Origin of the sequence: Martinezella multihospitum (assembly GCF_900094585.1) — a bacterium.
Taxonomy (GTDB): Bacteria; Pseudomonadota; Alphaproteobacteria; order Rhizobiales; family Rhizobiaceae; genus Rhizobium; species Rhizobium multihospitium.
The window spans coordinates 388584-446254 of the sequence record NZ_FMAG01000005.1 but is presented as its reverse complement, the minus strand read 5'-3'; the positions used below and the strand labels follow the sequence as shown (position 1 = coordinate 446254).

Genomic DNA, 57671 nt, shown 5'->3' with positions numbered 1-57671 from the left:
GTGATGGTCGGGATGATTGCCGGCTTTCCGGCAACCTCTGTCTCCGCCTGCAGGCCGACTTCGAACTCGGAACCGATGATCGAGCGGGATTTGAAGACATCGCCGACCTTGGCCTTGCCGCGGGCGTGCAGCGTCGCCAGATTGGCGGAATTGCCGGTACCGCAGGGCGAGCGGTCAGCGCGGCCGGGCCACATGGTCGTGCAGGTGCGGATAGCACCATCGGCATCGATATCCCGGAACATCACATAGGCAACGCCCGAAATCGCCGGGATTTCCGGATGAACCACGGACATGGTGCGGTTGATCGCCTCCTTGAGGATCATGCCGGCCTGAACGAGAGCGGCCGCATTGCCCTTCTCGATCGTCAGACCGATCTGGCCGACATCGACGAGCGCATAGAAGATGCCGCCATAGCAGAGATCGAGCTTGATCTTGCCCCATTGCGACGTCTCAAGCTCGACATCGAGTTCATGCACGAAGGACGGCACCATCGTGAGCCGCACCTTCTCGCAGCGGCCGTCGCGGCAGGTCGCCGTTGCCCGCACAAGGCCGGCAGCCGTGTCGAGCGTGACGACCGTTTCCGGCTCCGTCATCTCGACAATGCCGGATTCGAGCAAAGCGGTGGTCACGCAGATGGAATTCGAACCGGAACTTGCATGGGCCTGGTCCGGCTGCAGGATGATGAAACCGGCATCGGCATCCGGGTGCTTGGCGGGGAGCAAAAGATTGACGGAACCGATCGGCGCGCCGCGCGGCTCCAGCACGAGGAAACGGCGCAGTTCCTGGCCCTTCGGATCGGTGTTCAGCCAATGCAGCTGCTCGGCAATACTGTTGCCGGGGATCTTCGGGACGCCGCCAATGGCAACCTTGCCGATTTCACCCTCGCAGTGGACATCCAGCAGCTGGATCGTGCGCTTCCATCTCATTTCACAGGCTCCCATCAGAGGTGTTGCGTCATGCCGCCGCCAATGCGGATCCTCTCGCTGGCCACTTAACCGGCAGCCTGCCCGGCTGACGCAGCTCTCTGATATATCAGATCGAGCAATATGGCTACGACGTTTTGCGGCAAGGCTGGAAGCCGCCGCCCCGGATCAAGTCATGATAGCGCTATTGCTTCAATGCGTCGCCGACATTGTTGCCGGTTGCCTCGACGCTATCGCCAAGCGAGCCGACGGTATTGTTGGCGGATGCGCCGACGCGGCGCCATTGTTCGCCGTAGTTCTGGCGTGTGCGGGGATCGAAGATCGCAATCGGGGCGCTGACCGCCGCACCCGCCACGCTGCCAACGGTCTGGGCCGCGCCCATGGCGACCGCGCCGACGGCATCGCCGATGCCGACATCGGAATCGGTGATCGTCTGGCCGGCAATCAACCGGGCGCCGATCAGCTTCACCACTTCCGGGCTCTCGGCGAACTTGCCGTGATTGAGGCCATCGCCGGTCTTGAGCTTGGTGAGATCCAGCACGGTGATCCCCTGTTTTTCCAGCTCGCTGCGATAGGGTTCGGCCGTGGGATCGATCTGGCCGAGGCGATCGATATTGCCGGAGATGCGCCGCGACAGCGAAAGCGCGCGGTCGTCACGCGAGACGAACAGCGTGAAATGCGGCTTGTCCTTGCCGAGTGCCGCGAACTGCCTTCCGAAGACATCGACGTCGAGATCGGGCGAAGCGAGGATGACGTTCTTGATCTTTGGCGCGACGCGGCCATTGCGGATCGCCATTTGCCGCAGCGATTCGACGGCCAGCCAGCTGCCCATCGAATGCGCCATGACGGTGATATCGCCGACGGCAGGATCGGCGGCAACCCGGCGCAGCAGCTCTTCCAGCGAGTCGCGGGAATAGTTGGTGCTTTCCTTGTCGTAGGCATAGTCGAAGATGCTGGCGCGCGACGGCCAGGTGAAGACGATCGGCGCGACGTCGGCATGCGAATCGTGAACGATCTGCGCGAAACGATAGACCGCATCCTCATAGCGGTTGTTGAAGCCATGCACGAAGATCAGCACACGCTTGTTCTTCGGCAGTTCCGCATGCACCCAGGCACGCCCGTCCGCCTCCGTCGCCAAAGGCTTGACGGCCGTCGTAACGAAATTCTTCAGCGGATTGCCTGGAAGGCGGCTCGGCCACTGCACCTGGCCGACTTTGCGATTGGCCTCCGGCGGAATGGAGACGCTGACGGCATCCACCTTGAGCCCCGGCCCGCGCTCGCCCGAAAACAGAATGGCCGGGTCCTTGTCGGGCAGGCGTGTCGTCGCCACGAGGAGATCGACCTTGGATGTGCCCGGCACGTTTTCACTGATGGGCTGCATAACCCCGATGGGACGACCGCATGCGGCCAGCGACAATGTCGCAACGACAGCTACAGTTCGGAAAAACAGCTTTCCCCATCGGTCCGAACCCGCCATGCGCTGCATCATGCAACCCTTCCTTACCGCCATAACGTCGCGCCACTCTACGCATGGATACCTGCGGCGCAAGCGACTCCAGCGGTTCTTGACCACATGATGCGATGCTAATTCGCGACGGCATTGCAAAGGCGCAACGCCTTTGAAGACCCGGAAAATCACTGAGGAAGACAAGATAAAAAAAGAGCCCGATGCGGGAGGAGGATGCATCGGGCTCTTGATCCGGATTGGCAACTGGGAGGAGGAGGAGTGTTGCCAATCATTGAAGGAGCGCTGGGAGGAGGAGTGCGCTGCCTTCGAGGGATTAGATATAACGCTGGAGCCGGCATGAACAGATCGGCTTTCGCAATGCAGCAATGCATATAGCGCATTGCTTTCTTCATAAATGCCGAAAACCTCGCATAGCACCGGCATTTCCGGCGTTCCAGCGCCTATTTTGCAGTCGTTATCGACCCTAATCCTGAGATTCACATGATTGTGATCGGCGTTTCTGCATGGGACGCGCCCTCGCCGACGCTTGTCCGGTCAGCAACCGCCGACCGGACAAGCAAATTTGGGTTTATGCGGCCTTGAAGGCTTTCTTGCCTTCGGCATCGAGCGCTGCAAACTCCTCGTCGGACAGAACGATATCGACCGCTGCGGTATTTTCTTCGAGATGCTTGACCTTGCCCGTTCCCGGGATCGGCAGCATCACGGGGCTGCGCTTCAGCACCCAGGCAAGCGCGATCTGGCTCGGAGCGGCATTGTGCTTCTTCGCGATGGTATCGAGGAGCGAGCCTTCCTTGGCGAGATCGCCGGCTGCCAGCGGGAACCACGGGATGAAGCCGATGCCGTGCTTTTCGCAATAGTCGAGTACGTCTTCGCTGGTGCGATCGACGAGGTTGTAGCGGTTCTGCACCGTCACGATCTTGAAATGCTTCGATGCCGCTTCGATGTCGGCAACGGACACTTCGCTGAGGCCAGCATGGCGGATAATACCGTCATTCTGCAGCGACTTCACGGCATCGAATTGCTCCGCCGCCGGCACCTTGGAATCGATGCGATGCAGCTGCCAGAGATCGATGCGATCGACGCCGAGGTTGCGCAGACTCTTGTGCGCCTGCTGGATCAGATATTCGGGGCGACCCACGGGCACCCAGACATTTGGGCCGGTTCGGGTCAAACCGCCCTTGGTCGCGACCACGAGGCCCTGGCCATAGGGATGAAGCGCCTCCTTGATCAGACGTTCGGAAACATCCGGGCCATAGGAATCGGCGGTATCGATGAAATTGATGCCGAGCTCCGGCAGGCGCTTCAGCGTGCGGATGGCTTCGTCATGGTCCTCGGGCTCACCCCAGATACCGGAACCGGTGATGCGCATGGCGCCGAAACCGAGACGATGAACGGGGAGGTCACCGCCGATCTTGAACTGACCGGACTTGGCTGCGTCGAATTCTGACATGGTTATAGTCCCTTTTGCTGATCTGAAATGTATCTGACGTTTCCGGCATCCTGGGAGGAGCCGAGATTCGAAGGGCAAATCGAGGGTTTCGCGAGGGAGAGATACAGTCGCGACCCGATACTAGATGGGTCTGCGTCGCGGCATATGCAATGCACCGATGCGCGTTGCGCCAGGACCAATCAGGCGGCTTCCCCCTGATCTAGCCTGGCGCCGTCATGTACGCCGTTGCACCTGTTTGCCGAGATCGGCAAGCGTGGCCCAAAGCTCATCGAAGAGGTTGCGAGCGAATTGCTCCACGGAAACATCCTGTGGCGATTGCATCCAGCGCTCGCTGCCGATGCGCAGCATCGTCACGACCGCGGCCGCAAGCATGCCAAGGCGAAGACGCTCCTCCTGGCTGCCGCTGCCACGGGCAAACAGTGCGTCCGCGAGCTTCTTCTCCAATTTGGCGTATTTGAGTTGGTCGCGTGCTTGAAGCGTCGGCGTATTGTGAATCAGGGCAGCCAGAGCAAGGCTTTGCGGATCGGCGATGGCAGTGCGAAGAGCAGAATTGACGGCCATCTCGATGACGTCGACGATCGAAGCATCTTCGGGCTGCGCAGCGACTGCGCCAATCAGCTCGCGGGCGAAACCATCCTGCCAGGCCGCAACGACCTCTTCCTTGCTCGGAAAGTAATCGAAGAAGCTGCGCTTGGAAACATCGGCAGCTTCCGTGATGTCCTCAATGGTGGTGGCCTCGAAGCCGCGTTCAAGGAAGAGCTTCAAGGCGGCGGATTCGATTCGTTCGCGGGTTTGACGACGCTTGCGTTCGCGCCGGCCTTCCTTCACCGCGCTGTCGACATCCGGTCTCTTCGCCATCCAGCTACCCCTGCCAGCCATTCGCTTCGGGCCGCCCCAAATCGGCCTTGCCGGCTTCCGGCACCTAGGCGCTGATTCCGGCATTCTCTCCGCTGCTACGATATTTGGAGCCAGCAATCGAGAGCTCCAGAGGATTTTGCCGCGATATCCTGTAGACACCGGCGGGCGGAATGTTGCGCACGGTACCGCCGATGCGCTTTGCTTGCAGGCCGAGGCTTTCTAGGATCGGCTTCTGCACCGGACAACGCGGGCCATAGGTGAACTGATAGAAAGCCCCTCCCGGCTTCATCGTTTCGAAGGCGCCGCCGACAATGGCCGCGACCTTGGAGGGCGGCATGGAGAGCAGCGGCAGGCCGCTGACGACGGCGCCGAAAGGTGCCTCATCAAAGAGGCCGCACTGGCCGAGCTTGGCCGCATCCATATGCACCACCCGCGCTTCGGGGAAGCGCCCGCGCAAGCGCACGGCAAACTCCTCGCCGAACTCGACGAGGGTCAGCGCGCTTTCGGGGATACCACGCGCAAGCAACGCCCGCGTGAATACGCCGGTGCCCGGACCGAGTTCGAGGATCGGCCCATCGAACGGCTCGATCTCCTGCGTCATCAATCTTGCCAGCCGCTCGCCCGAGGGCGCCACCGCCGCAACCCGCATGGGATTGCTCACCCAGGAGCGGAAGAACTGCACGAAATCAGCGCATGAGGTCTTTGTCGTCATTCCGCAAATCCAATCTTCGATCACATAATTTGATGAGGGCCGAACAGCGTGGCAATTCGAAGGCATACCACGCCATTAGACCGTCGAAAGTCATTGATATGCAAGCATCATCGCATATTTTACGCTTACATATTTTCACCTATTGCAAACTTGCATCTAGTATAAAAATCACCAGATACAATGGGCAATGCAAAAATCTCTTCACAGGAGCTCCGCAATGCCAGACTGGACAGTAAAAGATATTCCGCCGCAGACGGGCCGTATCGCAGTCATCACCGGCGCCAACAGCGGTATCGGTTACGAGGCGGCAAAGGCTCTGGCAGGTGCCGGTGCAAAAGTCGTCATCGCCTCGCGGAACGAGGCCAGGGCCAACGAGGCGCTCGCCAGGATCCGTGCGGCAACACCAGGCGCAGACGTGACATTCGAGGCGCTCGATCTTGCCAGCCTCGATTCCGTCGCACGCACGGCAACCCGCATCGCCGATAGGCTGCCGCATATCGACCTGCTCATCAACAATGCCGGCGTCATGGCCATCCCAGACCGGCACGAGACCGAAGATGGTTTCGAGATGCAGATGGGCGCCAATTATATCGGCCATTTTGCCTGGACGATGCGGCTGCTGCCGAAGGTTTCTGCGGCCGAAAATCCGCGAGTGGTCACGGTGAGCAGCCTGGCACATCGCAGCGGCAGGATCAATTTCGACGATCTGCAGTGGCGCAAGCGCTATCGTCCCTGGCCCGCCTATTGCCAATCGAAGCTGGCGACGCTGCTCTTCAGCCTGGAGCTCGATCGGATCGCACGCGCTGAAGGCTGGAAGCTTAAAAGCGTTGCCGCCCATCCCGGCTACGCCGTCACCGGACTTCAGACGGCAGGACCCCGCATGGGCCGCAACAGGCCGGGCAGTCTTGAACTCCTGACGAAACTGCTGGAGCCGTTTGCATCGCAATCGGCAGCGGCGGGCGCCCTGCCGACGCTCTTTGCCGCCACGGCACCGACCGCGGAAGGCGGCGCCATGTATGGCCCGAACGGTTTCTATGAACTCAAAGGCCCGCCGGTGCGTGCCAAGATTGCCGCCCATGCCCGTGATCAGGCGGTCTGGCGGCGGCTGTGGGACGTCTCCGAGCAGTTGACCGGTTGAAGACAACCCTTCCCGCAACGGTCTGAAAAGAAATCCCCCTCCGCGGAACGGAGGGGGATTTCGACCTGTTTCACATTACGGGCTGACGCACTGGCGTCGCGGACCATTGGTCGGCTGATAGGTGTTGTCCGACGCACGATAGGTCTTGTAGCGGCTTGCGCACCAGCGAACATGCGCGCTACCGCGCGGCGGCTGCGAAACGGCTCCGCCGATGATCGCGCCGGCGGTGAAGGCGGCCATCGGATACCACCAGCCATCATGGCGCCGATAGCCGGGACGGTGATAGCGATAGCCGCGATGGCCATGCCAATAGCCCGGGCGATTATGCGGACGATAGTGCGGGCGATAATGGGGGCGGTGACGCCCGCGATAGTGCCTGTTGTGGTGGCGATATTGAACTTCGGTCAGGCCAGCGGGCTGATTTTCGGTCTGCTGGATTGCCGGCTGGATCAGCGGCTGGATCGGTGCAGCGGCCGCCGGGTCGAAAGACGTGACGGCAAGCAGGGCACTCAGGGCAGTCACTGTTACGGTTGTCAGAAATCGTTTCACAGCTCTTCTCCTCCTATCGAGTCGTAATACTGATGAACAACGCGCAATGATTGAAAATCTTTCACAATATTATCGCTTGCGCAAGTACATGCCGCACGATAGGTATATAGATAGGAAGCCTATCTATCCATACACGAACGAGACCATCGATGAGCAAAGCCGATCGCCATCACGGAATCGAAGAAGCCTACGCGCTGGCCGAGGCGTTGCGTCCTGCCCTCCATCGCCTGCATCGACAATTGCGGCGCGAGAGCGACGAGGCCGGACTGTCGCCGCTGCATGCCCTGCTGCTCGTCGCCATCATGCGCCAGCCGGGCATCGGCGTTGCCGAACTGGCGCGGATGGAGAAACTGCGCGGACCGACGATTTCAGGCCATGTGAAAGCCATGGAGCGGGATGGCCTCATCGCCCGTTCGGAACCGGACCCGAGCGACCGGCGCCGCAATGGTCTGGTGGCGACCGAGAAAGGTGAGGAAATCATCCGCAGCCTGAAACGGCGGAGAACCGACTGGCTTGCCTCCGAACTCGCCAAACTGTCGCCGCAGCAGCGTGACGCCATTCGTGCCGCAATCGAACCGCTCATGGAGATCGGACAATGAATACCGCTCGCCCGAATGTTGTCCCACCATCCGCTCCGGCGGCAGGCGACCCGCCCGATCGTCGCGAGATCCGCGCCGTCATCCTGGGCCTGATGATCGTTCTCGGCCTCGGCGCCATCGATCAGAGTATCGTCGCGACCGCGCTGCCGCGCATCGTCAGCGATCTCGGCGGGCTGACGCACCTCTCCTGGGTGGTCAGCGCCTATGTGCTCGCCTCAACCAGCACCATGCCGCTCTACGGCAAGCTCAGCGACCAATACGGCCGCAAGCCGATGATCTATGCGGCTATCCTGATCTTCCTGCTCGGCTCGGTGCTGAGCGGCATGGCGCAGACGCTGATGCAGCTCATCATCTTCCGGGCGATCCAGGGCATCGGCGCCGGCGGATTGCTGCCGCTGGCGCAGATCATCATCGGCGACATCGTGCCGCCGGCCAGACGCGGGCGCAATCAGGGTTCGATCGCGGCCGTCTTCGCCGTCTGCAGCGTCATCGGCCCGATCGCCGGCGGCGTCATCACCGATCTCCTGTCATGGCACTGGATCTTCTACGTCAACCTGCCGATCGGCGCCGTCGCGCTCGTCATGATCGGCCGGGCGCTGAAGCGCCCGCATCATGCACGCAGCCGCCGTATCGACTATCTCGGCGCAGCATTGCTGACCAGCTGTACCACCAGCTTCCTGCTGGTGCTTGCGCTCGGCGGCAACGAATGGGCCTGGAATTCGCCCGAGATTTTCGGCCTCTCCGCCCTCGCGTTCGTTCTCTTCGTTTTTTTCATCCTGCATATCCGACGCGAGCCAGAGCCGGTGCTGCCGCCCGATCTCTTCCGCAATCGGCTGTTCGTCGTCGCCTGCATCGTGCTGGCCCTGACCTTCATGGGCATGCTGGGAGCGAGCCTCTTCTTTCCGCTGTTCTTCCAGATGGTCATGGGGGTCAGCGCCTCGCATTCCGGTCTGCTCACCGGCCCGCTGATGATCGGCGTCGTCATCTCCTCCATGGTCAACGGGCGCGTGCTGCTGCATCGCTTCGGGCGCTACAAGCCGGCGCAGCTCTGCGGCCTCAGCCTTGCAACCGCCGCCTTCGCCGTACTCGCCTGGGCGGCGGCCACCAGCCAGGGTTTTGGGATCATCGAGCCGGCAGTCTTCGCGCTTGGCCTCGGACTTGGCCTCGTCATGCCCACAATGACGATCGCAGTGCAGAATGCCCTGCCGCTTGCCCATCGTGGCGTGGGAACGGCAACGCTTGCCTTCTTCCGCTCACTCGGCGGCCTCATCGGCGTCACTGGTTCCGGCGCCATTCTTGCCTATCGCGTTCAGAATGCCGGCGGCGTCCTCGACGGGATGCATGTATCGTCCTTGACCGAAGCCGGCATGAAGCAGCTCGCCACCGCCTCCCCCGCAGCGCATGACGCGGCGATAGCGCTCTATCGGCATGCGATTGCCATGACCTTTGCGACGGGCACGGCGATTGTAGCCCTGGCGCTGATCGTGCTGCTATTCTTGCCGGAATTGCCGTTGGCGACGGATCATGGGCAGGAAACGAAGCATCAGGGGTGAGTGGCGCACGAGCAATTGCAGTCACCTAGCAATAAGCCCGGCTTAAGCCAGCGCGGCCAGCGGAAAGGCGCAGATTCGCAACGCGGGAGGGCCGTGCTCTCTATCTAAATGAGTATGCAAACAGCGCGCCGGGCAGGATGAAACTGGGAACGCGTATGTTATAATCACGGCCTTGTGATCAAAGAATGTACCCGGAGGGAGAAGTATCAAGCCTCCGGTTTCTCTTATTGAGACGCAGGGGTGCCGAAAGTGCAGCGGCGACATCTGAGACGGCAGTCTTGAGCGGCCGATACGATGCGTTACGGCGCTCCCTCGCGGGAACATTTGCGGGGTTATCCAATGCCGCTTGTTTACAGACCTGCCCGTGCGGACGATTTGGCCGCAACCGATGCTCTGGTGGTTGCCAGCATCAACGATCTTACCGTTCGGCATGGTTTCGGCCCGATGGCGACGGCGAGCCCTCCCAACTTTCAGCTGTTTTCGCTCAAGGACGACCCTGATGGACTATGGGTCGCCGACGACGGCGGGAAAATTCTCGGCTTCGCCTGGAGCTGGGTTTGCGGCAATGTCTGGTTCCTCGCCCAGCTGTTCGTCGATCCCGCCCGGCAGGGCCAGGGCATCGGGAATGAACTCTTGGAGCGAACCGTGGAGCACGCTCGCAAATCAGGAGCGGTTCACAAGGCACTGATTACTTTCACCTTCAATCGTGTCTCGCAGGGCCTTTACATGCGGCATGGCCTCTTTCCCAAGATGCCGATTTACTTTTTCAGCATCGAGCGCGAACGGGTGAGGCAAACATTGCCGGAACCGTCATTGCGCGCCATCGCACTCGATACCGGCGCGGCGGCGATGGAAAATCTTGCCGAGATCGATTCCCATGCCATAGGCGTCTCGCGGGAGAAGCATCATCGCTATCTGCTCGACGACCCATCGACCGCAGGCTTTTTGCTCTGCGCTGGCAATGATATTGTTGGCTATGGCTATATCAGCTCCAACGGGCACATCGGCCCCCTCGCAGTCACACGGCCCGATTTTCTTCAGGATGCCTTTGCGGCCGCATTGAAGCTGGCGGCAGATGGCTCTGCCGAGAAGATATCGGCATTCCTGCCAGGCACATGCGACCGCGCCTTGAGCCTTGCGATCAACCAAGGCATGCGGATCACCTTTCCGATGCTATTGATGGCATCGCCTGGCTATGGCGACTGGACTCAATATCTGCCGCGAAATCCAGGCTTTATGTGACCGGGCTCAGGCATTAGTGCCTAACTCATTTTCTATTGGCATGAAGATGGAGAAAATGGCGCGCCGCGCCGGGTGATGATGAGAACTATGTCTACGCCATAGCCCTCTAAACCCCTCCTTTGTGTTCCTCTGACAAAGAAGCGTGATCTGGCACCTTTAAATCGGGCGCAAGCTTGGAGCCGCGCTACCATTGAGATCCCGCTCTCTCACGATGGCGCGCGAGTCGGCGTCGATGCTCGTCCGTTAGCAAAATGGGGGCGCTCCAGCGTAGTTCGGCGCGCGCCTGGTCGCTGAGTGCCGGCGAAAACTCAGGGTTTCCGGCATCGTCGAAGGTCAGGAGCGCGCGATCGAAGGCGGCATCCCAGAGTGCCGACAGCAGCAAGCCGTTATGCACGTCGAGTCGCTCGACATCGCTTTCGCAATCAGCCCACGGGATGATGTGCGAGGCGCGGAGTAGCGCGGGATCGGAGATCCCCGTCAGAGGGCAGCGGCCCTGCCAATAATCCATCAGGCGATCGCGAAAGATGTCCTGCCCGATCCGTTGCACCACAAGACGCTCAACCTCGGTGGTTCTCGGCAGGTCCGCCACGCGCCGCTCGAACTCGCGCAGAGGTGCGTCGGGAAGGCTGATCGCCAAGGCATAGACGCGATTCAGCGCCGCGTAGAGTTCTCCCAGCGCGTTAAAGGTGTAGCGTCGCGTGCCGGGGCCGGGTATGGCGGCGGCTGGCCAATCCAGTTCCGTGACGACGCCGGCATGGTCGGTGGCGAGAAACCACCGCCCATGACTGCTTTCAGCCGCCAGATAGATGGTGCCATGCGCTGTCGTGGACGCGAAGGCACGCCATCCTGCTTCTTCGTCCAGAACACGGCGAAAGCCATTTTGTGAGGCGGCTTTCTCACATTCTTCCCGGACCATGAAGGATTGGGGGGCTTCAAGCATTGGCCGCCTACAGATCGCGCGCCATGAGGCGCTCCGAACCTGGCGCGCCTTTCAAGGTCAGCCTCAGCCAGGGATCGCAACGGAGATCATCGGGAGGACGTGTTGTGGTCGTCACGATATATTGGAAGGCCGTGGCCTCGGTCATTGTCTCCACTTCACGCATCAGGCGGAACAACTCGTCGTAGATGCTGAGGCCAAGATCAGCCTCGCGGGGACTATCATGAACGAGAAACGCCGGGAGGCGTGTTGCCCCCTCAATGCTCAGGCAGAGACAGGCAAGATCGAACGCCAAAACTTTCAGGGACTCGATGGCGGCTGTGCGGCGATCTCCATCAACATCGACGACGATTTCGAGTCCGTTCCCGCTCAGAGTAACCATTCCCTTCGCGTTGTCGTTGACCAGCCGACGAACGATGGCCGAAAATTTCTGCGTTATCCTGCCGAAAGTCTGCCCCTGCTTACCGCGGAAGGCGGCAAGCCTTTCACGCTCTTTGACCAGATTGTCCTCAAATCCCCGCAACCGTTTTCGCAGATCATCTCGTTCGGCCGATAGTTCGGCAAATCGCTCGACGCCCTCCTTGAGACGGGTCGCTGCCTGCCATGCGGACGTGCGCGCATCACGGACGTCCTCGATGGTTTGGGCGTGTTTCTCAGCCTGCTCAACTTTCTGCTTAGCCAAGGCGATGACGGGTTGGAGAGCTTTCGATCGCGTCTCCAGATCGCCGATTTTCTTCTGCTGCTCGCCGATTTCCTGGCGCTTCGTCTCAAGCCGTGCTCGGCATTCCGCTTCGTTGTGCAGCCTGTGAGACAGGCCACACCCCTCCGCCAAGGCTTTATCGATCGGCACTTCACAGATTGGGCATACCTGACTTGCCGCGTTTTCCGCTGCCGCTGAAAGGCCGGGTATCTCGCTGGAAAGCAGAGTGAGGACCTGCTTCTCGGCGGGCAACTGCGCATCCAGGCTAACACGTTCTTCGCTTGCGCGGTTCAACTCGCCGTTAGCCTCCTGCAATACCTTCCGGGCGGCCGCCAACTCAGCGGTGTTGCCGCTGGGAAGCTGAGCTGCGGCGGCAAGCCGGTCGTCGGTCACCTTCCGAAACATCTCCAGGAGTAAAGGCATTTCCGGTAGGGTCTGCCCACCGAGGCCGAGTTGGTCGACTAATCGTGTGTGACGGCGGCCAAGATCCCAAGCAATGTGGGATATTTCGCGCTCCGCATTGGCGACATCACCGCGCAGCGTTTCCTCGTTGCGCCGAGCCTGCTGCTCATCTTCCGTGATTGCCATGAGGAACGCGCGAAGCGCCTCGCGCCGAGGCCCGGTTTCGCGCCCACTCGCTGGTATCGGCGCATCGGAACCGGAGGCGGGAGAGCGCCAATCCAGAACATCGTCGAAGCGGCATTCCTGATCGCGCGTCAGCCAGGCGAGCGCGATCGGCCATGCTTTCTGGCCGGGCTGAAGACGAGCCAAACTCGCGATAGAGGGCGTGACAATGGCCTGCTCGATGGCTTCGATCAGCGGGTCGATACTTGTTGTCGCGCCGTCGCCTGCGGCGATCTCATCGAGGTTGCCATCCGCGATGGCGACATGGCGACGACGGATGCCCAATGGCCGGACAACAGCCCAGCATACGCCGTCGAGCATCACCTCGGCGCCGACGATGCCGTTGGGAAATGCAATCGCAATCAGCTCCCGCTGGGTCTCGTCGGCGAAGCGCTGTTCTCCGAGACAGTAGCGCAGCAGACGACAGAATAGTGATTTTCCGGCACCGTGACCGATGGCGCGCGCGCCGCTGACATGGCCGTCATCGAAGCCGTCGGGCGACCAGACGATGTTAAGGCCCGGCCGAAGCGAGACGTCACGAATCTTCTGACCACCCGGCGCATCCCAGATCGCCATGCGACGCACCCAAAGGCGCGGCTCCTTCACACCTGCCGGCGCGGTCAGGCTGAGCTTGGGAGGGGTAAACATCTCATGCTGCTGCGGCATGGGCGATCCAGTCCCGGACCTCATCCGGCATAGAGGAAACGGTCGAATCGAGATCGAGCGAGCGCAGCGCCTCCAGCGCGAAGCTGGCCCGCCCGTCCGGCCAGCCGGCGGTGTCGAACACGTCGAGGCCCGGTCCTGGCGTCCATGTTCCGGCTGACAGGTCTTCGATCAGGCGGCCGTTGCCACGGTGATTGGACACTGACGTGCCCCAGCCCTGATTGGTACGCGCCGCAAAGCCGACAACATTGCCGGTACGTGGCTCCGCTTCCTGCCCGACCAGCCGCCGCCATTCTTGTGCTTGGGCCGCCGAGAGCAGCGCCGTCAGGAGGTGCGGCTCCAGAATCAGCGCCGCAGCGAAACGAACGGTTTGCCTCGGTGTTGGCCCGTTGATGGTTTTCAGGATCGCGGTCAGCGCAGCGCCTGCGTCGTGTGGTTGCTGTGTGGCCCGTGCCCAGGCCCCATCTGGAAGATCGACAGGAGACGGCGGTATGATGGAAGCGGGAAGCGCGACAGGCGCTGCGCCGGCTGCCGTCTGTTTCCAAGCGTCGAGCACCAATCGCTCGGTGCGGTACTCGCCGTAGAGGCGGGTTTCCTTTTCTTTCAGGACGCGGAAGGTTTCCGAGGGATAGTCCGCGCCTTTGACCTTGGCGGGGTCGAGCACATAACGCAGTTCCTCATCGGTCAGGCCGTATTTTCTGGCGAAGAAGACATCCAGCTCGGCACGCAACTGGGCACGACGGTCGTCGTTCCACGCAAAGGGCTGGCCAGAATATCCCAAATCCTCCGCCCAGAGCTTCATCGCATGACTCGTGTAGGTCAATTCCAACACGCGCGGTCGAATGAAATTGAGGTCATTCTTAGAGAAGGCACTAGGAGGCAACGCTACAAACTGCTTCAGATAGCTATAAGTCAGATGTGTCCCGCCGACGGAAAGCCGGGCAATGAAATCGAACGTCAAGGACAACCACATTGCCAAGTGTGCTGCTGCGAAATCAGCCCCTTCATTCAAATTGAAGATGGGCATAGTGTGCCCAACGCCTATCTTTGGGAACACGCTAGCGATCACCGTCCGCTCGTCGGTTGATCGGCAGATGTCACGCCATCCCATGAGCCAACGGGGCTGTTTGGCTGCGATCAACACTTCGGCAACGGCGAGCGCGTCCTTTTCTCCTTCCGTGATTAGGGATAAATCGTCCGCCGTCAGCGGCGTTTCACGCTGCATATCGGCGCCAGCGGCAAGCGTCTTTGGGTCGAGCAGGAAGCGTTCGGGCGATGCCTTCAACGCCGAACGGTAATCCTGCGCACGGCCAAGAAGGCGGAAGATGTCAGCTTCTCTGGCCGATCGTCCTTCGAGAATAGGAAAAGCGCCGGCGAGCCAAGTGACGAGCACTTTAAGCGCAACTGCGCGACCGCCTTCCTGTGCATCGGCGTCGGCTTTGCGCCGTCCCTTGCCGCCTTCGCCACGCCCCTGCCTTACGGCACTTTTCAGCGATGAGGGCACGCGCGCAGCGCGTAGCGCGACTTCTTCCTCTGGTACCCAATAACGCGGTGATGGCTCGAAGTGCGGATTCTGCTTTTCGGCAAGAGTGCAGTCGCGAGCGCTTTCCTCATCGTCACTCGCGCCAGCACCGTAGGTCGCCCAGCGATGATCGAAATGGTGGATCATCTTGGCTTCGTAGAGCGGCACACGACGCTCCACGCCTATCGCTGATTCGCGCATCCAGTTCGCGCCATCGCGTTGCCAGCCATCAACCTCCATCTGCATAGGCGTTCGGAAAAAGCTGGATTCGCTTGTCATATTGAACAAGCCCTGTCGGAATGAGATGCCCCAGGGATTGATGTCGACACCGCTCCCTTGCGACCGCTCCTGGATCAGCACGGGCGTGCGGGCATAGAGCTTTGCCGTCAGGTCCGCATCGGCCAGAGAGCGAAACACCGGGGCGGTCTTCGTATTCGGATTGATGCGCGCGATCTCATCCGGCGTCAGGGTGAAACGTCGCTCATCCTCCGCAAATTGCGCCGTATTGGTAAGAAAGAAGGCGAAAGACGCCCGATCCGCCGACCCCATACTAAGAATACTAAATTTGTAGCTGCGATGAACGCTGGGGAAGATGGCCTCACGGTTCTCGAAATCAATGAGTTGGACAAGGCGCTGGTGCGTAACGAGATTGCCGAAGAAGAGCGAGGTGGAAGAGTCCGTTGCGATGCCAGTGGGTACGATCACACCCGCCCGCCCGCCCGGCTTCGTGAGGCGCAAAAATAGTTCCGCAAAAAGAGAGTATGTGTTCAGCTTACCGATCGCTGTGCTGGAAAATCGACCGCTGGATCGGAAAAACTCATTTGCGGCCTCAGGTGCTCGCTTTGCTAAGATATAATCCCGCCAGAGCCGAGGATTTTCTATCTCCAAACGCTCGATCGTATTCTTTCTCTCGTCGCCGGAAAGGCTAGCGATTGCTGGCGCTCGGGTAGCGAAGAATTCCTTTTCGCTAAGCTGTGAAACCTCCCATGGTGGATTGCCGATGACGGCATCGAAACCGCCATCGCGCTCCATGATTTCGGGAAACTCGATGAACCAGTGAAAGGCGCTTACCTTCTCGGAGGTCAGCGTGGCGCCGTTGTTCAGATGTTCGGCTGGCGTCTGGCCACCTGCCGCCTGCCATACATGCTCGGTGAGCGGCATGGCATCGGTGCCCCCCGCGGCGCCTGCTTTCGCGGTGAAGAACGCCGCCATGTAGAAATTGGCCGAGACGTAAAGATCGCTGGCCGTTTTCAGATTCTGCCAGGCGACCGACGCACGTATCGCTTGGAAATCGCTCGCCTTGGCCTCGACGCTTGCTAGATCGTCCTGGGCCATCGCCTTTAGCTTGTGATCCCGATCGGCCAAGATTTCAGGCGGCGACCAGTTCTTGAACAGTTGCGGGAGCCCCTTGGCCCGCTCGCGCTGTTCTCGGTTGAGGCGGGCGTAGCGGCGGGAGAGTTCCTTGTCGTCGCCGGTGAGCGGCTTATAGGCTTCGTCGGGCAGTCCCTCGCGCAGCATAGCGCGGTCGAACACACCGATCAGGCTGTCGCCGCATCGGATTTGTGCGTCGAAGAAGGCGAGTGGCCGGCCTGGCTCCAGCGCCTCGATCCACAGCGCGACCTTGGTCAGTTCGACCGCCATCGGATTGCGGTCCACGCCATAGAGGCAGCGGCAGGCGACGTCGCGCAACGCATGACGAAAATCCGCCGCCGAAGGGACGCCACCCGTGCGATGCCGGGCAACGCGGGTGGCGATGCGCCGCGCAGCCGCGAGAAGGAAATGGCCCGATCCGCAGGCGGGATCGATGACGGTGAGGTCCAGCAGCGCTTCAGCGGGATCGGCTGCCTGAGCCTCCCGTTCGTCAAGCACCGGGTCGAGCGTGGTGTCGAGCAGAAGCTGTACCAGACTGTCGGGCGTATAATAGGAACCGGTGATCTTGCGCTGGTTGCCCTTCTGCTCCACCGCTTCCGAAGCGAAGTGCAGGGTTCTGCCGTCCTCGCCAAGCTGCGGCTGGAGTTCGAGCAGGGATTCATAGACGGAGCCAAGCTCCTCGGTCTCCATCGCGCGCCAGTTCACTGGCGTCATGCCCGCTTTGTCGGAAAGCCACGATAGGCGGTAGAGCGCCTCCATGAACGCGCGATTGCGCAGACGCGCCGTTTCGAGATGTGGCAGCTTGTCGTCGCTGAAAAGGCCGCCGAGCGCCGGCAGGCCGAGGGCATCCTGTCCGTGCGCCAGCGCGCGGAAGACGATTTTCACGCCCTCGTAGCGATCGTGATGCTTGTCCCAGACGGCCGCGCGAACGCATGAGGCGCGCAGCGCCGCGAGGCTGTAGCCTTCGCGGTAGAGCTTGCGGGCATCCTGTGTCGCCGTCTCGGGATGAAGCAGGTTCCGGTCTTCCGCCACCATCAGGAAGATCAGGCGATAAACGAGGCGCAAAAGCTCGTTGAACCACTCAGTCAGATCGATCTCGCCCGACTTCAGGCGTGTGGCGAGATCGGGATTGGCTTCGAGGAAGCCTGAGCCGAGCACCCGAAGAGCGATTTCCACCTGCGCCGCCAGCCGGTCGCGCGCGGCCTCGCCTTCACGGGAGCCGGCATCGCGCCAGCGTTCCAGCGCGCAATCCGTGGCCGGGGCGCCAGCAGCGCCGAACCGTGTGCGGTGGATCAGTGACCAGAGAACCGCGAAAGAGGCGGCATCCTCGTTGGTGAAGATCTGCGCGAGATCGGCTTCGATGTAGGCCGGTCGCGTCAGCGAGGCATTGTCGCGCATGAGACGCAGGAAGGTGCCGTTCGTGACCAGCCCCCAAAGCGCGTCGTCATGGTCGTTGAGATAATCCTGAAGCGCGAAAGCCGGAGAACGCGAACGGTCGATCGAAAGTGTCGGGCTGCGGCGATCGAGCTTCTCCTCGGATGGCGGCACGACAACAACCGGGACACGACCGCCGGCGAGGAAAAGGAGCGTGCCATCGGCCGGAGCGAGATCGTCGAATCCGAAGGTTTCCGCGAGGAAGGCCCGGACAAAGCGCCTGGTCGCCTCGACCGAGGGATTCTGAAGCTTCATGAAGGCGTCGAAATGGGACTGGCCGACGCGGAAGGACGTTGAAATTTCCTCACGGATCGTCAGCCCCTTGCGGATGCGATAATCCTCTTCCGACTGATCTGAGGCTTGCCGGCGGTCGATGCTGGCAACCATGGCCGGCGCGATGAGGTTGCCTTCCAGCGTGAGGGAAGGCCATGCCGACATGTCGGTGACTGGTTTGCGCGCCATGGCTCAAGCCTCCCCCGGCATCAGCGTAAACAGACCGATGACATCCGGCGGCAATACAGCTTCCACCGTGACGCGGGAAGCGGACCCGGATGCGGCGCGAAGGCGGGCATGATCCTGTATAAGCTCCTGCGTTCGCGATCTGATGAACTCGGCGATTGGCCCTTCGAGCAGGCTCGGCAGTTCCTCCTTGGCCTTGGCGATGAATCTGTCCCGCGCGACGGGCGCAAGATCGGCCGTCGCGGGCGCGTTCAGCAGTTCGCGCGCTTCTTCGCCGATAGCGACGATCCGCGCGCCCTGCACCGCAACGAGCGCCGCTTCCTCTGCCAGCAGCAACCGTTCCTTGCGAGCATGGACAGTCAGCTTGAAGCGGATGCGCACGAGCGCGAGGCGGGTGACTTGCTGGACGGCGGTGGTGGGCCACGCGCCGACACGCCCGATGCCCAACCCGGATAGCGATTCTGGATCGAGCGATGCTTCGACCAATGCTTCGGCGAGCGTCGCCGTCAGCGGGTGCATTCTGGTTAGCAGCGCCGTGCCCGAAGGTGCAGGCTCCATTGTCGCCAAGCGCACCGATCCTTTCAGATCGTGCTCGGCCAGACGCTCGCGCAGGCCAGCATCCAGGGCATCGACATGGGCCAGAAGCACAGCTTTGCGAGTCTCCAACTGCGCGCCGAAGCGCGACATAGCGCGCTCGACGAACAGGCGCGCATCTGCTGGGGAGCCAAGCAACGCGCGAACATTTTCCCATTCGGGTGCGACTTCCTGCGGCTTCATCGCGTTCTGCGCGAAACGCGCCCGCGACTTCCGTTCATTCTCGGAAGCGTCCCGCCAGCGCGCTTCCACGGCTTTCACGCTGTCCTCGAAGCGAAGGTCGAGCGTGAGTTGGGGGCTTCCACGGCGGCGCAGCATCATCGACGCCATCAATGCGTCCGTTACCGGCCCGCGTTCTTCTGGGAGCGGCACGGTCACGCCCGTCGCCTTGCGGATTTCCTCGGCCTTCCGAAGGATGACCTCAAGCACGGCGCCGTCGATAGCGCTGTCTGGCGAGAACATCATGATCGACCGGACAAGGTCCACCGGCTGGCCGAAACGATCGACACGCCCTTCGCGCTGCTGGTGCCGGGTCGGATTCCATGACAGATCGTAATGGACGACGGTGTCAAACAGTTGCTGAAGATTGATACCTTCGGAGAGGCAATCGGTTGCGACAAGGATACGCTGGACTGGCCTTTCTTCATCCACAGACGCCATGTCGGCAACACGGTCCCGACGTTCGTCCGGCGTGAGAACACCCGTCACGGATTCGATGGACAGCTTCGGAAAGGCTTTGCGCAGACCGTCGCGCACATGCTCGGCCGTCGCCAGATAACGGCAGAAGACGACGGGATTTGCGCCCTTCTTGATGAGTGGCGTCAGCGTCTCGATCAAAGCCGCCAGTTTCGGATCGGGTTTTCCGGCCAAGTCCTCGGCGTGCCTCACCAGCGCGAGAAGCGCCGGATCGACATCGAATGCCGTGCCCGGCTCGAGATCGACTGCATCCTCATCATCGCCGTCGTCATCATAGATTTGAGGTTCGAGGCGATCGCTCTCGCTCGACATGCGGTTCCGCAACGCGCTCAAAGCGGCGGCTGGGGAAGAGCCGACACAACGCATCAGCGCCAGCGTGCCCCAGAAGGCGAGGCGCTGCTCCCGCTGTCCCGATCCCACCTGGGAGACGACGCCGACGCAGTAGTCGAGAACGGCCTCCTGAAAGTCGCGATGGGCGCTGGACAGGTGATAGGCGAACTCGGTGGTTTCATGTTTCGGGAAGGCACGATCTTCGTCCCAATCGCCGGCAACGAGATCGATCCGGCGCCTTTGCACGAAATGGCGCGCCAGACGCTCGCGATACCGCGTGTCCTCGAAGTCCATCGAGGCAAATGACGGATCGATCAGGGAGAGGAGACGAGCGAACGCCTCCTCATCCCCGGAATGCGGCGTCGCGGTCAGAAGGATCATCCGGCGATCCGGATTCCGCGCCAGCCCCTGCAAAAGATCAAAGCGTTGCTGCCGGCCCTTGTGCGTTCCGACACAGGCATGGGCCTCATCGACGATGACGAAATCCGGGCAGGCGCGCGCGAAGCCTTCCCGGCGCTTCTCCGCCTTGATGTAGTCGAGGCTGACGACCGTATACGGATAAGCCTCGAACAGGGTCTGGGCGAGCGGCAGCCCACGTTCCAGCCGATTGGCGGTGCTGGACGTGACTGGAACGGCGTCAATGCCGAAGCGGGCCTTCAACTCTCCAAGCCATTGCTCGACGAGGTGCGGTGGGCAGAGCACCGAGAACGCATCCATCTCGCCTCGATCCATCAGCTCCCGCAGAATGAGGCCGGCTTCGATCGTTTTGCCGATGCCGACATCATCCGCGATCAGCAAGCGTGGCACCGCCATACGAAGCGCCATCAGCAGGGGGACAAGCTGATAAGTCCGCGGCTCAAAGGCGAGCTGCGCAGCCGACCTGAAAGGGCCTGCGCCACGGCGGAGCGTCAGGCGCATCGCATCCGCCAGCAAAGCAGCTTTGGCCTGGACGGTCGTGGCTGCATCGACGGGCAGATCGAAACGTGCGGGTTCGACCGGCAGCAGTTCGAGAGCCGGATCAAGGACAACCGTGTCGATGCCGCTACCCGAAAGGGGCCGGAGCGTGAGAATGCCGCTCTGCGGTGACGGAAGTGCCACCCACTCACGGCCGCGCGCTCGGACCAAATCTCCCGGACCAAAATTGACTGTCATCACTTCTATTCCCCGAACATCGAACGCATCGCGTCGGGCATGCCCGCAGTGACGGCTTCTGGTAACTCAAACAGCGTCCAGCCCTTGGCCTCCGCTTCATGGCGTGTTGATTCTCTCAAGGGAACGGTGCAAGCGGCGATGAAATGGCTGCGCCATGCGAAACCCATTTCCTGATCGGAAAATTTTATAGCCGAACTATCCGGGACAGGAAGTCCCGCCTTCTTGAAGGCCTCCACCCATTCCCCACGTCCTACCGTCTGATCCGCCGAGGCAAGAACGACCCGGCCTCGCGCGAGATCGACCAGCATCTGTTTGGCTTCCTCGTGCGTGCGGTTGATCAACTCGTGATCGGGTTGATTGAAATAGGAAAGCAGGCATCGGTAGCAGCCTCGAACGCATGACTCCTCATCGTGATTGACGAGCAGCTTGGCATTGCCTGCTACGATGGCCTCATCGACCCTATCAAAATGCATCAGGATCAGTGCTGCCCGAGCGACTTTCCCGAGCGCCTGGGAATCCTCGATCAGACGGCTCAGTACGCCTGCTCCGCCTTCCGTGGCTTCGTAGGCCAGGACAGCGCGGCGATTGTCGCGGGCGGGGAGCGGCTCACCGAGAATCTCGCCTTCCTCCAACTGGAAGACAATCTCGACGCCTCTCATGAGAGCATGTTGGACCGTCGCAATGGTCTCGGGCGCGTAGTCGGCAGGATTGTTGAAACGGAAGAGCAGCGCGTTCTTACGGTCACGCACGATGGGGACGATCCGAACCGGCCTCACCACATCCGGCGGCACATCGACATCGGGATCTTCGTCATCCGACTTCGCCCAATAGCCGTTACGCGGATCGATGTGAAAGCCGAAGACGGTTTGATTGGCGCGTCGTTTCAGACCCTTATTGATACGGCTGATCTCGGCGCTGTTCGCATATTGGAGATTGAGGATCGAGACGTCCTCACAGCGGAAGTCGGCCTCGGTGACTTGCGTGCGACCGTCCCGTTTCGGCCAGGAAAAGACGGTCTGTATGTCGAAGCCCTGCCGGACACGCTCTTCGTCGTTCGCCGTGATCCGCTCGGCCGGGGCCGCTTCCACATTGTCGATGCGGAGGGTTCTCTGTACCGGCACTTCGCCCGCCATCGGCGCATTGCAGGCGTGGCACCGTTCAACCTCTCCGTCATGGCAGGCGCCGCAGTTCGAGCATATAAAGATGTCTTTCGTGGCCAGTTCAGCCCCATCCCCCGTCCGGACTTCCGGCGGCAGTTTCGCCTTCATGACTCGGTAGGCACGCCCCTCATGATAGATCAGGCTGCGTGGCCCAAATTCCGAAATGGCCAGGAAACGGGCGCGCTGGAGGAATGAACCCGCTTTGCCCTCGCCAGGGATAAAAGCATAGAGAGGCAGGCGCGGGAAATTGTAGCCCGGTAAGAAGCCTTCGGTCGCAAGATAGCGATAGGAATAGAAGTCCGATCCGTTCGAGGCCTTGCCTTGTTCCAGAATGGTGATCTGGTCGCTCGCCTGCATCTGCGCCGCTTTGATACGACGACGATCTGCGCCGGAAAGCCCCGTGATCTCGGAGCGCGCATTGGCTTCCATCAATTGCGTTCGAGCGGAATTGTAGAGTTCGCGCCAACGGTCGAAGGCTCGATCAAAGTCCTCGGGCGCACGCTGAGCGACGGCAGACACGAAATCGTCGGGATCACTCATCCAAGCTGGTTTTCGGCCATCCACGGATGCAAGAATTTGATCAAGCACTCGCTTCATCGGCGCATGTGCCGCCATAACGAGTGCGGGCGGATCGATGATGTCGTGAACCTCCTGCTTCAACGGATAGCCGGCCCCTGTCAGATCGAGGATTTCTGGGATGTCCGGCGAGAGGGCGAGTTTCGCCTCAGCGAGCCAAATGGCGTGCAGGTGTGAACGCACAAGCTCTTCGTTTGTGATGTCGAGCGCAGGGGGGCGAACGACGCCGGCCACCATCTCATTGCGCCGTTCGAAGAAATACTGGTCATGCGGTGATTGAGCAGCGCAATAGGTCACGATGACGGCGGCCTGTCCGGAACGGCCGGCGCGACCAGCGCGCTGGGCATAGTTCGCCGGCGTCGGCGGCACATTGCGCAGATAGACGGCATTGAGCGCCGAAATATCGACGCCAAGCTCCATGGTCGGAGAGCAGAAGAGAGCCGGCAGGAACTGGTCTGACTCCCCCACCGCATTGAGTTCGGCGGCGTTCTGGGCGAGGTTTTCCCGGTCTTCCTTTTCGTATCTGAAACGCCATTCGCGCCATTCGCGCTGTCTTTGAGAAACCTGCGCTGTATGCTCACGACCCTCAAGCCCCCAAAAGCCGCTTCCACCGGCTTTCAGATCAGCGGCAATCTGATGATAGAGATCGTGGAAATAGCGATTTCCTTTGGCCGCGCCAGACCGGACGGCCTCACCAGGGACGATCCGAACGGTCGATGGTGACAGGCGCCATCCTTGCAAGTCCGCCTCTATGTCAACCCGCGACACCAGCCCCTCGCGGGCCAAAAGCTCCATCAGGCCAGTCAAGACCGTCAGATAGTCGTCTTTGCCGAGCTTTGTTCCGAAAACGTCCCTGCGATTAATCAGGCGGCCGATACGGGAATTATGCCCGGCACGAACGATCGTTTGCTCTTCCCGAAGTCCCACCCGGTCCTTACCCGGAGCCTGAAGAAACAGGGTTGTACGGCTCCTTGGGTTTTCCTTCGCGTCGATGGACCAGGGTGTGCGCAGGAGATTTCGAGACTTCTGTGCGACGGTATCGAGGACAGTTAGGTCAAGCGCCTCGGTTCCTACTGCCAGGCCATCGAGCATGGCGCCCAGAAGCGTTTTCAGTATTTCTTTCCGCTGCGAAACGCTCAGCGTGGTCAAGGCTGGCAGGATTGCCCCGAGGCGCTCGGAATCCTCCGCGACCTCATCGAGGCCGATGAACGAAACATCGATCAGCTTGAGGACGGAGAGACTGGGGTTCGTGTAGCGCCATCCGCGCCGCAAATCTGTCCAGAGTCTGTGAGCAAGGACTTTTGCGAGGGATCGCTGCGCGTCTTCGCGAACCACGGCTCCCGCTTCTGCATCCAACATCCAATGGATGCGGGCTTCCCTGTTGCTCGCGGTAAAGTCGAGCGCTTTGACCACTTTCAGACCAAATTCGTCTTCCGTTATCCCATCATTACCAGCATCCAAGACGGCGCGTAGGATCGCGCCACGTAGTAGGCTGACGAACAGGAAGTCGTTGAAATGACCTGCCTGAAGCGCGGCATCCTGCCGGTTATCGGTGAAGCCAAGGAGCTTTCGCTTCTCTTTGGGAACGCCGCTATTGTGGCCGTTCATCCATTCCAGAGCCGTCGAAACCAGCAGAGTCGTGGCAGAGCTGCGTCCTTCGCCCGACAGGCCCGCAAGCTTGCTGCGTTCTCTCATGCTGGGGTGCGGCTGGTCGAGGCAGCAGGGACAAAAGCCGAATTTGCCGGGGATGAACCAGAAGGCTTTGCCCGTTGACGCGGGGCGGCCATCGGGGGCGACCGAGAACTGTTGCGGCACTCGTCCCTTTCTGTTCGCCCGCAGGCGCTCAATCCCGTGACGCTCTTCGCGCCAATCTTCGGGATAGGTTTCTACCTCACCCGTGAAGATGTAGTCGGGGTCGCCGTCACCGTCAGAGATAAGATAGCCGGCAGTGTCAGTTTCCTGATCGTCGAGGGGGGCGTCGTCGATGTTTCTGGGAACGAATAGAACGCCTGAGGCATCATCCGTTCTGGTGACAACGTGAACCTCATGCCCACACCCCCGGCAGAAGCGCGTGGGATAAAGACGATGTCCCGGCGCGCCAGGATCTTCTAGTTGCCCCTCAAAGAGCACGTTTCTGGGCTTCTCGGTCAATGTGACGAAGATTTCGCCTGCGCCTGATATGAACTGATGGAGCTTAAATGCTAGGAATGCGCCGGCTCCCTGACCGCCTCGATCGGCTTCCGGCAGGCTGATATGGGTCAGAAATGCCTCAAAATAGCGCCGGCAGGTTTCAGTCTCCGTGCCGCTATCTTGTGATAGAAGTTCCACCGCTTCCCCGAATGGAATTGGCTTCTTGCGCTTCAGTTCCTGACCATCATCCAGACCGATCGCCAATTCGGTCCATACCGCCAAGGGGTGCTTTTTTAGCACCTCGTCAGTCAAGGCATCCGGCATTGGAGATGTAAGCACGGAAGTCAGTTTCGAACGCACGTCATCCAGCTTCAGCCGGTCATCCGTCGCGCGTTCCAGAGATTCATCGATGACAGAGTCCGGCCCGATGGTGACTCCGAAAAGGCGGGATGCAACATCCGCTACGGCTTGGGCTTTATTGGCGTCTGACCCCTCGCTTGCCATGGTAGCCGATGTGCCAATGCAGATCGGTGCCTTGTCCGGTGTGCAGCGATTGCGAAGGCGCCGGACGAGAACGGCCACGTCGGCGCCCTGACGACCACGATAAGTGTGGAGTTCGTCGAGAACGATGAAGTCTAGGCCGCTTGCGTTCTCAATGACTTTCGTGTCGAGACTGTCCTGTCGCGTCAGGAGAAGTTCAGCCATCATAAAGTTGGTGAGCAGAATATCCGGCGGATTGTCGGCGATCTGCTGTCGTTCCTCCTGGGTTTCCTGCCCGGTATAGCGCCGCACCACCGGCTTGGATTCGTTCGGCAGCCCGGATTGCGAGATGAACTTCTCGATCTCGTTCATCTGACTATTGGCCAGTGCGTTCATCGGATAAACGATGATCGCACTGGTCTTGCGAGGCTTCCCAGCTTTCCGAGCGCGAACAATCGAGTCGACGACCGGCACGAAAAAGCAGAGCGATTTACCCGAGCCTGTTCCTGTCGTGACTACGTAGCTTTTCCCCGCGCGAGCTTTGGCGATCGCTTGGGTTTGGTGGCGGTGAAACCGTAGCGGCGTTGGCCCAAATCGGAATATTTTACCAGTCGCTTCATCGAGATCACCCGAAGCAACTAGCTCATCTGCCGTAGCCCCCTTAAGAAAGCGAGGATTAATAGATAGCAAAGTATCGGGCCAGAAATGACCGTTATCATATTTCCGGTCAATTTCAGCTTTCAGATCATCGGATCGGACAGTGCTAAATGACCGCGAGAAGCGAGCGTATGAATCGATAAGCCTGTGATTGAACTGAAAAGCTTTCATTGGCCGAGATGCTCCACCAAAACGCTTAATATATATCGATGCTTCACAGACTTTCCGAACGGCGACTGTCGCAAGAGCATTGGTCGTCGGATTTTTTGTTCTTCCGGTTTTTCGCGAATTTTCATGCCGCGGCGCTCCACAAACATGACAGAGGCGCTGCCACCAGCTTGTCGCCGAATGGCACGACGTCCGCGCTGTCGTAGAGGACCACACCGAAGGCGAAGCGATCCCCGCAGGCCTCGGCCAAGGCACGCAGCCCTCCAAAATCACTAGCTTTGACCGTGGCGCTGGCCTTCACCTCGATCCCGACGATCATGCTGTCGTCCCGTTCCAGCACGATATCGACCTCGCGCATGTCGCGATCCCGGAAATGATGGGGTGTCAGCCGCAGATCCGAGGCGCTCACCAGCTTCAGCACCTCAGAGAACACGAAGCTCTCCAGAAGCGCGCCAAATGTCGCGCGATCGGCCTTCACCCTGTCGAACGTCAGACCACGCACAGTCGCTAACAGGCCGGAATCGAGGAAGTGCAGCTTGGGTGTCTTGGCGATACGCTTCAGGGCATTGGTGAACCAAGGTTGCACCGTTGTGACCAGAAAGACCTGTTCTAGTAGCCCGACATAGCGCTGTCCGGTCTTATGGGTGACGCCGATCCCGGCTGCGAACTGAGAATAATTGACCAACTGGCCTGAGTGCTCCGCCAGTAGCCGCACGAATTTCGGCAGCTCGGTCAGTTTCTCCACATCGGCAATGTCGCGCAGATCGCGCGTCAGAATCGATGTGAGATAGGAGCGCAGCCAGTCTTGGCGCCGTCGCTCGGTGTCACGGCTGATGGCTTCGGGAAAGCCCCCTAGAAGAACGAGTTGGACCAGATCGTCGCCGACGACGGCGTTCCGCTGACTCTGGAGCTTGCCCTCAAAGAGCTGTTCGAGAAATATAGGCGTCCGGCCTTCGACTTCGGCCTTGGCCAGCGGCAACATCTGGATGGTTTCCATCCGTCCGGCCAAGCTGTCCGCGATCCGTGGCAGGGTCAGGACGTTCGCTGATCCCGTCAGCAGGAATCGTCCTGGCCGATAATCCTCATCGACCGTCTTCTTTATGGCCAGCAGTAGGTCAGGGGCGCGCTGGATTTCGTCGATGATGGCTTGATCCAGCCCACGGATGAAACCGGCCGGATCGGATTGCGCGGCTGCGAGAACCGTCTGATCGTCCAGCGTGATATAGGTTCGACCAGTCTCGCCCATCTTGCGGACGAGCGTGGTCTTGCCGGCACGGCGCGGCCCCACGATCAGGACCACGGGCGTATCCGCGAGGGCCTCTTCCGCCCGCCGTTCTACAAACCGTTCGTACATGCCAGCTCCAAGATTCAGCAGATTGAGACTATCTGCCTCGGCAAATTGGGAGTCAATGGCCCGCAAATTGGTAACGTAAAGATCGCGATCAGGGAAAGAGCCTTTCCGGCGCCCGTCATGGAGATTTCCCATGAACGGGTAAGCGCTCAAAACCCGCCGCGAAGCCCGCGGAGATCAGGATTTGCCGTTTTCAGGTTTTGCAGCTTTGCCCATCCCGATCCGGTCCTCGTGCCCGGCTCCCGCTGGCGCTCACGCCGGGCAGGTTGCTTGGGGGTCTCCCCCTAGCGCGGCGCAAGGGATCGCTGACGCTCAGCCGGGACGGTATCCCCAGCCTTCCTCCACGTCGTTCCGCCGTTCCGTGCAGGCCGGGTGATCCCCTCCGTCCCGTCCGCCCTTGCTCCTTGCACCCCCCCGGTCTCGGCGACGGCCAGGGTTGCAGCGCAGCGCTGCGCTCCAACCCAAGCCTATGAGGATCAAAACCATGACCAACACCATCGAAACGACCGCCACGGTTTCCGAAGTTCCCGCCACCGAGAACGGCGCGGTCCTGTTCGTGCCGCTGAACAAGTTGAAGAAGTCGCCACGTAATGCCCGCAAGACCCCGCACAGCGAAGCTCATATCGAAGCGCTGTCAGCCAGCATCGCGGCCAAGGGGATGCTCCAAAATCTGGTGGTAGAGCCGGAGACGAACGCGGAGGGCGAACCGACCGGCAGCTATTTCGTGACCATCGGTGAAGGCCGGAGGCTCGCGCAGTTGTTGCGTGTGAAGCGCAAGCAGATCAAGAAGTCTGAACCGATCCGCTGCGTTCTGGATACCGAGAACGACGCGGCGGAAATCAGCCTTGACGAGAACGTCACCCGCGAGGCGATGCACCCCGCCGACCAGTTCGAGCGGTTCCGGGAGTTGGCGGACAATCGCGGATGGGGCGCCGAAGAGATCGCCGCCCGGTTTGGGGTTTCTGCCCATGTCGTGAAGCAACGGCTTCGCCTTGGCGCGGTCAGCCCGAAGCTGATGCAGGTCTATCGGGATGGCGGCTTGTCGCTGGATCAGTTGACGGCCTTTGCCATCACCGAGGATCATGACCGGCAGGAACAGGTTTTCGATAACCTGTCGTGGAACCGCGAACCCGCGACTATCCGGCGTGATCTGACCAAGGCGAACGTGGAGGCGACCGAACGGCGAGCGCGTTTCGTCGGGGTGGACGCCTATGCGGAGGCAGGCGGCACGATCATCCGCGACCTCTTCACCGAGGATCGGGGCGGCTATTTCGAGGACGCCGTGTTGCTCGACCGGCTTGTCGTCGGAAAGCTGGAAGACATCGCCGCCGAGGTGCAGGCGGCAGAAGGGTGGAAGTGGAGCGCTGCTCACATCGATTATCCCCATGCCCACGGCTTGCGCCGCAGCTATCCGCATCCGGTGAATTTGTCGGAAGAAGACGCCGTCGCCTACGACGCCGCACAGGAGGAATTGGAGCGCCTGTCGGCGGAATGGCAGGACGCGGACGTGGACCTTCCCGACGAGGTGGATCAGCGGCTTGCGGAGCTTGAAGCCGAGATCGAGCGGATCGACGCCAAGCGCCACGCCTATGACGCCGATGAAATCGCACGCGGCGGCGTGTTCGTCATCCTCAACCATGATGGCACGGCCCGCATCGAGCGTGGTTTCATGCGCGCCGAGGACGAAGCGCCGGAGCCGGAGGCAGCGGAAGGCGCCACCTATGGAGTGGATGGCGTGACCGTCAACGAGGATGGGGAGATCGTCGGGGACGAGGGAAACGAAGACGAGCGGGCAGATTCCGCGCTCGAGACCGAGGAAGAGGACGCCGGGGATGCGGGAAAGCCGCTGTCGGACCTTCTCATCCGCGATCTGACCGCCCATCGCACCCTTGGCCTTCACCTCGCCCTTGGCGAGCAGCCGGATATCGCACTTGTGGCCGTGGTTCATGCACTGGCGGCGCAAACCTTCTATCGTGGTGGGGAAGCATCCTGCCTCGAAATCCGGTTGACCAGCGCCTATCTCGCTTCTCATGCGGACGGTATCGAGGACACGCCCGCCGCGAAGGCGCTGGCGGATCGTCATGCCGATTGGGCATCGGATATGCCCCGCGACGTGGCGGACCTGTGGGCCTTCGTCGCCGGTCTGGACCATGCGAGCCTCATGGCCTTGCTCGCGCATTGCGCATCGCTGACCATCAATGCTGTCAAGGTTCAGTGGGAACAGAAGCCGAATGCGCGCGCGACAGCAGAGAAGCTGGCGACGGCGACAATGCTGGACATGACGGCGCACTGGACCCCGACCGGCCAGACCTATCTTGGTCGCGTCACCAAGGCGCATATCCTCGCCGCCGTGCGGGAAGCGGTCAGCGATGAAGCCGCCGAGCGGATCGCGGGCTTGAAGAAGCCGGAGATGGCGCAGGCCGCCGAACAGCTTTTGGCCGGAACCGGCTGGCTGCCGACCGTGCTGCGCACCGCACAGCCTGCCGCCGAGCCGGAAGCCGACGCCTATCTGCAAGCCGCCGAGTGAGAACCGGGCCGGGATCGTGCAAGCGGTCCCGGCCTTCCTGTTTTCGACCCTCAGAAAAAACGCGGTCGCGCGGGGGGCGACCCCGCGCGACCGAACCGATGACCGTCGCCCTCATCGGTTCAGGAGGAACTTGCGATGATTGTGTTCACGTTGATGGTCATCGCGCTGCTCGCCGGTCTATGCGTCCTGGCCTATACGCTAGCCATATATGCGCTGCCCTCATGCTCGGTGTGGAGGTGGCGCGTTGGGCCTAAGCCTCCGGTTCCGGCCTGATCGGTGCGGGATTGGTCGGACTGGTGGCAGGCGCTGTCACCTATGGTCTGCTGATCGTCCTGTTCATGGCGGTGCGCCCACCGATCCTGCGTCTCGCCGTGGCGCTTGTTTTCGCCGCGCCTGCCGCCGTTGCTGGCTATGTATTGGTTCACGGCATCACGCGCGAGGCCGTGCCGTCCGAGGTTTGGCGCACGATCTTCTGCCTGGTTGGTGGCGGTGTGAAGGGCCTGTCTGCATTGATGCGACTTGTTGGCGACGTAAATCAAGACGAATGACCCGCCTTGTGCCGGGCGTTTATTATAAGATTAGCGTTTCCAAGCTTGATTGGCGTATATGTCGGAGTACTCAGGTACAGTGACGACCTCCATGCCTAGCCCTTCGAGAAATACCCGCCGCTGTTTTTCATCCGGTGTACCTCTATCAACGAACCACGTCTTAGCAGCCCAATCAGGCCTCAGCTTGTGCAGGCGTGCCCGTTCCAGAAAAAGCCAGCGAAGGAAATTTTCGTCCTTTCCGAACCCAAAGCCGACGAGAATTAATGGGCAGAAGAAGAACACCTCCAACCATGTGTCGGAGCCCAGCCATAAGTTTTCGTTGGTTTTTGCGTTAGCACGGAGACCGTTACGATTGTACACCCAAGGACGCGCACGCTGCACGGACCCCATATAGTGAGTGAGGCCAAGACGGATACTCGTTTTGTAACGCATCATCCCGTGCGCGTGCCAGATCGCGAAGCTTGACCGGGGATTTCTAACTTCACGATCTGAGAAGTAACAATTCCACGGATAGTAATGGGTGAAATGCTCGCCAAGTCGGTAGAATTGCGCGCCTACGGACTTGGAGAGGTTTTCATCGAAATTGACGGTGATGAGGGGCTTTTGATGTCGTCGTGCCCAGCCGACGATCTCCGCATGCTGGTCGCCAGGCATCCATTTGCCCATCAGCTTGCAGAACTCTTCCTGCAAATTGCCTCGGTCCTCCTTTGGTCGAGCAAGATCAAGGATGTCGAAAAACTCAGTATTCGACATTTCCGCAGCGTCGTGTTCCGTCAGGGCGAGACCCTGTTTCCGAGCCAGTTCGGCAAGAAGTTCGTTCCAAGATGAACTTGAGTTTCCGTTGTACCGATTGATGCCGTTACCGATCAAAAGTGCCGGCCTTTCTCGATCCAATATCCTCGCTAGGCTATTCGGCATTTTCAATCCTCCAGACCACATCATCATAGATGATGAGCGTATGTACACATTTACGCCAAAATAAATCTCAGTCTGGTTTCGGGACCCCGCTCATGAAATGATTGCATTGAGGTGAAAGGAAACATGGAGAGGTATGGCGTTGCCGGTCGGGCCGCGCTCTCGGCTGCGCCGGAACCACGCCCAGGAACGCGTTTCCGCCATTCGGCTTCGATCACTAACGCAAGAAGCGGCGGCGGATCGCGTGAAGCCCCGCAACAACGGGGAACGGTGTCTTGCCGCGGTCTCCGGGGCGGCGGACTCAGGATTTGCGGGCTTTGCCCCATTCCATCACCCGCAGTAGCGGATCACGCTTGGAGCGACGATCCATCCCGCATTGCCGTGCGATAGTGAAGCCGGACGGGAGCGCCCAGTCCGGCAGCTCCAAACTCGGTGGCGTCCGCAATCCTTGAGGCATGGCCGCAACTGTCCAGCGCCGATAGAAGAAGCCAGCCTCGTTCAGGAACAGCGTAGACCATACCGGGGATGCCATCCGCAGGTTCATCGCGTGACAGAGGCCGAGATCGCATCATCGTTTCTCTGCCGTCCTGCAGGGGCGCACCTACGGCGTCCTCGAAAGGCATGGGTCTGACCGAAGACCGGCTTCGCCTCGATCATCCTCCCGCAACGTCCGCCGCCGGCTTTTTTCCGCCGCGCGCAAGCGCGCTTTGCATCGCGAAGCAAAAAAACCGTCATCGGCCGTCTTCCACTTCGTTTCAGCCCTTCAGGTGCGGGCTGATCGCCTCCGGTCTCACGACCGCCATCGAGGTCGCGATAGGCGCGGCCCGAGGAACGGAGATACGACAATGGCAACCATCGGCACCTTCACCAAGACCGCGAACGGCGACATCACCGGCACGGTCAAGACCCTGGCCCTCAACGTCAAGGCCAAGTTCGTCCCGGCCGAAGGCGAAAGCGAGCGCGGCCCCGACTATCGGATCTTCGCCGGCGCCACCGAGTTCGGCGCTGCCTGGAAGAAAACTGCCCGCGAAACCGGCCGCGAATATCTCTCGGTCAAGCTAGACGATCCGAGCTTCCCGGCACCGATCTACGCCAGCCTGGTCGAGGACGAAGGCGGCGAGGCCCACAACCTCATCTGGTCCCGCCGCAGCGCAGACTGAGCCCGGACACCTCCGAGCCCCGCTTGAATGGCGGGGCTTCGTCATGCTTGTCCGCGCCTTCAAGAGATTACGGCAATCAGGATATGCGGCTTTCAGATTCGGCGGCTTTGCACATCCTGATCCGGTTTCTTGCCCGGCGCCCGCTGGCGCTCATGCCGAGCGGGTTGCTTGGGGGTCTCCCCCTGGCGCGGCGCAAGGGATCGCTGACGCTCAGCCGGGACGGTATCCCCAGCCTTCCTCCACGTCGTTCCGCCGTTCCGTGCAGGCCGGGTGATCCCCCTCCGTCCCGTCCGCCCTTGCTCCTTGCACCCCCCCCCCGGTCTCGGCGACGGCCAGGGTTGCAGCGCAGCGCTGCGCTCCAACCCAAGCCTATGAGGATCAAAACAATGACCTATCGTCTCGCTACCCGGTTCGGCCGCAACTCTCACCAGATCAGCGGGCGTGAAGCCCTCGACAACGAGGCCCTATACCGTCACGTCCCGTCCATCTTCGCCCGCGAAGCCCATGACAGCCGCTCGGAGCGTTATGTTTACGTCCCCACCATCGAGATCGTGGAGGGGCTTCGCCGGGAAGGATGGTTCCCGTTCTTCGCCGTGCAGTCGGTTCCGCGCGACGGGAGCCGCCACGGCCACGCCAAGCACATGCTGCGCCTACGCCGCGATGGCGGAATCGGCAAGCCGGAGGCCGCCGAAGTCATCATCGTGAACAGTCATGATGGAACATCAGCCTATCAGATGTTCGCCGGGATGCTGCGTTTCGTCTGCACCAACAGCATGATCGCGGGCGAGCGCTTCGAGGAAATCCGCGTTCCCCACAAGGGCGGCATTCAGGATCAGATCATTGAGGGCGTCTACACCGTCGCGGAGGACTTCCCGCGCCTTATCGACGCCACCGAGACGATGAAGGAGACGCGGCTTTCGCGAGACGAGCAGCGGGTTTTGGCAGAGGCCAGCCTTGTCGCCCGCTATGGTGAAGAGGAGAGCCCGGTTCAGCCGGACCAGATCATCATACCCCGCCGGCACGAGGATGCGGGGCAAAGCGTCTGGAGCACGTTCAACGTCATTCAGGAAAATCTCATCCGGGGCGGATTGCGGGGACGCCGCCAGACTTCAGACGGCCGCATTCGTCGCACCCAGACCCGCGCCATCAACGGCATCGACCAGAATGTCGGCCTCAATCGCGCGCTCTGGACGCTGGCGGAAGGAATGCAGCGCTTGAAGGGGCTTTGACCCCGAGCGCGACAGGGCCGCCGCCCCGACGGCCCTGCCTCTCCCGGCGATCACGGGGGCGGAAAAAATCGCGCCGATCCGGCGTTGCGGATCGGCGGTGCGGCCATGCCCGAGAACATGGCCGCGCTCGCCGGGCTACGCCCGTCTCGCAGAAACACGTAAGCACTGTTAAGAAGAAAGTAACCAAGAGATTGATCGCGTTAGCCGATCTAGTTATCGCGAAAGCGCGGCTACAGTTGTTTCAACCGATGCCTGAAGTTCTCTGTCCGGGCGTTGCTTTGCGTGTGTCCGGTGTAGAGAGGAAGCGCCATGCTGAGCATCGACTGGCGTTCTCCGGCGGCATACAGATTTGCCAGGAGCATCCCCGCCGCCGGTTTCGCCTGGGAATATCTTCGCCGCGATGACGAGTATCGTCGCGAGTTTCAGACCATAACCGCGTCGCACGAGCCAGACCCGGAGCGGTTGGAAGCCTTCGTGCAACGCTGGGGGCTGCGATTTTCCGACCGATCCTGAAACCCCATCGGATCGGCAATCCCTGTTCTGGAGCCCAAGCCTTCAGCCGCAAGCCATATGGCTCTCTCCCGTGCAGCATCACGACAGCGAAACGGAGCCGATCATAACGCTGGCGCATCTCGACGGACTCGATCTGCGCCAGGCCGCAGATGGCTGGCATGGCATCTGGCTGGTCGAGGGCGTAGCGCATCAATTCTGGTTGCCCGACGCCGTTCCTGACGCCGCGACTTTCTATGGAACAGTCCTGCCGATGGACGACCTCTACGATCTGCGCGCTCACGCCGCCCGGAGGCTTTGGCGCTCCCTCAAAGGCCGACCGCCCGGTCCTGATTTTCGCGCGCTGCCGGAGCAGCTTCGGCAATGGCACATTCTGTCCCTGCGTGCGCTCGACGCGCGCTTGCGCGGCGAAAGCTACCGCACCGTCGCCGAGGTTTTGCTTGGGTTCAGCGGCACCAAGGAGGATTTCGAGGGCGATCCGCGCAAGAACAAGGCCCGTCGCATCGTCGCTCACGGGATCAAGATGATGCGCGGCGGCTATCGGCTGCTCCTGCATTATCCCATCAAGGCTGTGAGCAAATAAGCCTACGCCTGCCTGCCACCGCGCGCAGCCAGCGCGATCGCCTGTTCCAGAATGCGCCGATAGCCTGAGCCTGAGAGCCACTGCGCGCGGGCAAGATGGCTTTCCCAGCAACGGTGGCTGCGCGCTTCCTCAGCGATGGGGTCGCGGTGCAGGACGATGCGCGCGACCTCCTGCCAGTCCGCGCCGTCTCGGCTGGCATCCAACAGCCGCAGATAGGTGACGTAGTGCTGTTCGTCATAGGTCGTGATATCTGGCCCGCTGGGAGCCTCATCTTCAACATCTGGATCAAGCTGAGGCCGTTCACGCATGAATTCTGCCCTTTTGCATCGGGAACGCGGACATAGTGAAGCAAGTTCAGGACAACCCGACGAATAGCATGGCTTGATACGAATAGGAATGATCGTTCCTAGAATGATCGTTCCTATGCTGGTTCCCCTCTTATCATGGATCTCAAGGAGGTCATGGCGAGGAATCTGCGTCGGGCACGTCATGATAAGAAGCTGACGCAAGAAGAACTCGCCGATCGGGCGGGCCTGAGTATGCGCTATGTCGGAGCGATCGAGCGTGGCGACGTATCCGCCAGCGTCACCGTCCTTGGCCAGATTGCTGATGCCCTTGAGATCGAGCCCGGCGAATTACTGAAGAAGGTCGGCGCGCCAAAATAGCAGGCCGATCAGAGGGCCGAACGTCGCTGGCTAGGTCCGCCGAGCGACCGTAACGACAATCCCAGCCACAACAGCAGGAGGGGTGCCGCCAGCGCATGAGCGCAAATGCGGCACGCTACCTGCCGCCGATCCCTCGCCATGGTTCGCCGTAGCCCGCCGCTTTGCCTGCGGCGCGCATCAACGACGAACTCCAGAGGTGATCCCATGGCCAACCCCTTGGCGGGCCTGCCGCCACGACTCTTGCGCACACAGGAAGCCGCCCGCTTCCTCGGCATTTCCATCCGCACCCTTGAGAAGCATCGAACTTATGGCACCGGCCCGACTTACCGCAAGATCGGTGGCCGCGTCCTCTACACCGTCCAAGACCTCGAATCCTGGTCGGAGACCGGCAGCCGCAAATCCACCCGCGAGACGACGGCCGGCACGGTTTTCCCCGCGCGTCCGCTGACGCCCGAAGAGCGGGGCAAATGCTGAATGCTGCGCGACGACGATCATAGACCCGCGCAGCCGACCGATGCGAGCGAGCGCAGCCATCTCAACCCTTTCGTGGTCGCGACCGGCGATGCCGCCCCGCGCGACCAGCGTGATTTGATGGAGCGGCCCTTCTTCTCGCTGGCAAAGACGCCGCGCACCAAGCCGATTCTCTACAAGGCCGCCGATGTCGAGGTGCAGGTGCTTGCCATGCCCGAACACGGCATGGCGACCATCTGGGACGCCGACGTGCTGATATGGGCCGCCTCGCAGATCGTGGCGGCCGAGAATGACGGCCTGCGCACCTCGCGCTTCTTCCGTTTCACGCCCTATCACCTGCTGCGTGCCATCGGGCGGCCAACGGGCAACCGCCAATACGTGCTACTGAAGGCCGCGCTCGCGCGCCTGCAATCGACTGTCATCGCCACCACGATTCGCAACGGCCCGCATTGGAGGCGTCGGCAATTCTCCTGGATCAACGAATGGGAGGAGATGACGACGCACACCGGCCGCGTCGAGGGCATGGAATTCGTCCTGCCCGAATGGTTCTACAACAGCGTCGTCGATCGATCGCTCGTCCTTACCATCGACCCGGCCTATTTCCGGCTAACCGGCGGCATCGAACGGTGGCTCTATCGTGTCGCCCGCAAGCACGCCGGCCACCAGCGCCACGGCTGGCTGTTCGAGGTCGCGCATCTCCATGTGAAGTCCGGCAGTCTCGCCCGCGTCTCCGACTTCGCGCTCGACCTGCGCCGTATCGCAGCTCGCCAGCCTCTCCCCGGCTATCGCCTTGAGATCGAGCGGGAGCATGGCCGCGAACTGCTGCGCATCCGCCCCGAAATCCTGTCCACAGTGCCTGTGGAAACGCCTGTGAATACCATCGGCACATCAGGCGCACAGGGCATCGGCACATCGGGCGCAGTCCTATCGGCACATCAGGCGCAGAGACAACAGTTAAGCCTATGGCCTGAAACACGGAATCCGACCGCTAACTTAGAGTCTAACAGAGAATCTAACTCTTCTTCTTTGACGCATCCGCGCGCAAGGCGTGGTGCCGGTGCTGCGCGATCCGTCGCCGACGTGCTGCGCGACATGCTCACCCGCGATGATGGCCACGGAGGTCAGTCATGAGTGGCAGGGCATCCCACCGCGCGCATGGTCGGCCGCTGCCGGACGGGCCAGCATCGTTCACCACTCTGGTTGAGCTGACCTTCGAGAAACGCAAGGTCGAGCATTGGATCAGGTTCGGCCACAAGAACTACGAACAGATCCTCGACCGTCGCCGCAGCGTCGTCGGCTTTGCGCCGGACAGCATCTTCGCCTTCGTCCGCTGGGCGGCAGGCGAGCATGGCACGATCATTTCGCGCATCGACATCGTGCGCGCCATCCGCCGCGGCGAGCCGTTCCAGACGCTGCCCTTCGTCCGGCCTGGCGGCGACATCCTCCTGCGCCTCGACGGCTGGCCGAAGGTTCAGCGCGCGCTTGCCGCGATCGACGCCGTTGAAGCGCTCGGCCTCGATCCGGCAGACGCTTCGCCCGATCACTGGCGGCATGTCCATAACCGGCTCTCCGCCGGTCTGGAGCCGAGCGCCTACACGCCCGAGCGCCATGCGGCATGGATCGGCCGCCGGAGGATCGACCCATGAGCCGCCGCCGCATCCTCGCGGTGACGTTGCTCGCCGTCATCGGCATCGCCGCCACCAGCGCGGCCGATATGCCGACAAAACTCGTCTGGAACGCCACGGCGAGCGCGCCGGTCGGCTTCTACACCATAGAGCCGGCCAACCGGATCGAAGTGCCTGAGCTGGTCGCCATCAGGCCGCCGGAACCGCTCGCCGGGTTCATGACCGACCGCGGCTATGTCGGGCGCGGCGTGCCGCTCCTGAAGCGCGTCGTCGGTCTTCCCGGCCAGCGGGTTTGCCGCACCGGCCGCGCCATCACGGTCGATGACGTGGAGATGGGTGACGCGCTCGACCGCGACCGGATCGGCCGTGCTCTGCCCGTCTGGCAGGGCTGCCGCGTCATCGCCACCGGCCAGCTCTTCCTCATGAATTGGGACGTCCCCGATAGCCTCGACGGCCGCTACTTCGGACCCATCCCCGCAAGCTCTGTCATCGGCCGCGCGCTGCCGCTCTGGACCGATGAAGGCGGCGACGGCGGCTTCGTTTGGCGCGCGCCGATCCACTGACCGCTTCCCCATCGACGGAAGCGGTGTCCGCCGATGCCTTTCCCAACACCACCGCATGGAGACAGTCATGCCGCAAATCGGTCAATTCACGCGCGAGAAATCCGGCTTCACCGGGCGCGTTCACACCCTCACGCTCTATCGCGAACTCACCATCGTTCCCGCCGATCCTTCGGACTCGGAGAACGTGCCGGATTACCGCGTCCATCACGGCGCCGACGACGGCCCGGAGATCGGCGCGGCCTGGAAACGCACCGGCGAGAAGGCCGGCGAATATCTCTCCGTCCTGCTCGACGATCCGGCCTTGCCGCAGCCGATCCGCGCGAACCTCTTCCGCGACGACGATGTAGGCTCGTCATGGTCGCTGCACTGGACGCGCCCAAAACCGCGCGAAGAGCGGGACTAAGGCCATGCGGCCCCGTGTCATCATCGCGCTCAAAGCCTCTATTCCTTTGTTCGCGGAAAAGCCGTCTCATTCCTTCGTCCCGCTCGACCACACGTCGGCCGGCGCGCGCAGCGAAGGTCAGGGGCGGCCTCCGGCCGGCGCTTCGCGCGCACCCTTGACCGCAGCGAGCACGCTGGCAGGCTGGCGGTTCGGCGGAGAAAGGCGGGCATGGCGCTATACCGCTATCCTGATCGCTGGCGCGCTCGCGCTCGGCGCAGGACCGGCGACGACCTTGGCGCAATCCGCGCCCGTTGCGCGCACGGTTGCAGCCGATCCGCATGGCGGTCATATCGCCGAGGCGTCGCAGCGCTTCGGCATTCCCGAGCGCTGGATTCGCGCCGTGCTGCGCGCCGAGAGCGCGGGCGACGTGCGTGCGATCTCATCAGCCGGCGCGGTCGGGCTCATGCAGGTCATGCCCGATACCTGGGCGGGCCTGCGCGTCCGCTATCATCTCGGCCGCGATCTCTACGATCCGCGCGACAACATCCTCGCAGGCACTGCTTATCTGCGCGAGATGTGGGACCGCTACGGCAATGTCGCGGCGATGCTCGCCGCCTACAATGCCGGTCCCGGCCGCTATGACGAGCACCGCGCGACGGGCCGCCCGCTGCCGGCCGAGACCCACGCCTATGTCGCCGCGCTCGCCCCGGTGCTCGGCGGCGCGGTCGCGGTCGAGACGCCGGAGAAACAATCCTCGCCGCCGCCCGATTGGCGCGATGCACCGCTCTTCGTTATGCGCCCGAACGACAGACGGGCGGCCGATCCGGTGCAGACTATCGGCACATTAGCCGACGCTCGCCCGACCGTTCCGGTGCGCGAGCGTCGCGATGCGGAGCCGGGTGACGGCAGCATGTTCGTCGCGCGCGCCGACGATGGGAGAACGCCATGAGGATCGCGCTCCCGCGTCCGCTTGCGCTTGTTCCGGTGTGCAGTCAGGCAGGGTCGCGCCTGGCTGCATTCCCGGTTCTCAGGGCTGGAAGGGAAGAAGGTATCCGTCCGGGGGCTGCACATGAGGTCAGGTCTTGACAGGATTTGCTGCTTTCCAATTCCACGGCAGCAATTCGTCGAGCCTGTTGACGGGATGTCCGTCAACCATTTTCTGAAGCACGTCGGCGAGGTAGCCGTAGGGTTCGACGCCGTTGAGTTTGGCGGTTTCGACGAGAGAACAGACGATCGCCCAGCGGTCGCCGCCACCATCGCTGCCGGCGAACAGGTGGTTCTTGCGGCCAAGTGCGACGGGACGGATCGCGCGTTCGACGGCATTGGTGTCGAGCTCAACGCGACCGTCGTGCAGGAAACGGGTCAGCCCGGTCCAGCGCGAGAGCGCATAGCGGATCGCCTCGGCCAGTGTGCTCCGGCCGGAGATCTGCACAAGCTGTGCTTCCAGCCAGGCGTGCAAGGCGGCCACGACAGCCTTCGATCGATTCCGCCGCGCCGCGAGCCGATGCGGCGGCGACTGGCCGCGCACCTCCGCTTCGATCGCGTAAAGCTCGCCGATCCGGCGCAGCGCCTCGGCAGCCAGGGGCGATCCCGTGGCCACAGCCACGTCGTAGAACTTGCGCCGCGTATGTGCCCAGCATGCGGCAAGAACAATGTCACCCTTGGCCGTGAGCTGTTCAAAGCCGGCATAACCATCGACATGCAGCACGCCTTTGAAGTGCTGAAGGTGCGATACCGGGCGCTCGGCCTTTCGGTCCGGCGCGAACAGGTAGACGGCCGCCGGCGGCTCGGGTCCGGCCCATGGCCGCTGCTCGCGGGCATAGACCCACAGTCGCCCGGTCTTTGTGCGCCCACGACCAGGATCGAGGACCGGAACGGGCGTGTCGTCGGCAAAGAGATGGTTCGAAGCGAACACGTTTCTGGCCAGCCGCTCGTGCAAACTTTCCAGCCACCAGCAGGCGCCGCCGACCCAGCCGGCGAGCGTCGAGCGCGCCAGATCGACGCCGTGCCGGGCGAAGATCTGCGACTGCCGATAGAGCGGCGTGTGATCGCAGTATTTGGCGACCAGCACCTGCGCCAGCAGCGTCGGCGTTGCCAGGCCGCCGCCAATCAGCCGCTCCGGAGCCGGCGCTTGCGCCACCGTCTCGCAGAGACGGCAAGCGTATTTGGGGCGGGTGATGCGGACCACGCGAAGCTGCGCCGGAACCCAGTCGAGCATTTCGCTGACGTTCTCGCCAATTGTATGGAGCGCGCCGCCGCAGCAAGGGCAAGCCGCGTCGCCGATGTCGAGCAGGACGTCCTCGCGCGGCAGATGATCGGGCAGCGGCTTGCGATGCGCCGGCCGGTCGCCCGATGGCTTCGCGACGACGGGACGGCTTTCCTGGACGCGCGCGATGTCGGCGTCGAGTTCCTCGAGCGCGAGCGCCAGTTGATCGGCGTCGAGACGTTCGGAACGACGCCCGAACTGCGCTCGCTGAAGCTTCCGGATGATGGCCTGAAGGCGCTCGATCTCGCCGTCGCGGTTCTCGACGACGCCCGCCATATCGCGAACGAGACGCTGCAAAAGCTCTGGATTGGATGGCAGGTTTTCGAGATCAACCAACATGATCGAATCTACCACAAACAGCCCCAAAACCCAAGGATTCCGGGCTTTTCCGTGCCGGTCGAAGTGCCGATTTCAGCCGGCCAGGGCAGGTCTCCAAACGCGCTCGGGAGCGCGCCAGTCAATGCCTTCGATCAGCATCGCAAGCTGCGCCGGCGTCAGCGTGATCGAGCCATTGAAGCCCGCCATCACCGGCCACGCGAAGCTGCCCTGGTCGAGCCGTTTTGTGAACAGGCACAGGCCGTTTCCATCCCAGAAGAGAATCTTCAGCATCGACGCCTTCTTGCCCCGGAAGGCAAACAGATGACCGGAGAACGGGTCCTGTTTCAGCGTTCCCTGCACCAGCATTGCGAGCCCGTCGAGACCTTTGCGCATGTCGGTATAGCCCAGCGCCAGATGCACCTTCACCCCGGCGGGAACCATCATCATCTTCCTGTTCCTCCGCTTTCGAGATGCTCACGAACGGCATCCGGATCGCTGCCGGCTGGCGCAAATACGCGTCGCCCGTCGGGCAGGTCGATCACCGTCATTCCATCCGGCGGCTGCACCAGGCCACGCAGCAGAAGTGCCGCCGGCGTGCCATCAATCAGCGCGACGGGCGCAAGCTGCACACGCTTCTTCTGCGCCACGCCGAACTGCACGCGCCAGCGGAACAGCATGCCCGTGACGACCCCGTGCTTGCGCGCGACCTGCGAGACGCTGACACCAGGCTGGTCGCTCTCCAGTGCGATGGCATGCTTTTCCGCGTCGCTGAAGAAACGCCGGATAGGTTCCCGGCGCGCGCCACGTTCATCCTTCGATGAGGCCGTCAAGCTCGATTCCGCCAGCGTTCCGCTAGCACTAGTGCTAACGACCGGGCGGGCGGAGGGGTGAAGATGCGCGCGCCAGTCGATCTCCACCTCACCATCGTCCAGACGGTCACGCCAACGACGCAGCGCATAGGGCGACAGGAACATGGCGGCTGCATATTCGCGAACGCCCATTCCGCTCCAGTTCATCGCCTCGACATGCATCGCCCAGTACGCCTGGAGCGCACGGCTGCGAACATCCGTGTTGGCGCCGAAGCGGCCCTTCTGGCGCTGCCGTGGCTTCTTTTTCCGTGCTTTCAGACGCTGTTCTTGGCGCAATTGCGCCTGATATTCCGCTTGCTTACGCGCCTCCTCCTTGCCGAGCAGGTAGCCCATCCAGCGGTCGAATGTGTGCCGGTTGAGGCGGTGATGTCTGCAATACGTCGTGCGCGCCAGCCCGCTGCGACGCCATCCTTCCATGTGAACAATCCAGAAGGACTGCCGTGCCGTGTTCTCGAAATGTCTCAAATTCACCAGAGATCCTCCATGCTACGAAGGAACCCCACATGCTGCGATTTTGCACTACTGGAACGACGTGTCGGGACCGGACGCTTACGGAAGAAGGGGCGGAGGGCAAGATAAAGGAAACCGGCACCACGGGGCGGCGGTTTCAGGGCAAGCCCTTGTCTGCACACTGTTTTGGAGCGCCGTTTCCGGCACCTTGCTTCTTGAGCCCACGTGCCGCGCCTCAGTGCAAAGCCTTGGCTTTTCTGGGTTTCGACCGGCACTATAGCCCGAAATCGGGCGGTTTTCCGCATTTTTGGCCGGAGGCGCGCCCTTGAGCGCCGACGACGAATTCCGTTTCCGGCCGAAGCCCGGCCGCATCCGCGCCGACACGCCGAAGCTCGGCAAGGCCAAGAGCTTTCTCACCCAGGCGAAGAAGATCGCCCGCCAGCAGAGCAACAGCCCGTCGCGGTCATCCGCGTCATCGCCATCGCGCTCTCGATTCTCGGCGATCGCCAAGGGCGGCAAGGCGTCGCGAACGAGCGCGCCGGGCCTGAAGCGCGGACGCGGCGCGGCCTTCGTTCGTGCCCGCACCTTGTCGGGCGGCTGGAGGCACAACGCGCCCGGTCAGCGCCGCGTCGTCGTCAAGACCCGCTACGTTCAGGGCGCGGGCAAGAATGGAAAGTCCGCCGCCCATCTGCGCTACATCCAGCGCGACGGCACCTCGCGCGACGGCGAACGCGGCCAGCTCTATTCGGCGACCGAGGATCGCGCCGACGGTGCGGCCTTCGTCGAGCGCGGCGCGGATGATCGCCACCAGTTCCGGTTCATCGTCTCGCCCGAGGACGCCGCGGACCTCTCCGACCTCACGGCCTATACCCGCGACCTCATGCGCCAGGTCGAAACCGATCTCGGCACCCGGCTCGATTGGGTCGCGGTCAATCACCACAATACCGGCCATCCCCACGTCCATGTCATCGTGCGCGGCAAGGACGAGCTGGGCGAAAACCTCGTTATCAACGGCGACTATCTCGCCAACGGTATCCGCGAGCGGGCGAGCGAGCTGACCACGCTGGAGCTAGGCCCCGTCACCGAGATCGAGCAGAGCCGCAAGCTCTCGGCCGAAATCGATCAGGACCGTTTCACCCGCATCGACCGTGCGATGGTCGAGGAAGCCGATGAACGCTTCCTCGACCTGCGCCATGAGGCCGCCGATCCGAAGCGCGAGTTCAACCGGACGCTACGCCTGCGCCGTCTCGCCAAACTGGAGAAGATGGGCCTCGCCACCGAGCACGCGCCAGGCGTTTGGGAATTGGGCGAGCGCATGGAACCGGCGCTGCGCGAGCTGGGCGAGCACGGCGACATCATCCGCAACATGCACAAGGCGCTTAAGGCCGACGGGCTGGAGCGCGACCCCATGACCTTCCAGATTCACGATGGGCCGCCGAAGACTCCTATCGCCGGCCGCGTCGTCGACAAATATCTGACCGACGAGCTGGGCGAGAACCTGACCGTGGTGGTCGACGGCATCGACGGCCGCACGCACCATGTCGACGGCATCGACGCCGCCCGTGTCGCGGATGCACGGATCGGCAGCGTCGTCGAGATCGGCCCCGCCGACACCGCGAGCCGTCCGTCCGACCGCACCATCGCGACAGTCGCCGAAGGCGGCGTCTATCGGCCGAGCCGTCATCTCGAACAGTCGAAGTTCGAGGGCCGCGTGCCGGGCGGCGACTATGACGGCTATGTCGACGCCCACGTGCGCCGGCTGGAGGCGCTGCGCCGCGCCGGCATCGCCGAGCGGATCGACGCCGACCAATGGCGCATCCCCGACGACTTCGAGAGCCGCGCCGCCGCCTATGACGCGGGCCGCAACAAGCATGCCAATATCCGCATCCTCTCAGCCGCCCAGCTCGAACAGCAGATCGGCGCGGAGGGCGCGACCTGGCTCGACCGGCGGCTCATGACGGCGGAAATATCCGACCTCGCGCCGACCGGCTTCGGCCTTGAGGTGCGCCAGGCGATGGACCGCCGCCGCGAGCATCATATCGATCGTGGCGACGCGACGCTCGGCCTGAACGGCGGCACGCTCTATCGGCGCAATCTCCTCGCCACGCTGCGCGCGCGGGAGATCGAACGCATCGGCGGCGAAATGGCTGCGACGAAGAACCTGCCGTTCCGCGCCGCCAGCGACGGCGAGCCCGTCAGCGGCAAATTCACCGGGACCGTCCAGCTATCGAGCGGCAAGTTCGCGGTCGTCGAGCAGAGCCACGAGTTCACCCTTGTCCCGTGGCGCCCGGTCATCGACCGCCAACTCGGCCGTGAGGTGAGCGGTATTGTGCAGGGCGGATCGGTGTCGTGGCAGATTGGCCGACAACGGGGCCTAGCTCTGTAGCGATGTTTCGGTTGCCGAATGAAGCCGCCGAGGGCCGTTCTTGGGATCAGGCAAACCCGATCACACTTTATCCTGGATCGCGCAAATCTCCGCTTATGGAGAGAAGTCCAAGCATCCCAGTTGTGACGAAGATCGCCGCGAAGCCAGCCCAGACCGTCATGACGAATATCACGTCGCGAGCACGGACCACCGACGGCTGACGATCGCTACGAGAGCTGAAGGCACCGAACCCGCGTGCATCCATGGCAAGGGAGAGACGTGTCGCGTAGCGGGCACCGGCCGCGAGCAGCGGAACGATCGATCGACCTGTGCGACGCAAATAGCCGACCGGACCAGCAGGATCGATGATGCCGCGCGCCCGCTGAGCCGCACGCAATGTGAGGAGTTCCTGACGGTAACGGGGTGCGAACCGCATCGCGGCGATCGAACCGTATGCAAAGCGATAGGGAATGCGGCATTGGTGGACCAGTGCGCTTGCGAGCTGGTCGGTCGTGGTGCCGAGGGAGCCAAGCAGCGCCAACATCATCATCGCCGCCAAGCGCATGGCGGTTGCGGCACCATTGTGCACGGCGCCGGCACGCAACGTAATCCACCCGTCGATGATGATGGGTGAGTCCCTGACGAGATCGGGGCGGGTGAGCAGAGCGCAGACGAGGGTCGTCCAGGCGCCGATCAGCAGTATCGCCGCGGCTCCGGCGAGCAGCGCGCGAAGCCGCAGCGGGACACCGGAGACAATGGCGACGAGCGCGAGCCCTGCGACGACAGCGGGCGTGGCGATGTCGCGGATGAACAAGAGCAGAGCGAGCGGCGGGAGCGTGGCGGCGAGCTTGGCGACCGGGTTGATCGTCGCCAGCCAGCCTCGGCGGGTGGCGGCATTGCGCCCTTCGCTCATGGTTTAATTTCCTGGACCTGTCCACTACGATAAACTGCCTGCCACCCGGGTCTCGCTCGGGCGAGCGCCAACGCGATGCGACGCACTGGTGGCGGGCGGAGACCCGCACTCTCAATTAGCTTGGTGTCGCAGAGGATTTCGCCAGTAGCTCCCACTTGGAGGAGACACCCCTGTGCGAGCAGCGCCATGCGGTGGGCGTGGTCGGCGATGAGCTGCAGATCGTGCGTGATCATGACTATGGTGATGCCCGCAGCGTTGAGTTCGCAGATCATGTCCACGATTTCACGCGCGCGGGCTTGATCCTGCCCGAAGGTCGGTTCGTCCAGGATGAGAATGCCCGGCTCTGTGATGAGAGCGGTTGCAACAGAAAGGCGCCGCTTCTCTCCATGAGAAAGCAGAAATGGGTTTACGTCGGCATAGCGGGCCAGATCAAAACGCCCGAGCATGCGATCGACACGATCGTCGATTTCGTATTTGGGACGGCGCCGGACGCGCAGGCCGTAAGCGAGTTCATCGCGGACGGTGCGTGCGAGGAACTGATGCTCGGGATTCTGGAACACATAGCCGATCCGATCACCTACCTGCCGGATGTCCAAGGCGGTGAGCGGGGTGCCGGCAAGCGCGATTGAACCGGTCGAGAGCGGAACCAGCCCTGCGATCGCGCGCGTGAGTGTGCTCTTTCCAGCCCCGTTGACACCGGCAATGGCAAGAAACTCCCCGGACCTTATCCGAAGATCGACGCCGTGGAGCACAGTCACGCCCCCAAGCCTGACGCTGGCGGCGTGAACGTCGATCGCAACATCTTGCTGGGCGAGCGCCTGATCGTGCGATCTGCCCGGGTCGGTAGTCGATACGATCGTGCTCTCAGGCGTTTCGACCGCATCGAGCGCCTGAGCAAGCTCGCTGACTGTCAGCGGCAACACTCGGGCGGGATCGGCGTCGAGACCCAGGCGGAGAGCGACGCCGGTTGCGGTTGGAAGCCAAATTCCGCGTTCAGAAAGATCGCGGGCATGCCTGCCGAGCACTTCGGCAGGAGCGCCATCGTGAATTATGGTGCCGTTGCCGTCGAGCACGACGACACGATCGGCCAGTTGGAGAGCGTCATCGAGTTCGTGTTCGACCAGGACAATCGCACGCGAGGCGTCCTTGAGGGTCGTGAGAGCAGCGTAAAGCTCGGCCGAAGCGACTGGATCAAGGTTCGCGGTCGGTTCGTCGAGCACAAGCACCGGCGGGTCAAGAGCAAGCGCACAGGCAATGGCAAGACGTTGCCGGCCACCGCCGGACAACTCGGTCGGAGTGCGGAGCGCTTCCTCGCGGCTATCGGCTAAACCCATTCTGCGAAGAGCGGCGAGCGCACGGGTCTCGATCTCGTCCACCGGCACGAGAAGATTTTCCAGCCCGAAGCACACTTCATCCAGCAAGCTTCCGGTTACGACCTGGGCATCAGGGTCCTGAAAGACGATGCCGACCTTTCCAGCAAGCTGTCCGGCGTCGACATGCCTGGTATTGATGCCGCCGCACAGCACCCGACCGCGCAGGTCCGCTTCCAGACTTGTCGGAATGAGGCCCGCGAGGGCCAGCATGACAGTGGACTTGCCGCAGCCGGAAGGACCAAGCAGCAAAACCGTCTCACCGGGATAGATGTCGAGATCGATCTGATCGCCGATCCATCTGTCGCTCGTGTCATAGCGTATGCTGACGTCTTTCAGAGAGATGACGGGGTTCGTCTTATCGGCTGTCGTCACCACGAAGTCCTCCCGCAATGCCAGCTCGGGCCAGCGCACGAGCGACGACGAGGGACAACAGGCTTCCCGCGACAAAGGAGGCGATCTGGACGGTGCAGATCAAAGCGACCAGACCGCCGTCCATACTCGGCAGGTTGTACGTATAGATACTGATGGCGCAGGAGATGAGGCCGGAGATCACGCCTGCGGCGGTGAACATGATCCAGCCAAACCAGCGGTATCGGGTCACGAAGAATGGCATCTCCATGACGGCGCCCCACATCGCCATCACAACGACCATCAGCAAGGCGCCTGGAGACACGATCAACACGACACCGGCAGCGGCCGCGCCGATCACGCCCGAGCCGCCGCGTCGGAGCACGGCAAGCGGCAGCAACGTTGCCATGCCCCACAAGCCGAACGAAGCGGAGGCGATGGGCGGAAAGGCGGTCGCAAAGCCGACAAGGGCAAGATTGACCGGGACCAGAATAATGCCGATCGCTGCACCGAGGGCCGCCGCGATCAGGATCGTTCGTGTGCTGTAACGCCGGGGGCGCGAGGCAACAGGTTCTTGGCCGGGAATAGACACAGGCTGGTTCCGTCGAAACGTGAGCGAGCGCGTTGGTCCCGGTCGGCTGAAGGCTCGACACGGGACCGAAACGACGTTCAGAAAGTCTTGGTGATGCCAACGCCCACGATGCGGCCCTGGCCGACATTGACTGTCGGGACGCCATTCAGAGGCGCGCCAAAAGCCTCGTAACGCTCATCCAGCAAGTTCCGGCCGAAGGCGTAAACCTCGAAATCCCCGCCGTCGTTCCTCCAGCCAACACGCGCGTTCACAATATGGTACGGATCGAGATCGAAGGAATCTTCGGGATCGGCCGCGCGAGAACCGTTGAACTGATACTGGACGTTGAATGAGAACGCCCCCGGCAGGTTCATGACCGATCCCGGCGCGTCGTATTGAAGCGCGGTCGAGAATGTCCAGTCGGCTGTGTTCGGGACGCGATTGCCCTTCACCCTAGCGTAGTTCGCGCCGTTCGCGCCAAGAGAGCTGTGCGTATAACCGACGCCGCCGATGAAGCTCAGGCTTTCCGTGATGCGAGCACGGGCCTGAAGCTCGAATCCGCTCGTTGTATAATCCTGATAGGTGGTCTTGAATGCGAGAGGTGCCCGCGGATCGAGATAGGCGATAAGGCCATTCTTGATATCGTTGTGAAACACGCTCCCGTCGAGTTGCAGACGGTCATCGAACAGGCTCGCTTTCACACCAGCCTCGTAAGTCCAACCTGTCGCGGCGGGATATGGATCGGGAAGGACACCGTTCATGACGGACGGCAGGAGCGAGTAAACGCGCGTCGAGTGTCCGCGGGCAACGGAAACATACGTCTGAATGTCGTCGGTCCACTTGTAAGACAGTGCGAGCCTGCCGGTCGGATACGTCTGCGTGGTTGAATTGCGGCCGGTCAGTCCCGGCAAGTTCAGCGCGTTGGTGAAGCCTGCATCGATATCGTCATGGCTTAGACGTGCGCCGGCGGAGGCTTCCCAACGCTCGGCGAACGGTATCGATATGTCGCCGAACAGACCAAGATTCGTGCTGTCGATGGACGCCGTGGTCGTGTTCGGCGGGAGCGTGCATTGCAAAGCATCGCACAAACGGCTGCCTTCGGTGCGCACCACACTCGCGCCCACCACCCAGCGGATCGGATCGCCTTCAAGCGAACTCAGGCGAAATTCCTGACTGTAGATGTTTTCCTTGTCGATCGTGCCGCCAACGCCAGGGATAGCAGGCAAACCGATCCTGTCGAAAACGAGCTTGTCAGCAAAACTCGACCATCTCTCGCTTTCATTGCTCTGATACGCGCTGATCGAGGTAAACCTGAATTGATCGAAATCATGTTCGACTTTTAGCGTCACATCCCCGTGCGTTGTTTTTGCGTAGGGCTCGGTCAACGTCCCGCTGATCGGAAAGCCAGGCGTGTCGCGTAACAGAATTGCCGGGGCGTTGCCCTTGTCGCTCAAATATGAGCCGGACAAGGTAATCGTGGTGTTCTCCAGACCAGTAAAGCGCAGGCCGCCACGAAATGCGCCGATATCACGCTTACCGAGATCCTCGGTGAACAGGCTGTCGATGTCTCCGTCCTGACGTCCAAAACGAACCGCCATCCGTCCGTCGAGCGCACCGGGAATGATATTGCCGCCGAGAACTGCTTCACCCATACGGTAGCCGTTCGATCCGAACTCAGTGGTGAAGCGAATGTCGCGTTCCCCGTCAGGTTCATTGGTCACAACATTGATGGCGCCGCCGAGCGCATTGGTGCCCCAGAGCGTGCCCTGCGGCCCTCGCAGGACTTCGACGCGATTGACATCGAGCAGAACGCTCGAAGCGCTCATCATGCTGTTGGGAACACCATCGACATTGAAGCCAACGGTGCCGTCGGAGAAATTGAGCGGCGTGCCGAGGGAGCTTACGCCACGGATCGAGAAGAACTGCGTTCCGGCGCCACGGTCGACCCATTGAACATTGGGAGAATTGCGCGCGATGGCAGGGGCGGATGCAAGGGGAGCTGCGGCCAGGTCTTCCGGCGAGACCACGGTGACGCTCTCAGGCACGTCTTGAAGTCGCTCGTCCGTTTTGCGCGCGGTGATGATGATCGGATCGAGAACTGTGACATTATCGGCTTCTTGGCGCGACGAACGCCGGCTTTCCTGCGCATAGGTCGGCTCCATTGCCGAAAGAGCAAAGACCAGCGTGGTCACGGAAACCCCGCTCAACATCAGATTACTTTTATTCCAAAGTGACATACCAGCCCCCAACGACGATACCACGGACATATCTGCGAGTGATCCGCATTATCGATGTTGATAAACTTGAGGCTGAGACTCGCCTTTCGCTGTTTCGCCAAACAGCTTTCCGATCCCGCCAAAATGCTCGCTGAGGGCTTCCGGGGCTATCGGAAGGGACTATTTACTGGCGCCTGCTCGGGGCAATCAGCTCATCCATGCCCTTTGAGATGACGCTCTGGCGGCACCGCTATTCGAAACCGGCAATGGTCCGGGGAGACGAGGATCCCATTGATGATCGATTCTTGGAGGCTTTCTCCGTCAAACAGACCTGCACCCCAAGGTTAGGTAGCGGTCATGTCCCGGTCCGGGTGTTTGCATCTTCGTTCTGCATGCATGCTGATCTGCCTTGTCACGGCGTTCCCGCAACCCGCGCTGGCTGCCGTGCTTGAGCCTTCCGTCAAGAAGGCTTGCGAAGCGGAGATCCTGTCAATCTGCGTGCGGCCGTGGCGGCTTACGCCCGACGCTATATCGATCTGTGTCGAGGAAAACCGCCTCAAGCTCTCTTCGATGTGCAGAGTTCTCTGGGCCACTCTTCGCAAGTGCCAGTTGGAGGTGAAAGAGGTGTGCGGCGGACTGAACCCGCTCACGATCAATCATTGTTTGAAGAACTCCATCGGCAAGTTCACCTCGACTTGCCGGGAGACATTAAACGATAGATGAGCTTCTTGTTGCTGCCGGACTATCGGGAGAAGGCGTCTTTTCGCGGTCTCCGCGTATCATCGCCACTGCCGCGCTCCGCGAAATAGCGGCCGGGCGACTTGCCGGTCGTCTTCTTGAACATGGTGATGAAGCTGCTGGCCGTTTCGTAGCCGAGGTCGAGCGCCACCGCCTGAACGCTGTCTCCGCTCGCCATGCGCTGGAGTGCCAGTGTAACGTGAAGCTGGTGACGCCAGCGCCAGAGACTCATGCCGGTCTCGCGTCGCATCTTCCGGCTCAGCGTTCTCTCGCTCATCGCGCAGCGCACCGCCCACTGCGCCACCGATGACTTGTCATCAGGAGCGGACATCATCATGTCGGCGAGACGCCGCAGGCTGGGATCGGATGGCAATGGAAGTCGGTGGTGTTCGGTCCGGGCAGTGCTCAGTTCATCGAGGATGACAGGAAGCAACCGGACTTCCGGCCCATCCAGGGGGTAAAGCGCACTAAACTGCGCGGCGCGGATCAGTGCCTCTCGCAGCAGGGGCGAGACAGACATCGTACAGCAGGCCCGTGGAAGGTTCGGATAGACGTTGGGATCGAAGAACAGAACGTAATATTCGGTCTTGCCGAAAGCCTGACACTTATGCGGCGTGCCGGATGGAATCCATACCGCGCTTTGCGGAGAGACCGTCCAGAGGCTACGCTCGATCTCGCAAGTGAGGACACCTTTGACAGTATAGATCAGTTCGCATCTGCGGTGCTGATGCTCTGAAACCTCAAGGCGGTTTGCGACCTGCTTGAGACCGATAGCGACGACAGGCCGAGGAATCCTGTCGATTCGAGCGACGTCCCGTTGCACGTACTGCAATGCGGTTTCCAAACCATCCATGCCTGCTTCTCCTAGCCGGCGGAACGCCGCATCGAACGATCCCGCCAAAATCTCGAACCGGCCATTCGCTTCCTTTCCACCACACGGATCGGCGACTATTTCGAATGCGCCGGGGATGGCTCGGCAGGTGCGGGAGCGCGCCGGAAACGGCCATGAAGGCCCTCGATTGCCAGAAACAGCGCCGGCGTGGTCAGGAGCGACAGCACCGTTGCCACAATCAGGCCGCCTATCACGACGATCGCCATAGGGGCGCGGAACCCGCCGCCGACGGCAGCACCCAATGCGCTCGGCAACATGCCTGCGACCATCGCCAGCGTGGTCATCAGGATGGGCCGAGCTCGGGTGCAGCAGGCATGGACGATGGCGTCGGCAGGCGGCATCCCGTGATCCTCACCGATCTTGGCGAAATCCACGAGCAGAATCGCATTCTTGGCCACGATTCCCATCAGCATGAGAACGCCGATCAGCACGGGCAGATTGATCGGTGTGCCGGTCACGAACAATGCCAGGATCGCGCCAGTCAGGGCCAGCGGCAGGGACAGCAGGATGATCAGAGGCTGACGCACGCCCGAGAACAGCAACACCAGGACGGCGAACATCAGCAGCAACCCGAGGCCCAGCGCGCCGACGAAGCCGTTCATGACCTCATCCATCAGTTCGCCGTCGCCAGCAGCCTGGATTGATATGCTGGACGACAACGCTCGCACCTCTTCGGAGGCACGAATTCCGGAGAGTGCTGTGCCGAGGGTCTGCCCGGCCGCGAGGTCGGCGCCAACCAAGACACGACGTTGGCGGTCATATCGTTCGATCGACGAAGGCCCGCCTTGCCACCGAACGTCGGCAACGGCGGAGAGCGGAACGGGCCGTCCGTCGATCCGCGTAACCGGGAGTACACGCAGCAATTCGATGTCACGCCGGGCGGCAGCATCCAGACGTATGCGTATGGGGACCAGACGATCTTCCGCCTTGAACTTCGGCAACACGATATCTGCGTCGCCCACCGCGGCCAGGCGCACCGCATCGGCAATCTGCACGGTCGAGATATCGAGCCGGGAGGCATCAGGCAGCCGCGGCGTGATGTGGATCTCGCTGCGCGTGAAGCCGGAATCCGTGGAGACGTTCGCCAGACCCATCGCCTGCATCTGTGTCCCAACCAGCGCTGTTGCTTCGTGCAACCGTGCGGGCGAAGCCGCAGCGACGGAGATTTCCACCTCGCGCCCGAGATTGCTGTTCAGAGGCCAAGCCCGCAGGTCCGGCAGGGTGCGCAGCAAATCGCGAACGGCAAGCTGCACCTCACGCTGGCTCCGCTGCCGCTCGCCCCTCGGTTTCAGGTGGACGATCAAGGTAGAAAGTCGAAGCTCCTGCCTTCCCGAAGGCGACACACCGCCTTCCACCAGGACGCGCGCAACGTCGGGTATTTCGGCACGCACGCGCTTTGCCATGGCATCGGTCCGGTCGGCCAACTGCGTCAGTGTGATTCCGGGAGAGGCTTCCACGGCGAATATAAGACGGCCGGTATCTTCCGCCGGCACCAGATCATCCGGCAACTGACTGGCAGCCGCCAGTGACAGCGCAAAGCCCAGGACGCTGACGATGATCACCGTACCTTTCCGGCGAACCACCCAGCCCAGTATGTGCGCATACCAGCCGGTCGATGATACCGGGGACGCCTCCTCAGCTAGCGGCTTTGTCGAAGAGCGCAGCAAGTTGGCCGCCATGATGGGCGTGATCAGCCGGGCCACCAGCAGCGAGAACAGGACCGAAACCGAGACCGTCAGGCCGAACTGCTTGAAGTATTGGCCTGCGACGCCGCTCATGAAGCCCACCGGCGCGAACACCACGGCGACGCTGGTCGAGATGGCCATCACCGCTAGGCCGATCTCGGCGGTGGCGTCGAATGTGGCCTGCCGGGGCGTCTTGCCCATGTGCATGTGCCGCTCAATGTTCTCGATCTCGACGATGGCGTCGTCCACCAGGATGCCGGTCACCAGCGTCACGCCAAGGAGGCTGAGCATGTTCAGCGTGTAGCCCGCCAGATCGAGCACCCAGAAGGTCGGAACGATGGCCAGCGGCAAGGAGGTCGCGGCGATCAGGGTGGCGCGCCAGTCGCGCAGAAAGACGAAGACCACGAAGACAGCCAGTGCCGCGCCCTCGAGCAACGTGCTCATTGCTGCATCGAAAGTCTCCTGCGTGGGGGTGACGGTCTCGTCGATGCGCGTGAACGTGATATCCGGTGCCGAGGCCTGTAGCGTTGGCAGCGCATCGGCGACCGCACGCGCCACCGCGATCTCGTCGGCGCCTCGTGCGCGAAACACGGAGAAGGCAGCCGCGGCCTGCTCGCCATCGCGGCGCAGGAATGTCTGAGCTTCGGCTGTCGTATCCGTTACGCGCGCGATGTCGCCGAGGCGCAGGCTGCGGCCGGCCAGAGGCAGGAGCGTGCCGGCCAGTTCCTCAACCGAGCGTGCGCGCGCCAGTATGCGTACCGGTTGCTGGCTATCGGCTGCATTCCAATGTCCGGCGGGCAGATCGACGCGGCCGCCTCGAAGGGCGTTTTGCACGTCGCCGACAGTGATGCCCAGGGACAATAGCCGGTCCGGATAGAGGGCGATTTCAATCTCCCTCGCACTCCCGCCCCGGCGCACGACATCGCCGACACCAGGCAGTCCGCGCAGGTGTTGCGAAACGGCATCGTCGATGAACCATGACAGTTCCGCAAGGGATCTGCCGGGTGACGAAACCTGCCACGTCACCAACGCCACACCTTCCGTATCCACCTTGGAAACGATCGGCGCGTCGATGTCGGCAGGCAGTTGGCTGCGCAGCGCATCGACGCGACTCTTGACCTCGAAGAGCGCGGTGTCGGGCGCCACATTCAGTTGGAACTCGATCCGAGTGGAGGAAAGTCCATCGGTGATCGACGAACTCACATGGCGTATGCCGGTGATCCCCGCCACCGCGTTCTCGACCAGACGTGTCACGTCCGTTTCCAGCTCTTCGGGCGCGGCTCCAGGCTGCGAAATGGACACGTTGACCAGCGGCAGGTCGATGTTGGGGGTGCGCCCGACCGGCAACGACAGGAAGGATGACACGCCCAGCAAGATCAGCAAGACGAACAGCACCAGCGAGGGGACGGGCTGGCGGATTGCCCAGGCGGAAATATTGAGATTCATCGCGCGATGCCCCTTGCGTCATCGCCGACTGCAGCGATCCGAACGGGATCGCCATCGCGCAGCAGTGAGCCCGCTCTCGCCACGACAGCATCACCAGCATTCAGCCCCTCGATGATTTCGGCATGCTCGGCGTTCTGCGCGCCCAGCGTCACGGCCCGTCGCAGGGCCTTGCCGTCCGCGACGACGAAGACATAGGCTCCTTGCTGGTCGAACAGGAGGCTGGATTGCGGAATGGCGAGGAGATCGGCACGGCCTATCCGCAGGCGGGCGCTGGCGCCAGCGCCGGAGACGAGGCCAGAGGGCGCGTTGTTGAGGCTGATCCAGGCCCGGCCCAATCGGGTCTTGCTGTCCAGTGCGCCTGACAGGCGGCGCACTGTGCCCGACATCGCTTGTCCGTCTGCCAGGGTGATGTCGGCGCTCTGGCCGACGCTGGTCTGGCGCCATGCCGTTTCGCTCAGGTCGGCCACCAGTTCCATGACGCTCTCAGCGGCGATCTCGAAGAGGGGCTTTTCATTCGCGACCTCGCCGATTTCGATGTGTCGTCGCTGCAGCAACCCCGCCACGGGTGCGCGGACTTCGGCGCGTGCAACGTCGATTTCCAACGCGCGCACACGCGCCTGTGCTTCTACATAGCTGGCCGTTGCTGCATCAGCGGCACTGCCTGCCATCGTGCCAGAAGTCTTAAGTGCTTGGGCGCGAGCCAGCGCCTGCTCGGCACGATGAAGTTCTCCACGCGCGCCGGACAACTCAGCGCTCTGCCGCTCGGAGGACAGGCGTGCCAGGACCTGGCCGGAGCGGACCGTCTGGCCCTCTTCGGCCAAGAGTTCGGTCACCACCAGGCCGGATGTCTGTGCGTGAACCAGCGCCACACGATGCGGTATCAGCGAACCGGTCACCGTGATGGAAGAAACCAGGGGCAGGATTTGTGCGCGCACGATGCTGACGACCGGAGCGGGATCCGTCGCCGCTTCAGGTTCATCCCCATCATTGCAACCTTGAAGGACTAGCAGGACGATCAGAAGGGCGGGCCATGATCGAGGGGAATGACGAGGCATAAAAGTGTTCCTAAAAAACTGTTCAGCATGTGCCGGAGGCTGTGCGGCTCACATGATCGTTGCCGGCCGGCGCCGATGCGTCCCCGGTTCCGAACTCAGATACGCTGGTGGTCAGCCCGCCACATCGAACGATCCCGCCAAGATATCTCTCAAACCGGCCAATCATCTTGTTGGAGTGCGCGCGCGGTTGCTGACAGCCGTGGCTTACTGTGGCGAAGCAAGGCATAGCCAGCGGCCGGCAGATGGCAGGATCGCGGTATTTGTTGGCAGGCTTGCCGGAGCGGTCGGCCTGTCGCCTGTGATATGGATAACTGCGTCAGTTATTGCCCGTGGACTTGCCTGTTGACCGAATAGTGATGTCGGCCTTCGGCGGCTCCCGACATCTTGCACGGTCAACGAAAGGTAAGACGATGCTCCTAGATGATTCCCGCTTTCCCCTTGTCTTCCTGCGCGAGCATGAGGACGACGGCTCGTCCATTGACGAGGTGCTGGAGAGGAACAATCAGCTTGAAAGCCTTCTGGACAAGCAGACACCGTTCGTGCTGATTGCCGATCACTCTACGCACGATCACGATGACGAGACGCCCGAGGAGCGCAAGGCAAAGGCGTTGTTCTTCAAGCGGATCAAGGACCGGATGAGGAAGTATTGCCTTGGGTTGATTGTGATCGAAGGCCACTCTCCGATAAACGCCGCGGCACGGGTCGCCGCGGCGGCGGCAAGCAAAGCTTTGGGCTTTTCCGTCCAGTTTGCAGCCGACGAAGAGCAAGCTGCTGCCAAGGGCTTACTCGTGCTTGAAAAGCATGCCGCCTGAGCCACAATGGCGAGTGGAGAAACACTCATCATTAAGGGGTACGATACCCTGTTCAGGGCAATGAGGCCGGATTGGAATAATGTAATGGAGTTTCCGCCTAAAACTGACATCGACGCGGTGGATGAAATTCCACGCCCCGTCTTCAGTCTGATCACTGAAGCGACCTTCGTCGGTGAAACGGAGCCTCATTGCCACAACAAGGCGCAATTGATGTATGTCATCAGTGGCGTCTTGACGGTTCAGGCCGCAGGCGGCATCTGGACAGTTCCGCCGCATTGCGCCTTGTGGATACCAAGCGGTATTTCCCATGCCGGCAGGATGGATGGTCACATCAAGATCGGGAGTTTGTACATCGATCCGGGTTTGGCCGTTCCGCTTGATCAGGATTGCGGCATTTTGTTCATACAGCCCTTCCTCCGCGAATTGATCCTGCGCTTCGATTTTGAATCACCGCTGGAAAACATGGACCGCGGGCGCGAAACACGACTCATTTCAGTGCTGCTTGATGAACTGGCCGCGGCGCCACTTGAACCATTCTACCTGCCGATGCCGAACGACCGGAGGCTCCGGCGGCTGACCGAATCCATGATCGAAAATCCGGGCCTGCGTTTCACCATCGACGAGTGGGGTGCGCGCGTCGGGGCGAGCAATCGAACCCTGAGCCGGCTGTTTCAGCGCGA

General features: G+C 61.8%; 45 protein-coding genes (2 of these 45 cut by a window edge). 20 read left to right on the top strand and 25 right to left on the bottom strand.

The annotated features are described in order from the left end of the window. From GA0061103_RS22715 to GA0061103_RS22690, 5 genes are all read right to left on the bottom strand, one after another. Positions 1–926 carry the 5' portion of a 4-hydroxyproline epimerase gene (locus tag GA0061103_RS22715; protein WP_092715140.1) on the bottom strand. 112 nt of this gene lie to the left of the window's left edge, so the window shows 926 of its 1038 coding nt (coding positions 1–926); it begins with the start codon at positions 924–926; its stop codon lies beyond the left edge, outside the window. A 181-nt stretch (positions 927–1107) separates the two neighbouring features. Next, entirely contained in the window at positions 1108–2400 is a 1293-nt protein-coding gene (locus tag GA0061103_RS22710) for an alpha/beta hydrolase (protein WP_167376631.1), read from the bottom strand. Between the two features lie 559 nt (positions 2401–2959). Then, positions 2960–3841: an aldo/keto reductase gene (locus GA0061103_RS22700; RefSeq protein WP_092715135.1), complete on the bottom strand. Its 882-nt coding sequence runs from the start codon at positions 3839–3841 to the stop codon at positions 2960–2962. 213 nt (positions 3842–4054) lie between these two features. Next, on the bottom strand, positions 4055–4699 hold the full coding sequence (locus tag GA0061103_RS22695; RefSeq protein WP_092715133.1) for a TetR family transcriptional regulator: 645 nt from the start codon (positions 4697–4699) through the stop codon (positions 4055–4057). 64 nt (positions 4700–4763) lie between these two features. Beyond that, the gene (locus tag GA0061103_RS22690) at positions 4764–5411 is read right to left on the bottom strand and encodes a class I SAM-dependent methyltransferase (protein WP_092715131.1); all 648 of its coding nucleotides are present in this window, start codon (positions 5409–5411) and stop codon (positions 4764–4766) included. A gap of 217 nt (positions 5412–5628) precedes the next feature. Here GA0061103_RS22690 and GA0061103_RS22685 point away from each other — a divergent pair, with 217 nt between their 5' ends. After that, entirely contained in the window at positions 5629–6549 is a 921-nt protein-coding gene (locus GA0061103_RS22685; protein ID WP_092715129.1) for an oxidoreductase, read from the top strand. A gap of 75 nt (positions 6550–6624) precedes the next feature. Here GA0061103_RS22685 and GA0061103_RS22680 read toward each other — a convergent pair whose 3' ends face one another. Next, positions 6625–7098 carry a BA14K family protein gene (locus GA0061103_RS22680; RefSeq protein WP_092715127.1) on the bottom strand — a complete coding sequence of 158 codons (474 nt, stop codon included), beginning with the start codon at positions 7096–7098 and terminating at the stop codon, positions 6625–6627. Between the two features lie 149 nt (positions 7099–7247). Between GA0061103_RS22680 and GA0061103_RS22675 the strand changes: the two genes are divergently transcribed. The 3 genes from GA0061103_RS22675 (at position 7248) to GA0061103_RS22665 (ending at position 10492) form a co-directional block, all read left to right on the top strand. After that, positions 7248–7697 carry a MarR family winged helix-turn-helix transcriptional regulator gene (locus GA0061103_RS22675; RefSeq protein ID WP_092715125.1) on the top strand — a complete coding sequence of 150 codons (450 nt, stop codon included), beginning with the start codon at positions 7248–7250 and terminating at the stop codon, positions 7695–7697. Next, positions 7694–9250: an MDR family MFS transporter gene (locus GA0061103_RS22670; RefSeq protein WP_092715123.1), complete on the top strand. Its 1557-nt coding sequence runs from the start codon at positions 7694–7696 to the stop codon at positions 9248–9250. The genes GA0061103_RS22675 and GA0061103_RS22670 overlap by 4 nt, the downstream gene beginning before the upstream one ends. A gap of 339 nt (positions 9251–9589) precedes the next feature. Next, positions 9590–10492, top strand: a complete 903-nt coding sequence (locus GA0061103_RS22665) for a GNAT family N-acetyltransferase (RefSeq protein WP_092715121.1) — start codon at positions 9590–9592, stop codon at positions 10490–10492. Between the two features lie 184 nt (positions 10493–10676). Here GA0061103_RS22665 and GA0061103_RS22660 read toward each other — a convergent pair whose 3' ends face one another. The 6 genes from GA0061103_RS22660 to GA0061103_RS22635 all read right to left on the bottom strand — a co-directional run bounded on the left by GA0061103_RS22660 (position 10677) and on the right by GA0061103_RS22635 (position 27499). Then, entirely contained in the window at positions 10677–11432 is a 756-nt protein-coding gene (locus GA0061103_RS22660; RefSeq protein WP_092715119.1) for an HNH endonuclease, read from the bottom strand. A gap of 7 nt (positions 11433–11439) precedes the next feature. After that, positions 11440–13074, bottom strand: a complete 1635-nt coding sequence (locus GA0061103_RS22655) for a chromosome segregation protein SMC (protein WP_245304844.1) — start codon at positions 13072–13074, stop codon at positions 11440–11442. A 328-nt stretch (positions 13075–13402) separates the two neighbouring features. Next, positions 13403–18205: an Eco57I restriction-modification methylase domain-containing protein gene (locus tag GA0061103_RS22650; RefSeq protein ID WP_092715117.1), complete on the bottom strand. Its 4803-nt coding sequence runs from the start codon at positions 18203–18205 to the stop codon at positions 13403–13405. A 3-nt stretch (positions 18206–18208) separates the two neighbouring features. Next, a complete protein-coding gene (locus GA0061103_RS22645; RefSeq protein ID WP_092715115.1) occupies positions 18209–20974 on the bottom strand; it encodes a DEAD/DEAH box helicase in 2766 nt (921 codons plus the stop codon). A 5-nt stretch (positions 20975–20979) separates the two neighbouring features. Continuing rightward, positions 20980–26148, bottom strand: a complete 5169-nt coding sequence (locus GA0061103_RS22640) for a DEAD/DEAH box helicase (RefSeq protein ID WP_092715113.1) — start codon at positions 26146–26148, stop codon at positions 20980–20982. Between the two features lie 121 nt (positions 26149–26269). After that, entirely contained in the window at positions 26270–27499 is a 1230-nt protein-coding gene (locus GA0061103_RS22635) for an ATP-binding protein (RefSeq protein WP_092715221.1), read from the bottom strand. A gap of 481 nt (positions 27500–27980) precedes the next feature. Here GA0061103_RS22635 and GA0061103_RS22630 point away from each other — a divergent pair, with 481 nt between their 5' ends. Together GA0061103_RS22630 and GA0061103_RS35625 are read left to right on the top strand one after the other, a co-directional pair. Next, positions 27981–30023: a ParB/RepB/Spo0J family partition protein gene (locus GA0061103_RS22630; RefSeq protein WP_092715111.1), complete on the top strand. Its 2043-nt coding sequence runs from the start codon at positions 27981–27983 to the stop codon at positions 30021–30023. 296 nt (positions 30024–30319) lie between these two features. Continuing rightward, positions 30320–30571 (top strand): hypothetical protein, encoded by a 252-nt coding sequence (locus GA0061103_RS35625; protein ID WP_342587991.1) that lies wholly within the window; start codon positions 30320–30322, stop codon positions 30569–30571. A gap of 30 nt (positions 30572–30601) precedes the next feature. Here the strand turns inward: GA0061103_RS35625 and GA0061103_RS34805 are convergent, their stop codons facing one another. Continuing rightward, positions 30602–31489: a hypothetical protein gene (locus tag GA0061103_RS34805; RefSeq protein ID WP_141694457.1), complete on the bottom strand. Its 888-nt coding sequence runs from the start codon at positions 31487–31489 to the stop codon at positions 30602–30604. Positions 31490–31787: 298 nt separating this feature from the next. Next, the gene (locus GA0061103_RS34800; protein ID WP_141694456.1) at positions 31788–32018 is read right to left on the bottom strand and encodes a hypothetical protein; all 231 of its coding nucleotides are present in this window, start codon (positions 32016–32018) and stop codon (positions 31788–31790) included. 313 nt (positions 32019–32331) lie between these two features. On the opposite strand from GA0061103_RS34800, the gene GA0061103_RS22610 reads away from it, so the two are divergent. From GA0061103_RS22610 to GA0061103_RS22595, 4 genes are all read left to right on the top strand, one after another. Continuing rightward, positions 32332–32646 (top strand): DUF736 domain-containing protein, encoded by a 315-nt coding sequence (locus GA0061103_RS22610; protein ID WP_092715106.1) that lies wholly within the window; start codon positions 32332–32334, stop codon positions 32644–32646. Positions 32647–33032: 386 nt separating this feature from the next. After that, a complete protein-coding gene (locus GA0061103_RS22605) occupies positions 33033–33875 on the top strand; it encodes a DUF932 domain-containing protein (protein ID WP_092715104.1) in 843 nt (280 codons plus the stop codon). Between the two features lie 309 nt (positions 33876–34184). After that, positions 34185–34388 carry a transcriptional regulator domain-containing protein gene (locus GA0061103_RS22600; protein ID WP_037186445.1) on the top strand — a complete coding sequence of 68 codons (204 nt, stop codon included), beginning with the start codon at positions 34185–34187 and terminating at the stop codon, positions 34386–34388. Positions 34389–34458: 70 nt separating this feature from the next. Beyond that, entirely contained in the window at positions 34459–34968 is a 510-nt protein-coding gene (locus GA0061103_RS22595) for a DUF2285 domain-containing protein (RefSeq protein WP_208603553.1), read from the top strand. A 2-nt stretch (positions 34969–34970) separates the two neighbouring features. Here the strand turns inward: GA0061103_RS22595 and GA0061103_RS22590 are convergent, their stop codons facing one another. Continuing rightward, complete coding sequence (locus tag GA0061103_RS22590; protein WP_092715101.1) at positions 34971–35276, bottom strand: DNA -binding domain-containing protein; 306 nt, start codon at positions 35274–35276, stop codon at positions 34971–34973. Positions 35277–35411: 135 nt separating this feature from the next. On the opposite strand from GA0061103_RS22590, the gene GA0061103_RS22585 reads away from it, so the two are divergent. From GA0061103_RS22585 to GA0061103_RS22555, 7 genes are all read left to right on the top strand, one after another. After that, positions 35412–35633 carry a helix-turn-helix domain-containing protein gene (locus GA0061103_RS22585; protein WP_092715099.1) on the top strand — a complete coding sequence of 74 codons (222 nt, stop codon included), beginning with the start codon at positions 35412–35414 and terminating at the stop codon, positions 35631–35633. A 204-nt stretch (positions 35634–35837) separates the two neighbouring features. After that, a complete protein-coding gene (locus GA0061103_RS22580) occupies positions 35838–36107 on the top strand; it encodes a helix-turn-helix transcriptional regulator (protein ID WP_037186449.1) in 270 nt (89 codons plus the stop codon). After that, positions 36108–37235, top strand: coding sequence for a replication initiator protein A (locus GA0061103_RS22575; protein ID WP_092715098.1), 1128 nt, complete (start codon positions 36108–36110; stop codon positions 37233–37235). Continuing rightward, complete coding sequence (locus tag GA0061103_RS22570; protein ID WP_092715096.1) at positions 37232–37750, top strand: DUF2840 domain-containing protein; 519 nt, start codon at positions 37232–37234, stop codon at positions 37748–37750. The genes GA0061103_RS22575 and GA0061103_RS22570 overlap by 4 nt, the downstream gene beginning before the upstream one ends. Continuing rightward, positions 37747–38292 carry a S26 family signal peptidase gene (locus tag GA0061103_RS22565; protein WP_092715094.1) on the top strand — a complete coding sequence of 182 codons (546 nt, stop codon included), beginning with the start codon at positions 37747–37749 and terminating at the stop codon, positions 38290–38292. Before GA0061103_RS22570 ends, GA0061103_RS22565 begins: the two co-directional genes overlap by 4 nt. A gap of 67 nt (positions 38293–38359) precedes the next feature. After that, positions 38360–38695 (top strand): DUF736 domain-containing protein, encoded by a 336-nt coding sequence (locus tag GA0061103_RS22560; RefSeq protein WP_092715092.1) that lies wholly within the window; start codon positions 38360–38362, stop codon positions 38693–38695. A 4-nt stretch (positions 38696–38699) separates the two neighbouring features. Continuing rightward, a complete protein-coding gene (locus GA0061103_RS22555; RefSeq protein ID WP_092715090.1) occupies positions 38700–39623 on the top strand; it encodes a lytic transglycosylase domain-containing protein in 924 nt (307 codons plus the stop codon). Positions 39624–39749: 126 nt separating this feature from the next. On the opposite strand, the gene tnpC is transcribed toward GA0061103_RS22555, so the two are convergent. The 3 genes from tnpC to tnpA form a co-directional block, all read right to left on the bottom strand. Continuing rightward, entirely contained in the window at positions 39750–41279 is a 1530-nt protein-coding gene (tnpC, locus tag GA0061103_RS22550) for an IS66 family transposase (protein WP_092715219.1), read from the bottom strand. A gap of 72 nt (positions 41280–41351) precedes the next feature. Continuing rightward, a complete protein-coding gene (gene tnpB / locus GA0061103_RS22545) occupies positions 41352–41705 on the bottom strand; it encodes an IS66 family insertion sequence element accessory protein TnpB (RefSeq protein WP_092715089.1) in 354 nt (117 codons plus the stop codon). Continuing rightward, positions 41702–42598 carry an IS66-like element accessory protein TnpA gene (tnpA, locus tag GA0061103_RS22540; protein ID WP_245304843.1) on the bottom strand — a complete coding sequence of 299 codons (897 nt, stop codon included), beginning with the start codon at positions 42596–42598 and terminating at the stop codon, positions 41702–41704. The genes tnpB and tnpA overlap by 4 nt, the downstream gene beginning before the upstream one ends. Before the next feature lie 859 nt (positions 42599–43457). On the opposite strand from tnpA, the gene GA0061103_RS35435 reads away from it, so the two are divergent. Next, positions 43458–44963 carry a DUF3363 domain-containing protein gene (locus tag GA0061103_RS35435; RefSeq protein ID WP_342587992.1) on the top strand — a complete coding sequence of 502 codons (1506 nt, stop codon included), beginning with the start codon at positions 43458–43460 and terminating at the stop codon, positions 44961–44963. A 67-nt stretch (positions 44964–45030) separates the two neighbouring features. Here the strand turns inward: GA0061103_RS35435 and GA0061103_RS22530 are convergent, their stop codons facing one another. From GA0061103_RS22530 to GA0061103_RS22495, 7 genes are all read right to left on the bottom strand, one after another. Then, a complete protein-coding gene (locus GA0061103_RS22530; protein WP_092715083.1) occupies positions 45031–45855 on the bottom strand; it encodes an energy-coupling factor transporter transmembrane component T family protein in 825 nt (274 codons plus the stop codon). Further along, on the bottom strand, positions 45852–47603 hold the full coding sequence (locus GA0061103_RS22525) for an ABC transporter ATP-binding protein (RefSeq protein WP_208603552.1): 1752 nt from the start codon (positions 47601–47603) through the stop codon (positions 45852–45854). The genes GA0061103_RS22530 and GA0061103_RS22525 overlap by 4 nt, the downstream gene beginning before the upstream one ends. After that, positions 47584–48168 (bottom strand): ECF transporter S component, encoded by a 585-nt coding sequence (locus GA0061103_RS22520; protein WP_167376628.1) that lies wholly within the window; start codon positions 48166–48168, stop codon positions 47584–47586. Before GA0061103_RS22520 ends, GA0061103_RS22525 begins: the two co-directional genes overlap by 20 nt. A gap of 77 nt (positions 48169–48245) precedes the next feature. After that, a complete protein-coding gene (locus tag GA0061103_RS22515; protein WP_167376627.1) occupies positions 48246–50384 on the bottom strand; it encodes a TonB-dependent receptor in 2139 nt (712 codons plus the stop codon). Between the two features lie 721 nt (positions 50385–51105). After that, a complete protein-coding gene (locus tag GA0061103_RS22505; RefSeq protein WP_092715076.1) occupies positions 51106–51954 on the bottom strand; it encodes an AraC family transcriptional regulator in 849 nt (282 codons plus the stop codon). 95 nt (positions 51955–52049) lie between these two features. Beyond that, complete coding sequence (locus GA0061103_RS22500) at positions 52050–55124, bottom strand: efflux RND transporter permease subunit (RefSeq protein ID WP_092715075.1); 3075 nt, start codon at positions 55122–55124, stop codon at positions 52050–52052. Next, the gene (locus tag GA0061103_RS22495; RefSeq protein WP_092715073.1) at positions 55121–56179 is read right to left on the bottom strand and encodes an efflux RND transporter periplasmic adaptor subunit; all 1059 of its coding nucleotides are present in this window, start codon (positions 56177–56179) and stop codon (positions 55121–55123) included. Before GA0061103_RS22495 ends, GA0061103_RS22500 begins: the two co-directional genes overlap by 4 nt. Before the next feature lie 356 nt (positions 56180–56535). On the opposite strand from GA0061103_RS22495, the gene GA0061103_RS22490 reads away from it, so the two are divergent. Beyond that, complete coding sequence (locus GA0061103_RS22490; RefSeq protein WP_245304842.1) at positions 56536–56991, top strand: hypothetical protein; 456 nt, start codon at positions 56536–56538, stop codon at positions 56989–56991. 6 nt (positions 56992–56997) lie between these two features. Then, positions 56998–57671, top strand: partial view of an AraC family transcriptional regulator gene (locus GA0061103_RS22485; RefSeq protein ID WP_342587990.1) — the 5' portion only. It continues 316 nt past the right edge of the window; only the first 674 of its 990 coding nucleotides appear in the window; its start codon is at positions 56998–57000; its stop codon lies off the right edge, out of view.

Excerpts from the sequence above, each read along its gene's own strand:
- GA0061103_RS22500 (WP_092715075.1), bottom strand. The coding sequence starts at position 55,124 with ATGAATCTCAATATTTCCGCCTGGGCAATCCGCCAGCCCGTCCCCTCG.
- GA0061103_RS22565 (WP_092715094.1), top strand. The coding sequence starts at position 37,747 with ATGAGCCGCCGCCGCATCCTCGCGGTGACGTTGCTCGCCGTCATCGGC.
- GA0061103_RS22675 (WP_092715125.1), top strand. The coding sequence starts at position 7,248 with ATGAGCAAAGCCGATCGCCATCACGGAATCGAAGAAGCCTACGCGCTG.
- GA0061103_RS34805 (WP_141694457.1), bottom strand. The coding sequence starts at position 31,489 with ATGCCGAATAGCCTAGCGAGGATATTGGATCGAGAAAGGCCGGCACTT.
- GA0061103_RS22610 (WP_092715106.1), top strand. The coding sequence starts at position 32,332 with ATGGCAACCATCGGCACCTTCACCAAGACCGCGAACGGCGACATCACC.
- GA0061103_RS22695 (WP_092715133.1), bottom strand. The coding sequence starts at position 4,699 with ATGGCGAAGAGACCGGATGTCGACAGCGCGGTGAAGGAAGGCCGGCGC.
- GA0061103_RS22640 (WP_092715113.1), bottom strand. The coding sequence starts at position 26,148 with ATGAAAGCTTTTCAGTTCAATCACAGGCTTATCGATTCATACGCTCGC.
- GA0061103_RS22505 (WP_092715076.1), bottom strand. The coding sequence starts at position 51,954 with ATGGATGGTTTGGAAACCGCATTGCAGTACGTGCAACGGGACGTCGCT.
- GA0061103_RS22710 (WP_167376631.1), bottom strand. The coding sequence starts at position 2,400 with ATGGCGGGTTCGGACCGATGGGGAAAGCTGTTTTTCCGAACTGTAGCT.
- GA0061103_RS22570 (WP_092715096.1), top strand. The coding sequence starts at position 37,232 with ATGAGTGGCAGGGCATCCCACCGCGCGCATGGTCGGCCGCTGCCGGAC.
- GA0061103_RS22685 (WP_092715129.1), top strand. The coding sequence starts at position 5,629 with ATGCCAGACTGGACAGTAAAAGATATTCCGCCGCAGACGGGCCGTATC.
- GA0061103_RS22490 (WP_245304842.1), top strand. The coding sequence starts at position 56,536 with ATGTCGGCCTTCGGCGGCTCCCGACATCTTGCACGGTCAACGAAAGGT.
- GA0061103_RS22630 (WP_092715111.1), top strand. The coding sequence starts at position 27,981 with ATGACCAACACCATCGAAACGACCGCCACGGTTTCCGAAGTTCCCGCC.
- GA0061103_RS22645 (WP_092715115.1), bottom strand. The coding sequence starts at position 20,974 with ATGACAGTCAATTTTGGTCCGGGAGATTTGGTCCGAGCGCGCGGCCGT.
- GA0061103_RS22605 (WP_092715104.1), top strand. The coding sequence starts at position 33,033 with ATGACCTATCGTCTCGCTACCCGGTTCGGCCGCAACTCTCACCAGATC.
- GA0061103_RS22700 (WP_092715135.1), bottom strand. The coding sequence starts at position 3,841 with ATGTCAGAATTCGACGCAGCCAAGTCCGGTCAGTTCAAGATCGGCGGT.
- GA0061103_RS22665 (WP_092715121.1), top strand. The coding sequence starts at position 9,590 with ATGCCGCTTGTTTACAGACCTGCCCGTGCGGACGATTTGGCCGCAACC.
- GA0061103_RS22600 (WP_037186445.1), top strand. The coding sequence starts at position 34,185 with ATGCTGAGCATCGACTGGCGTTCTCCGGCGGCATACAGATTTGCCAGG.
- GA0061103_RS22670 (WP_092715123.1), top strand. The coding sequence starts at position 7,694 with ATGAATACCGCTCGCCCGAATGTTGTCCCACCATCCGCTCCGGCGGCA.
- tnpB (WP_092715089.1), bottom strand. The coding sequence starts at position 41,705 with ATGATGATGGTTCCCGCCGGGGTGAAGGTGCATCTGGCGCTGGGCTAT.
- GA0061103_RS22655 (WP_245304844.1), bottom strand. The coding sequence starts at position 13,074 with ATGCTCGACGGCGTATGCTGGGCTGTTGTCCGGCCATTGGGCATCCGT.
- GA0061103_RS22690 (WP_092715131.1), bottom strand. The coding sequence starts at position 5,411 with ATGACGACAAAGACCTCATGCGCTGATTTCGTGCAGTTCTTCCGCTCC.
- GA0061103_RS22515 (WP_167376627.1), bottom strand. The coding sequence starts at position 50,384 with ATGTCACTTTGGAATAAAAGTAATCTGATGTTGAGCGGGGTTTCCGTG.
- GA0061103_RS22585 (WP_092715099.1), top strand. The coding sequence starts at position 35,412 with ATGGATCTCAAGGAGGTCATGGCGAGGAATCTGCGTCGGGCACGTCAT.
- GA0061103_RS22590 (WP_092715101.1), bottom strand. The coding sequence starts at position 35,276 with ATGCGTGAACGGCCTCAGCTTGATCCAGATGTTGAAGATGAGGCTCCC.
- GA0061103_RS22660 (WP_092715119.1), bottom strand. The coding sequence starts at position 11,432 with ATGCTTGAAGCCCCCCAATCCTTCATGGTCCGGGAAGAATGTGAGAAA.
- GA0061103_RS22555 (WP_092715090.1), top strand. The coding sequence starts at position 38,700 with ATGCGGCCCCGTGTCATCATCGCGCTCAAAGCCTCTATTCCTTTGTTC.
- GA0061103_RS34800 (WP_141694456.1), bottom strand. The coding sequence starts at position 32,018 with ATGGCATCCCCGGTATGGTCTACGCTGTTCCTGAACGAGGCTGGCTTC.
- GA0061103_RS22580 (WP_037186449.1), top strand. The coding sequence starts at position 35,838 with ATGGCCAACCCCTTGGCGGGCCTGCCGCCACGACTCTTGCGCACACAG.
- GA0061103_RS22635 (WP_092715221.1), bottom strand. The coding sequence starts at position 27,499 with ATGTACGAACGGTTTGTAGAACGGCGGGCGGAAGAGGCCCTCGCGGAT.
- GA0061103_RS22575 (WP_092715098.1), top strand. The coding sequence starts at position 36,108 with ATGCTGCGCGACGACGATCATAGACCCGCGCAGCCGACCGATGCGAGC.
- GA0061103_RS22650 (WP_092715117.1), bottom strand. The coding sequence starts at position 18,205 with ATGGCGCGCAAACCAGTCACCGACATGTCGGCATGGCCTTCCCTCACG.
- GA0061103_RS22495 (WP_092715073.1), bottom strand. The coding sequence starts at position 56,179 with ATGCCTCGTCATTCCCCTCGATCATGGCCCGCCCTTCTGATCGTCCTG.
- GA0061103_RS22560 (WP_092715092.1), top strand. The coding sequence starts at position 38,360 with ATGCCGCAAATCGGTCAATTCACGCGCGAGAAATCCGGCTTCACCGGG.
- GA0061103_RS35435 (WP_342587992.1), top strand. The coding sequence starts at position 43,458 with ATGCGCCAGGTCGAAACCGATCTCGGCACCCGGCTCGATTGGGTCGCG.
- tnpC (WP_092715219.1), bottom strand. The coding sequence starts at position 41,279 with ATGTTGGTTGATCTCGAAAACCTGCCATCCAATCCAGAGCTTTTGCAG.
- GA0061103_RS22530 (WP_092715083.1), bottom strand. The coding sequence starts at position 45,855 with ATGAGCGAAGGGCGCAATGCCGCCACCCGCCGAGGCTGGCTGGCGACG.